General features: G+C 66.8%; 60 protein-coding genes (2 of these 60 running past the window's edge). 29 read left to right on the top strand and 31 right to left on the bottom strand.

Annotation, left to right across the window (positions count from 1 at the left end; translation table 11 throughout):
- The 6 genes from ACFC4D_RS31000 to ACFC4D_RS30975 all read right to left on the bottom strand — a co-directional run.
- Positions 1-312, bottom strand: the beginning of a protein-coding gene (locus ACFC4D_RS31000) for an MCE family protein (RefSeq protein WP_375954229.1). The gene continues 687 nt to the left of window position 1, outside the view; 312 of the gene's 999 nt are visible here — the first part of the coding sequence; its start codon is at positions 310-312; the stop codon falls past the left edge of the window.
- A 62-nt stretch (positions 313-374) separates the two neighbouring features.
- Positions 375-1,379, bottom strand: coding sequence for an MlaD family protein (locus tag ACFC4D_RS30995; RefSeq protein WP_375954231.1), 1,005 nt, complete (start codon positions 1,377-1,379; stop codon positions 375-377).
- Positions 1,376-2,527 (bottom strand): MlaD family protein, encoded by a 1,152-nt coding sequence (locus tag ACFC4D_RS30990; protein ID WP_376068525.1) that lies wholly within the window; start codon positions 2,525-2,527, stop codon positions 1,376-1,378. Before ACFC4D_RS30990 ends, ACFC4D_RS30995 begins: the two co-directional genes overlap by 4 nt.
- A 3-nt stretch (positions 2,528-2,530) precedes the next feature.
- Positions 2,531-3,391, bottom strand: a complete 861-nt coding sequence (locus ACFC4D_RS30985) for an ABC transporter permease (protein WP_375954234.1) — start codon at positions 3,389-3,391, stop codon at positions 2,531-2,533.
- Positions 3,392-4,291 (bottom strand): MlaE family ABC transporter permease, encoded by a 900-nt coding sequence (locus ACFC4D_RS30980; protein ID WP_376068523.1) that lies wholly within the window; start codon positions 4,289-4,291, stop codon positions 3,392-3,394.
- Between the two features lie 83 nt (positions 4,292-4,374).
- On the bottom strand, positions 4,375-4,983 hold the full coding sequence (locus ACFC4D_RS30975) for a hypothetical protein (RefSeq protein ID WP_376068521.1): 609 nt from the start codon (positions 4,981-4,983) through the stop codon (positions 4,375-4,377).
- Between the two features lie 108 nt (positions 4,984-5,091).
- Between ACFC4D_RS30975 and ACFC4D_RS30970 the strand changes: the two genes are divergently transcribed.
- The 5 genes from ACFC4D_RS30970 to ACFC4D_RS30950 all read left to right on the top strand — a co-directional run bounded on the left by ACFC4D_RS30970 (position 5,092) and on the right by ACFC4D_RS30950 (position 10,644).
- On the top strand, positions 5,092-5,619 hold the full coding sequence (locus ACFC4D_RS30970; protein WP_376068520.1) for a hypothetical protein: 528 nt from the start codon (positions 5,092-5,094) through the stop codon (positions 5,617-5,619).
- A 28-nt stretch (positions 5,620-5,647) separates the two neighbouring features.
- Complete coding sequence (locus ACFC4D_RS30965) at positions 5,648-7,843, top strand: MMPL family transporter (protein WP_376068519.1); 2,196 nt, start codon at positions 5,648-5,650, stop codon at positions 7,841-7,843.
- Positions 7,840-8,241, top strand: a complete 402-nt coding sequence (locus ACFC4D_RS30960) for a hypothetical protein (RefSeq protein WP_376068517.1) — start codon at positions 7,840-7,842, stop codon at positions 8,239-8,241. Before ACFC4D_RS30965 ends, ACFC4D_RS30960 begins: the two co-directional genes overlap by 4 nt.
- Positions 8,242-8,342: 101 nt before the next feature.
- A complete protein-coding gene (locus tag ACFC4D_RS30955; RefSeq protein ID WP_376068515.1) occupies positions 8,343-9,365 on the top strand; it encodes a hypothetical protein in 1,023 nt (340 codons plus the stop codon).
- A gap of 241 nt (positions 9,366-9,606) precedes the next feature.
- Positions 9,607-10,644, top strand: a complete 1,038-nt coding sequence (locus ACFC4D_RS30950; protein WP_376068514.1) for a YbhN family protein — start codon at positions 9,607-9,609, stop codon at positions 10,642-10,644.
- A 41-nt stretch (positions 10,645-10,685) separates the two neighbouring features.
- Here ACFC4D_RS30950 and ACFC4D_RS30945 read toward each other — a convergent pair whose 3' ends face one another.
- Together ACFC4D_RS30945 and ACFC4D_RS30940 are read right to left on the bottom strand one after the other, a co-directional pair.
- On the bottom strand, positions 10,686-10,955 hold the full coding sequence (locus ACFC4D_RS30945; protein WP_375954248.1) for a hypothetical protein: 270 nt from the start codon (positions 10,953-10,955) through the stop codon (positions 10,686-10,688).
- 124 nt (positions 10,956-11,079) lie between these two features.
- Positions 11,080-12,054: an oxidoreductase gene (locus ACFC4D_RS30940; RefSeq protein ID WP_375954250.1), complete on the bottom strand. Its 975-nt coding sequence runs from the start codon at positions 12,052-12,054 to the stop codon at positions 11,080-11,082.
- Positions 12,055-12,173: 119 nt separating this feature from the next.
- Between ACFC4D_RS30940 and ACFC4D_RS30935 the strand changes: the two genes are divergently transcribed.
- Positions 12,174-12,611: a phage holin family protein gene (locus tag ACFC4D_RS30935; RefSeq protein ID WP_376068513.1), complete on the top strand. Its 438-nt coding sequence runs from the start codon at positions 12,174-12,176 to the stop codon at positions 12,609-12,611.
- On the opposite strand, the gene ACFC4D_RS30930 is transcribed toward ACFC4D_RS30935, so the two are convergent.
- Complete coding sequence (locus tag ACFC4D_RS30930) at positions 12,608-13,411, bottom strand: SDR family NAD(P)-dependent oxidoreductase (protein ID WP_376068511.1); 804 nt, start codon at positions 13,409-13,411, stop codon at positions 12,608-12,610. The two genes, ACFC4D_RS30935 and ACFC4D_RS30930, sit on opposite strands and share 4 nt — an antisense overlap.
- Before the next feature lie 101 nt (positions 13,412-13,512).
- Between ACFC4D_RS30930 and ACFC4D_RS30925 the strand changes: the two genes are divergently transcribed.
- Together ACFC4D_RS30925 and ACFC4D_RS30920 are read left to right on the top strand one after the other, a co-directional pair.
- A complete protein-coding gene (locus ACFC4D_RS30925) occupies positions 13,513-14,493 on the top strand; it encodes an SDR family NAD(P)-dependent oxidoreductase (RefSeq protein ID WP_376068509.1) in 981 nt (326 codons plus the stop codon).
- A 3-nt stretch (positions 14,494-14,496) separates the two neighbouring features.
- Positions 14,497-14,619, top strand: a complete 123-nt coding sequence (locus ACFC4D_RS30920) for a hypothetical protein (protein ID WP_364631335.1) — start codon at positions 14,497-14,499, stop codon at positions 14,617-14,619.
- A gap of 7 nt (positions 14,620-14,626) precedes the next feature.
- Here the strand turns inward: ACFC4D_RS30920 and ACFC4D_RS30915 are convergent, their stop codons facing one another.
- Complete coding sequence (locus tag ACFC4D_RS30915; RefSeq protein WP_376068507.1) at positions 14,627-15,964, bottom strand: ABC1 kinase family protein; 1,338 nt, start codon at positions 15,962-15,964, stop codon at positions 14,627-14,629.
- A gap of 99 nt (positions 15,965-16,063) precedes the next feature.
- A complete protein-coding gene (locus ACFC4D_RS30910) occupies positions 16,064-16,840 on the bottom strand; it encodes a GntR family transcriptional regulator (protein WP_376068505.1) in 777 nt (258 codons plus the stop codon).
- A gap of 116 nt (positions 16,841-16,956) precedes the next feature.
- Here ACFC4D_RS30910 and ACFC4D_RS30905 point away from each other — a divergent pair, with 116 nt between their 5' ends.
- Together ACFC4D_RS30905 and ACFC4D_RS30900 are read left to right on the top strand one after the other, a co-directional pair.
- Entirely contained in the window at positions 16,957-18,405 is a 1,449-nt protein-coding gene (locus tag ACFC4D_RS30905; RefSeq protein WP_376068503.1) for an ABC1 kinase family protein, read from the top strand.
- Positions 18,406-18,512: 107 nt separating this feature from the next.
- Positions 18,513-19,685: a TDT family transporter gene (locus tag ACFC4D_RS30900; RefSeq protein ID WP_376068501.1), complete on the top strand. Its 1,173-nt coding sequence runs from the start codon at positions 18,513-18,515 to the stop codon at positions 19,683-19,685.
- A gap of 9 nt (positions 19,686-19,694) precedes the next feature.
- Here ACFC4D_RS30900 and ACFC4D_RS30895 read toward each other — a convergent pair whose 3' ends face one another.
- Entirely contained in the window at positions 19,695-20,045 is a 351-nt protein-coding gene (locus tag ACFC4D_RS30895; protein ID WP_375954266.1) for a hypothetical protein, read from the bottom strand.
- A gap of 270 nt (positions 20,046-20,315) precedes the next feature.
- On the opposite strand from ACFC4D_RS30895, the gene ACFC4D_RS30890 reads away from it, so the two are divergent.
- From ACFC4D_RS30890 to ACFC4D_RS30855, 8 genes are all read left to right on the top strand, one after another.
- Positions 20,316-20,522: a hypothetical protein gene (locus ACFC4D_RS30890; protein WP_364631319.1), complete on the top strand. Its 207-nt coding sequence runs from the start codon at positions 20,316-20,318 to the stop codon at positions 20,520-20,522.
- Positions 20,519-21,037, top strand: coding sequence for a DUF6879 family protein (locus tag ACFC4D_RS30885; RefSeq protein ID WP_376068499.1), 519 nt, complete (start codon positions 20,519-20,521; stop codon positions 21,035-21,037). The genes ACFC4D_RS30890 and ACFC4D_RS30885 overlap by 4 nt, the downstream gene beginning before the upstream one ends.
- Complete coding sequence (locus ACFC4D_RS30880) at positions 20,919-21,872, top strand: helix-turn-helix domain-containing protein (RefSeq protein WP_376068497.1); 954 nt, start codon at positions 20,919-20,921, stop codon at positions 21,870-21,872. Before ACFC4D_RS30885 ends, ACFC4D_RS30880 begins: the two co-directional genes overlap by 119 nt.
- Positions 21,873-21,970: 98 nt before the next feature.
- Entirely contained in the window at positions 21,971-22,546 is a 576-nt protein-coding gene (locus ACFC4D_RS30875) for an RNA polymerase sigma factor (RefSeq protein WP_376068691.1), read from the top strand.
- Positions 22,543-23,235, top strand: a complete 693-nt coding sequence (locus tag ACFC4D_RS30870; RefSeq protein WP_376068495.1) for a ubiquinol-cytochrome c reductase iron-sulfur subunit — start codon at positions 22,543-22,545, stop codon at positions 23,233-23,235. Before ACFC4D_RS30875 ends, ACFC4D_RS30870 begins: the two co-directional genes overlap by 4 nt.
- 71 nt (positions 23,236-23,306) lie before the next feature.
- Positions 23,307-23,795, top strand: coding sequence for a cupredoxin family copper-binding protein (locus tag ACFC4D_RS30865; protein WP_376068494.1), 489 nt, complete (start codon positions 23,307-23,309; stop codon positions 23,793-23,795).
- A gap of 20 nt (positions 23,796-23,815) precedes the next feature.
- Entirely contained in the window at positions 23,816-24,718 is a 903-nt protein-coding gene (locus ACFC4D_RS30860) for a metallophosphoesterase family protein (protein WP_375955986.1), read from the top strand.
- Positions 24,719-24,830: 112 nt separating this feature from the next.
- Positions 24,831-26,051 carry an Ig-like domain-containing protein gene (locus ACFC4D_RS30855; RefSeq protein WP_376068492.1) on the top strand — a complete coding sequence of 407 codons (1,221 nt, stop codon included), beginning with the start codon at positions 24,831-24,833 and terminating at the stop codon, positions 26,049-26,051.
- Positions 26,052-26,061: 10 nt separating this feature from the next.
- On the opposite strand, the gene ACFC4D_RS30850 is transcribed toward ACFC4D_RS30855, so the two are convergent.
- Positions 26,062-27,081 carry an oxygenase MpaB family protein gene (locus tag ACFC4D_RS30850; protein WP_376068490.1) on the bottom strand — a complete coding sequence of 340 codons (1,020 nt, stop codon included), beginning with the start codon at positions 27,079-27,081 and terminating at the stop codon, positions 26,062-26,064.
- 110 nt (positions 27,082-27,191) lie between these two features.
- Between ACFC4D_RS30850 and ACFC4D_RS30845 the strand changes: the two genes are divergently transcribed.
- From ACFC4D_RS30845 to ACFC4D_RS30830, 4 genes are all read left to right on the top strand, one after another.
- Positions 27,192-27,821 carry a TetR/AcrR family transcriptional regulator gene (locus ACFC4D_RS30845; RefSeq protein ID WP_375954279.1) on the top strand — a complete coding sequence of 210 codons (630 nt, stop codon included), beginning with the start codon at positions 27,192-27,194 and terminating at the stop codon, positions 27,819-27,821.
- Positions 27,822-27,980: 159 nt separating this feature from the next.
- Positions 27,981-28,907 carry a nitrilase-related carbon-nitrogen hydrolase gene (locus tag ACFC4D_RS30840; protein ID WP_376068690.1) on the top strand — a complete coding sequence of 309 codons (927 nt, stop codon included), beginning with the start codon at positions 27,981-27,983 and terminating at the stop codon, positions 28,905-28,907.
- A 90-nt stretch (positions 28,908-28,997) separates the two neighbouring features.
- Entirely contained in the window at positions 28,998-29,630 is a 633-nt protein-coding gene (locus tag ACFC4D_RS30835; protein WP_364631303.1) for a TetR/AcrR family transcriptional regulator, read from the top strand.
- A 93-nt stretch (positions 29,631-29,723) separates the two neighbouring features.
- Complete coding sequence (locus ACFC4D_RS30830) at positions 29,724-30,737, top strand: NADP-dependent oxidoreductase (RefSeq protein ID WP_376068488.1); 1,014 nt, start codon at positions 29,724-29,726, stop codon at positions 30,735-30,737.
- Between the two features lie 18 nt (positions 30,738-30,755).
- On the opposite strand, the gene ACFC4D_RS30825 is transcribed toward ACFC4D_RS30830, so the two are convergent.
- A complete protein-coding gene (locus tag ACFC4D_RS30825; protein ID WP_375954283.1) occupies positions 30,756-31,409 on the bottom strand; it encodes a hypothetical protein in 654 nt (217 codons plus the stop codon).
- A 48-nt stretch (positions 31,410-31,457) separates the two neighbouring features.
- A complete protein-coding gene (locus ACFC4D_RS30820; RefSeq protein WP_376068486.1) occupies positions 31,458-32,105 on the bottom strand; it encodes a hypothetical protein in 648 nt (215 codons plus the stop codon).
- Between the two features lie 282 nt (positions 32,106-32,387).
- On the opposite strand from ACFC4D_RS30820, the gene ACFC4D_RS30815 reads away from it, so the two are divergent.
- Complete coding sequence (locus ACFC4D_RS30815) at positions 32,388-33,593, top strand: PucR family transcriptional regulator (RefSeq protein WP_376068484.1); 1,206 nt, start codon at positions 32,388-32,390, stop codon at positions 33,591-33,593.
- A 140-nt stretch (positions 33,594-33,733) separates the two neighbouring features.
- Here ACFC4D_RS30815 and ACFC4D_RS30810 read toward each other — a convergent pair whose 3' ends face one another.
- On the bottom strand, positions 33,734-34,639 hold the full coding sequence (locus tag ACFC4D_RS30810; protein ID WP_376068483.1) for a LysR substrate-binding domain-containing protein: 906 nt from the start codon (positions 34,637-34,639) through the stop codon (positions 33,734-33,736).
- A 79-nt stretch (positions 34,640-34,718) separates the two neighbouring features.
- On the opposite strand from ACFC4D_RS30810, the gene ACFC4D_RS30805 reads away from it, so the two are divergent.
- Together ACFC4D_RS30805 and ACFC4D_RS30800 are read left to right on the top strand one after the other, a co-directional pair.
- Positions 34,719-35,375, top strand: a complete 657-nt coding sequence (locus ACFC4D_RS30805; protein ID WP_376068481.1) for an SDR family oxidoreductase — start codon at positions 34,719-34,721, stop codon at positions 35,373-35,375.
- Between the two features lie 162 nt (positions 35,376-35,537).
- Complete coding sequence (locus tag ACFC4D_RS30800) at positions 35,538-35,774, top strand: hypothetical protein (protein ID WP_376068479.1); 237 nt, start codon at positions 35,538-35,540, stop codon at positions 35,772-35,774.
- A 115-nt stretch (positions 35,775-35,889) separates the two neighbouring features.
- On the opposite strand, the gene ACFC4D_RS30795 is transcribed toward ACFC4D_RS30800, so the two are convergent.
- Together ACFC4D_RS30795 and ACFC4D_RS30790 are read right to left on the bottom strand one after the other, a co-directional pair.
- Positions 35,890-36,861 carry an alpha/beta hydrolase gene (locus ACFC4D_RS30795; RefSeq protein ID WP_376068477.1) on the bottom strand — a complete coding sequence of 324 codons (972 nt, stop codon included), beginning with the start codon at positions 36,859-36,861 and terminating at the stop codon, positions 35,890-35,892.
- Positions 36,862-37,011: 150 nt separating this feature from the next.
- On the bottom strand, positions 37,012-37,551 hold the full coding sequence (locus tag ACFC4D_RS30790; RefSeq protein ID WP_375954297.1) for a hypothetical protein: 540 nt from the start codon (positions 37,549-37,551) through the stop codon (positions 37,012-37,014).
- A gap of 218 nt (positions 37,552-37,769) precedes the next feature.
- Between ACFC4D_RS30790 and ACFC4D_RS30785 the strand changes: the two genes are divergently transcribed.
- Complete coding sequence (locus tag ACFC4D_RS30785; RefSeq protein WP_376068475.1) at positions 37,770-38,708, top strand: hypothetical protein; 939 nt, start codon at positions 37,770-37,772, stop codon at positions 38,706-38,708.
- A gap of 90 nt (positions 38,709-38,798) precedes the next feature.
- Here the strand turns inward: ACFC4D_RS30785 and ACFC4D_RS30780 are convergent, their stop codons facing one another.
- The 10 genes from ACFC4D_RS30780 to ACFC4D_RS30735 form a co-directional block, all read right to left on the bottom strand.
- Complete coding sequence (locus tag ACFC4D_RS30780) at positions 38,799-39,203, bottom strand: hypothetical protein (RefSeq protein WP_375954300.1); 405 nt, start codon at positions 39,201-39,203, stop codon at positions 38,799-38,801.
- A 113-nt stretch (positions 39,204-39,316) separates the two neighbouring features.
- Entirely contained in the window at positions 39,317-40,960 is a 1,644-nt protein-coding gene (locus tag ACFC4D_RS30775) for a hypothetical protein (RefSeq protein ID WP_376068473.1), read from the bottom strand.
- 119 nt (positions 40,961-41,079) lie between these two features.
- On the bottom strand, positions 41,080-41,430 hold the full coding sequence (locus tag ACFC4D_RS30770) for a nitroreductase/quinone reductase family protein (RefSeq protein WP_376068471.1): 351 nt from the start codon (positions 41,428-41,430) through the stop codon (positions 41,080-41,082).
- 88 nt (positions 41,431-41,518) lie between these two features.
- Positions 41,519-42,664, bottom strand: coding sequence for an acyl-CoA dehydrogenase family protein (locus tag ACFC4D_RS30765; RefSeq protein ID WP_375954305.1), 1,146 nt, complete (start codon positions 42,662-42,664; stop codon positions 41,519-41,521).
- 161 nt (positions 42,665-42,825) lie between these two features.
- Positions 42,826-43,638, bottom strand: coding sequence for a lysophospholipid acyltransferase family protein (locus ACFC4D_RS30760; RefSeq protein ID WP_375954307.1), 813 nt, complete (start codon positions 43,636-43,638; stop codon positions 42,826-42,828).
- Between the two features lie 214 nt (positions 43,639-43,852).
- Positions 43,853-45,358 (bottom strand): GTPase HflX, encoded by a 1,506-nt coding sequence (gene hflX, locus ACFC4D_RS30755; protein ID WP_376068469.1) that lies wholly within the window; start codon positions 45,356-45,358, stop codon positions 43,853-43,855.
- A 71-nt stretch (positions 45,359-45,429) separates the two neighbouring features.
- The gene (gene dapF / locus ACFC4D_RS30750) at positions 45,430-46,347 is read right to left on the bottom strand and encodes a diaminopimelate epimerase (RefSeq protein ID WP_376068467.1); all 918 of its coding nucleotides are present in this window, start codon (positions 46,345-46,347) and stop codon (positions 45,430-45,432) included.
- Between the two features lie 24 nt (positions 46,348-46,371).
- A complete protein-coding gene (locus tag ACFC4D_RS30745) occupies positions 46,372-47,193 on the bottom strand; it encodes a TrmH family RNA methyltransferase (protein ID WP_375954313.1) in 822 nt (273 codons plus the stop codon).
- Positions 47,194-48,126 (bottom strand): tRNA (adenosine(37)-N6)-dimethylallyltransferase MiaA, encoded by a 933-nt coding sequence (gene miaA, locus ACFC4D_RS30740; protein ID WP_364631252.1) that lies wholly within the window; start codon positions 48,124-48,126, stop codon positions 47,194-47,196.
- Positions 48,123-48,872, bottom strand: coding sequence for a hypothetical protein (locus tag ACFC4D_RS30735; RefSeq protein WP_376068465.1), 750 nt, complete (start codon positions 48,870-48,872; stop codon positions 48,123-48,125). Before ACFC4D_RS30735 ends, miaA begins: the two co-directional genes overlap by 4 nt.
- Positions 48,873-49,045: 173 nt before the next feature.
- On the opposite strand from ACFC4D_RS30735, the gene ACFC4D_RS30730 reads away from it, so the two are divergent.
- Positions 49,046-50,470 (top strand): DUF349 domain-containing protein, encoded by a 1,425-nt coding sequence (locus tag ACFC4D_RS30730; RefSeq protein WP_375954318.1) that lies wholly within the window; start codon positions 49,046-49,048, stop codon positions 50,468-50,470.
- Between the two features lie 9 nt (positions 50,471-50,479).
- Here the strand turns inward: ACFC4D_RS30730 and ACFC4D_RS30725 are convergent, their stop codons facing one another.
- Positions 50,480-51,787 carry a glycosyltransferase 87 family protein gene (locus ACFC4D_RS30725; protein ID WP_376068463.1) on the bottom strand — a complete coding sequence of 436 codons (1,308 nt, stop codon included), beginning with the start codon at positions 51,785-51,787 and terminating at the stop codon, positions 50,480-50,482.
- Positions 51,788-51,997: 210 nt separating this feature from the next.
- Here ACFC4D_RS30725 and ACFC4D_RS30720 point away from each other — a divergent pair, with 210 nt between their 5' ends.
- The gene (locus ACFC4D_RS30720) at positions 51,998-52,789 is read left to right on the top strand and encodes a phosphatase (RefSeq protein WP_375954321.1); all 792 of its coding nucleotides are present in this window, start codon (positions 51,998-52,000) and stop codon (positions 52,787-52,789) included.
- A gap of 11 nt (positions 52,790-52,800) precedes the next feature.
- Here ACFC4D_RS30720 and ACFC4D_RS30715 read toward each other — a convergent pair whose 3' ends face one another.
- Entirely contained in the window at positions 52,801-53,811 is a 1,011-nt protein-coding gene (locus ACFC4D_RS30715; RefSeq protein ID WP_376068461.1) for a GlxA family transcriptional regulator, read from the bottom strand.
- Positions 53,812-53,906: 95 nt separating this feature from the next.
- On the opposite strand from ACFC4D_RS30715, the gene ACFC4D_RS30710 reads away from it, so the two are divergent.
- Positions 53,907-55,295, top strand: coding sequence for an MFS transporter (locus ACFC4D_RS30710; protein ID WP_376068459.1), 1,389 nt, complete (start codon positions 53,907-53,909; stop codon positions 55,293-55,295).
- Between the two features lie 2 nt (positions 55,296-55,297).
- On the opposite strand, the gene ACFC4D_RS30705 is transcribed toward ACFC4D_RS30710, so the two are convergent.
- Positions 55,298-55,745: the 3' portion of a hypothetical protein gene (locus tag ACFC4D_RS30705; RefSeq protein ID WP_364632787.1), read on the bottom strand. The gene runs 134 nt beyond the window's last position; the window shows 448 of its 582 coding nt (coding positions 135-582); the start codon falls outside the window, past its right edge — the gene reads right to left on this strand; its stop codon occupies positions 55,298-55,300.

Below are 55,745 nucleotides of genomic sequence, written 5' to 3'. Positions count from 1 at the left end.
GGTGAGCAGTTTGACCGCGATCCGGGTATCGAGGCCGACCCGCACCTTGCTGTCCAGGCCGAAGGCGATCTCGGCGTGATCGCCGACCAGGGTCACCGAGCGCACCTTGCCCAGTGAGATGCCCGCGACGCGGACATCGTCACCGCTGCGCACATCACCGGAACTCTTGAACTCCGCGCGATACACGGTCTCCCCGAAGGGAATCACGAAGGCTCCGACGGCGGCGACGAGCGCGCCGACCGTCACCAGAATGGCGGCGACGCCGATCCGGAATTCGAACTTGGACTGCGCGTCGGCACTGCGAACGATCAAGCGCGGCAGCCTGATTCGCGGTACGGACAGTCGCGTCAGCGCCGCCGGGAGGGATGGCCGATTCATTTGCAGCCCGCCATTCGATCGATGCCCATGAGGATGGTGGCCGGAATCGGCAGCCCGCTCAGGCAACTCCAGGTGTCCCCCGATGTCGGTTCCAGCGTCAGGCTGTTGAGCGTCTGCGCCGCTAGCGGTACCGCGGCCAGCGTCTGCCGGATGAAGCTGACCATGTCCGGCCCAAGCAGGGTGTTGTAGAGCCGATCCATACCCGGAAAGTTGTCGTAGTAGATCCCGGCGAACCGATCGAGCAGCGGCACCGCCGCGTTCAGGCCCGGAATAGCGCGGTCTATCAGGCTTTTCAAGGTGTCCAGCCGGGCGTAGAGCTGATCGACCACATCGAGCACCTGGTCGATCATCGAATCGATTTTGGGCGATTGGCCCGCAAAGCGATTCAGCAGTCCGGACAGATTGTCCGCGAGCAGCGTCACCACCGGTTCCTGATCGGCCGCCACCGCGATGACCTGGTTCAGGCTGTCCATGACCGGTCCCAGCCCGCGCCCGTCACCGGACACCACCAGCAGCAGGTTCTCCAGGAATTTGTCGACCGAACCGGAGGACAGGGTGTCGAAGATCGGCCGGACCGCGTCGAAAAGCTCCGAGATATCGAAGGATCCGTGCGTGCGCGCGATGGGAATCAGCGAGCCCGGCGCAATCCTGTTGCCGGGCGCGACTTTCTGCTGCACCGCCAGATACCGGTCACCGACGAGGGAGGCGAACAGCACGGCGACCTCGGTGTTGTCGTACACCTGCTGTCCGTCGGCGACGGTGAATTCCACGTAGGCGACCGTGCCGTCGAGCGCGATATCGGTGACCTTGCCGACCTGCACCCCCGCCATCCGCACATCGGACCCCTTCTTGAGCCCTGAGACATCGGAGATGTGCGCGGCATAACTGTGCACCTGCGCTTTGACCGGTGTCTGCAATGCGGTCCAGATCATCGCGCCCATGACCGCGATGACCAGTCCGACGATGATGAGCCGAATGCTCGCCGAGCGAACCGATTTCATCGATCACCGCCCGGAGCAGGCGTGCCGAACAGACCCGGCGGAATCGGCAGTCCGGGAATCTGCGGCAGACCCGGAATGAGCGATGGCCCGGCGGGCACGGTCTGCGGACCGGCCGCCACCACCTTGGGGTCGCCGCCGAGATACGGCAGCCCGGCGAGCAAGAGTTGCACCTGAAGTGAGACCGTCCCATCCGGATTGGCGACGAAGGCCCTGTCGACCTGCTCGAGCAACTGCGGAAGCCGGGTATAGAAGCTGGTGAGTCCGCCCGCGGCATTGGAGATCGGGCTCAGCACGCTCACAATGGCGTCGATGACCTGGGTGAGACCCGGCTGCGGGAAGATCCTGATGAGATCGCCGATCACCTTCCCGATGAAACTGGAGATCGCCTCGAGATCCTCATGCCGTTCGGTCAGAAAGGCCAGGCGGTCGGACTGCGCCCGGAAGATCTCCAGCGCACCGCGCGCCACGTTCGTCAAATCCTTTGTGCCGCTTGCGGCATCGCGCAGCGCCGGCCGCGGATCGACGCCGATGAGAATGTCATCGCCGACCTTGATGCGCCCGATATCGATGGCGGTGGCGATCATCTTGCCGATGCCCTCGGCGCTGCCGTCGAAATCGAGCACGCTCCCGATCCGCCCGACCGGACCGGAATCGACCTTGCTGATCTCATCGCCCACGAGCCGGACCACCGAGGTGACGGTGACCGTCTGCGAATCCTTCGGCAGTGTGATGGTCGCGCCGTCGCGCAGCGGTTTACCGCGCGGGCCGAGGTAGTACAGCTCGAGCGCGGTCATGCCCAGCGAATTGGAGGAGACGAACCGGGCTCGCACATTGTCGGCGAGGAACTTCGCGTTCTCCGGCGTCACCGACAGTTTGACGAATTGGCTTTCCGCACCGCGACTTTCGATCTGCGCGACCTGACCGATGCGCAGCCCGTCCATCTTCACGTCCGAGCCCTCGACAATGCCCTCGCCGACCTGCTGTGCCTCGATATTGACGGTGAAGGCCGGGGTGAATCCGCCCTTGATGTAGGTGGTGAAGAGGAGTGAGATCACGACCAGCACCGCACCGCCCACCAGTCCGGTGAGCAGTAGCTGCCAGGTCTTGGGACCGCGGCCGTTGATGGCCTGAAACCTAGCTGTTCCCATGGACTATCCCGTAATTCGAATATCGCTGACGAACATGCCCCACAGCGCCGTGGTGAGCATCAGATCCAGCACGATGATGAGCACCAGGCTGGCGCGAATGGCCCGCCCGGAGGCGACCCCGACGCCCTCCGGTCCGCCCGAGGCGTAGAAGCCGTAGTAGGAGTGCACCAGGATGACCACGACGACGAAAACGATTGCCTTGAACAGCGATAGGAAGATGTCCTTCGGGTTCAGGAACGCCTGGAAGTAGTGGTCGTAGGTGCCGCCCGCCTGACCGTGCACCACCTTGATGAAGAAGGCCGTCGCGAAGTAGCTCGCCGCCAGCGACGCCAGATACACCGGGACGACGATCAGCACCCCGGCGATGACCCGGGTGGTGACCACGAAGGGAATCGGTTCCACCGCGGTGGCTTCCAGCGCGTCGATCTCCTCCGAGATTCGCATGGAACCGATTTCGGCGGTGATGCGGCAACCCGCCTGTGCCGCAAAGGCAATGGCGGCGATGAGCGGTGCGAGTTCACGGGTGTTGGCGAACGAGGAGATGAAACCGGTGAGCGGTCCCATGGCCAGCATATCCAGCAGCCGGAACGCCTCGATGCCGATGACCGCGCCGGACATCATGCCCATGAAGAGCACCACCCCGACGGTGCCGCCGCCCACGATGACCCGCCCATTGCCCCAGCCGATATCCATGAAGACCACGCCGATCTGACGGCGATACCGATGCAGGGTGCGCGGAACGGCCTTGAGCACGTGAAAGGCGAACGCGAATTGATGTCCCAGGCCCACGATCGGGGTGAGGGTATCGCCCGCGCGGCGGAACGAACGTTCGCCCAGTGCACGGTATTTCGACGGAAGCACCATTCAGATCCCCAAATTCTCCGGAAACCAGATCGTCAGCAGCTGGGTGATGAGCACATTCGCCGCGAATGTGGTCATGACGCCGAGCACGACGGTGGCATTGACGCAATCGGCCACACCCTTGGGACCGCCGGAGGCCTCGAATCCGCGCTGGCTCGCCACCAGCACCACGAGAATTCCGAAAATGACTGTTTTGATAATCGCGATGATGAGATCGGTGGTGCTGGCGAAGGCCGCGAAGGAATTGAAGAAGGCCCCGGGCACACCGCCCTGTATCAAGGTCATCATGTAGATGGTCGACATGCCGACGAACACCACGAGAATGCACATCAGCGGGCCGACGATGAACATCGCCGCGAGCCGCGGCGCGACCAGGCGGTGATTGGGATTGATACCCAGGGTGCGAATCGCGTCGATCTCCTCGCGAATCTTGCGCGCACCCAGATCGGCGGCGACCGCGGCCCCCACCGCACCGCCCATGAGAATTCCCGAAATCATCGGCGCCGCTTGCCGAATCACGCCGAGGCCACCCGCGGCTCCGGCTTGCGAGGTGGCCCCGACCTGCGCGGCGAGCGATCCGGCTTGAATCTGGATGATCGCGCCGAGCGGTACCGAGATGAGAATGGCGGGCCAGCCGGCCACGCTCATCATGAACCACGCCTGGGTAAGGGTTTCGCGCCAGGGATGATTGAGTTTGAGCACGTCGCGCACCAGGCCGTAACACGAATCCACGGCCAGCAGCACCAGTCTGCCGAAGGTGCCGATCGAGCCGAGCAGCGTATTCCACGCCCACAGCACCAAATTCACTATGGGTCGCAGTACGGGTGGAACCGATTCCCGGAATGAGGGTTCCGGCACCGATTCCTCTTCGTCCGCCTGCTCCGCACTTTGCACAGTCCGCATAGGTGAAACCTCCCCGCCACCGTCTGAGACAATATAGTCAGAACGGACCACGCTGTCCGCGATTTGCGAAATTCGGTGGCGCGCTACGGCATCCACCACTCGACCATCGGCTGAACAGCGGGATTTCCGCCGTCGCGCACAATGGTGAGCACACTCTGGGTCAGATCGATGGATATGCCGGGACCGGAGCCGGACCAGCCACCCGAGCGCGCGACGACCCCGAGGCGAATCGGCGTACCGGTCGCCAATTCGAATGCCTTGAACAGAGATCCGCACACCACGAACAGCGTGTCCGCCGTACTGCCCACCGCGGTGGCCCGGGTCCACTCGTCGCAGCGCGCGGAGACGCCGTCACCGCTGTACCAGCCGTAGTGATCGGCACTGCGATTGACGAAGTTCGGCAGTGCGCTCGACGGCGCCGCGGTATAGGCAGCGGCATCGGGGAGCTGCGGAGGAATCGCCTCGGGCGGTGCGACAGGCTTGGGCGTGGTGGTCACCGCGCGCGTGCCGGGCACGATCGAGGTGGTGGTCACCGGCGTGGTTCCGGCCACCACGACAATCGGCGGCGGTGCGCCCAGATGGCTCCGGAACCACAGTGCCGCACCGCTTCCGGCGGCGATGAGCACCGCCGCCACCATCAAGCCCGAGGCATATGCGACTGCCGATTCGCGCGGCCTGCGCAATCTGCCCACGGGCCCCTCCTCACAAAATCATCACTACCGACTGAGACAGTTGTTAGCATACTGTGACTAACGACGCATCGAAGTGCAAGATGCGAGCACGGTCACAGTGGAGGGGACATGAAAATCACTATGGCAAAGGCAAACTCACCGGCGGTGATCCTGTTCGCACTGTCCGTGACACTTGCCGGATGCGGTTCCGGAAACGTGCGCAGCAGCGATGTCACCATTACCGTCGCGCCCACCGGCACGGCCGCCACCACCGCCAAGGGCAAGATCCCGGATCCACTCACCGCTGATCAGCTCGACACCCGCCTGCAGGACCTGTTCGGCAAAGGCCGCCAGGTCACCGACGATCAACGGCTCTCGATCGTGGCGGGCGGTGAGAAATTCCGCAATGACCTGCCCGAATTGCAGAAGGCCATGTCCGAGAACCCGAATGCGAAATTCGGTGTGGTGACCGGTTCGGTGGTACTCAACGGCGATGTGCTCGAGGCCGAGTTCTGGCTGGACAAGGACGGCAATGGCAATCGCCGCTCCGCACCGCTGAATCTGTCGCCGGCCAACGGCGAGTGGAAGATTCCGGTCAGCGAGATCTGCGGAATCCTGGCCCAGACCGATTACAAGTCACCCGCCTGCGCCTCCTGAGCGCGAGCACCGGAGGGGAGATCCACTCGTGTTCGGATGGCTGGGGCGCTGGACTTACCACGCTCGATACACCGTGATCGCGATATTCGTTGTGCTGATGGGGATTTCGGGGCTGTACGGGTTCGGATACCAGGATCGGCTGACCGCCAAGGGCTTCTTCGACGATTCCAGTGAATCGGTGGCGGGCACCGAATTGGCCGATGACACCTTCGGCCGCGATTTCGACGGCGATGTCATCGCGCTCTACACCGCACCGCCCGGCAGACATATCACCGATCCGGATCTCGAGGCCGCGGGCCGGGACCTGACCCGGAAGCTGTTGAACGACTATCGAACTCAGATCAAGGATGTCAGCGGCTACTGGAACGGCAGTCTGGGCAAGACGCGCTTCATCGACGAATCCAAGACGCGGGCCTTCCTGAGTATCGGGCTACAGGGCACCGGCGATCAGGACAGCGTCGACTTCTACCACCGGATCAAGGACGAACTCGCGATTCCCGGACTCCAGGTGCGGATCGCCGGACGGGTGGCGGTGGCCGACGCCGTCGGCCTGACCATGCAGGCCGATATCGCGCGCATGCATCTGATCGCACTGCCATTGGTCGCGGTCGTGCTGTTCTTCGTCTTCGGCGGCGCGGTCGCGGCGGCACTGCCGCTCATTATCGGCGGGCTCACCATCGCGGGGGCCTGGGGCGTGATGAAGCTGCTCACGCTGTTCATGCCGGTGCACCAATTCGCCGATGCGGTCATCTCATTGATCGGGCTCGGGTTGGCGATCGACTACGGATTGTTCATGGTGAGCAGGTTCCGGGAGGAGATCGCGCAGGGTAGATCCGCCGAATCCGCTGTGCGCATGGCGGTTTCGACGGCGGGGCGGACGATCATGTTCTCGGCGACCATCATCGTGGTGTGCGTGGCCGGGGTGCTCATCTTCCCGATGATATTCCTGCGCTCGGTCGCGCTCGGGGCGCTGACCGCCGTCATTCTGGCTGCGTTGCTGTCGATTACGGTGCTACCGGCCCTACTCGGCGTGCTCGGCAAGCGCGTGGACGCCTTCGGACCGCGGCGCTTGTCGCGTACCAGGACCACCGCGCAGATCGACGCCTCGTTCTGGTCGCGATTGGCCACCTGGGCGATGCGGCGGCCCGCCGTGCTGGCCTATCCGATCATGCTGGTGCTGCTCGGACTGATGCTGCCGTTCCTGCACGCCCAATACGCCGGGCTGAGCGAGAAGTATCTCCCGCCGGGCAATGAAATCCGTTCCGCGCAGCAGAGTTTCGACGCCCTCTTCCCGACCGAACGGGTATCGCCGATCAAACTGGTGATCGAGGGCGCGGATCGGGCGACGCTCACCGCGATCGTCGCGGCGGCGAACAGGGTGCCCGGGCGCACCGCGGATTTCGAGAAGCCGTTCTCCAATGGCGTCGCCAAGGACGGCGTGAACGTCAAGGTCTATACCTCGGGCCTGGTCGATCCGAGTGACGCCGACGCCGTGATCGCCGGACTGCGGGGCATCACACCGCCGCCCGGGGTGACCATGTACGTGACGGGTCTGCCGGTGCTGGAACGGGATTCGATCCACGGCGTGATCGACCGGCTGCCCTGGCTGCTGGCCATTCTGGTGCTGGCCTCGTTCGTCATGATGTTCCTGGCCTTCGGATCCTTCGTACTCCCGCTCAAGGCGATAGTGGTGAGCGCGTTGAGCCTGACCGCGACCCTCGGCTTCCTGTCCTTCGTGTTCTACGACGGGCACGGCGCGACCCTGCTGAACTTCACCCCGCAACCGCTCAGCTTCCCGGTGCTGGTGGTCATCATCGCGATCATCTTCGGGCTCTCCACCGACTACGAGATCTTCCTGATGTCGCGTATGGCCGAAGCGCGCGAGCGCGGCGCGTCCACCACCGAATCCATTCGGTACGGCACCGCGCACACCGGCGGCATCATCACCGCGGCGGCCCTGGTGCTGATCGTGGTCACCGGCGCGTTCGGGCTCTCGGATCTGGTGCTGATGAAGTACATCGCCTACGGCATGATCGTGGCGCTCATCCTGGACGCCACCGTGATTCGCCTGCTGCTGGTGCCCGCGATCATGGCGCTGCTCGGCGATCGCTGCTGGTGGGCGCCCGCCTGGGCGAAGCGACTGCACGAGCGCATCGGCCTGGTCGAGCACGGGGTCGCCGCCCTGCCGGTCCGCCCGAACCCGAGCGAGGAGATGACGGTATGAGGCATGCGATGACGGCCGTGCTGACGGGTGGGCTGCTGCTGGCGGTGCCGACCGGGCAGAGCATGGCACAACCGAGGGCGGCGGAGATCGACTGCTCCGCCAGCCACAAGGACGGTCGAATCCTGGAAGTGAGCTGCTACAACGAGGATTCGGCGGCGGGCACGGTCGACCTGGTCTACGTCTGCACCACGCCCTTGGACTGGGATCGCCGAATCGTCGTCAACGAGCCCGGATTCACCGTCGGCGGTGGCGGTGTACTGCACCTGACCCGGGACTGCGGGGACGATCAGGTCGTGTTCACGTATCAGGTGACCGCGCTGACACAGCGCCAGTTCGATGACCAGACCGCTCGACAGGATCAGATTCGCGCGCGGCGGGATCGGGCCGCCGGACGCTAGCCCGTGCCCCGCTTCCTTTTGCGGTGCGAATCACCGTCTGAGACAATCCAATTCGACAGCGCACGAGGCCGCCGCATGCGGGCGGGAATGGGGATTGTTCAATGGCACAGGACACGGCGGAGCTACTGCTCGACGCGGCGGTCGCCTACATACTGGATCAGGTCAGCGGCGAAACCCTGGTGGCGCATTCGGATTCGATTCTGCGCGATGCCTTCGAGGTCGCCGAGACCATGAAGGTCGGCGAGATACTCGAGCGCGCCTCGGTACAGCAGACCGCGCTCTCGATCATCGAACTGCTCAACAGCAGTGCGCTGAACCGGAATCTGTTCGAGGCGCTGGCGGACGCCATCTACGAATTGGCGGCGAATGACGAATTCCGGCTCGGCGATGTCGTCGATCGCGACGGCGTGGTCCGGCTGGTCGCCACCGTGCTCGGTATGCACACCATGTTCGAGCGCGGCCTGGACCGTTTCGCGCAGAGCCCGCTGGTCGGCACCGTGGCCGCCACCTTCGTCAATCGCATCGTCTCGGGCGCGGCCGATGCCGCGCGCAGCCGGGCGGAGCGGATACCGGTGGTGAAATCAGCTCTCTCCCTTGGCGATCGGACTGTCGGGCGGGTGCTCAGCGCGGGCGACAAAGCCTTCGGTGAGCGCCTGGGCGAAGCGGGCGCGGCGGCGGCACAGTTCGCGGTCAAGCGCACCAATCACGCGATCCTGACCGTCATCAAGGAGACCCCGCTGACCGATGCCGCCATGGAGGTCTACGACCTGTTCGCCGGTGAACCGGTCAGCGATCTGCGGGAATTCATCGAATTGGAGGAGCTGCGCGCGCTGATCGGGGCGATCTTCGATCTGGTCACCACGGTCGAGAATCACGAATATCTGACCGAACTGATCGGCGACGCCACCGATATCCTGCTGAACCACTACGGCGATTACACGGTGGCGGGCCTGTGGCAGGAGGTCGGATTGACGCCGGAATTGCTCCGCGATGAATTCGTCCGCTACGCACCGCCCATTATCGATCTGGCCAAAGCCGATGGTGTACTGGCCGGACTGGTGCGGCAGCGGGTGGAACCGTTCTTCCGATCCGCGGCCGTCACCGAAATCCTCGCCGGCGCCTGACAATTGATTGCACATTGTCCCAGACACGTTTAGGCTGAGCGCGACCCACGATCCTTCGATGCGTACCCCACCGGAGGATCACCGGTGTCCCGGGAGCGACCCGCTACGATCAGCACGGTCCGGCAGTGCCCACTCATGTGCCGGATTGCGGGTCGCTCCCTTCTCCGGCGCGTTAATGTCGAGCATCGGATCTGCGATTCACAGCACGATTACGGCATCGTCGACATCACGAGGAGAGCCGATGGCTCTGGCCATTCCCGCTACCGCGAGAAAGGCGCTCCCGACCGTTATCTGCGCGGTGGTGGTCGTCGCCGCCGCGCTCTGGCAGCACGAGACGGTCGCCGCGGGTATGCGCGCGCTGCTCGCCGCCGATCCGCGCTGGCTGGCGGTGGCACTGGTCGCCACGCTCGGACTCTGGCCCACCTCGGTGTGGATGCTGCGCGGTTCGATTCCCGCACAACCCTCTTCGGCCCGGTTGTTCGCACTGCAACTCGCGGTGCCCGCCATCGGGCTCATCCCGGCGGCCTCACTGCTCATCCGGCTGCGCTTCCTGCGCCGCGAGGGCCTGAGCCACAGCGCCGCCGTCGCCTCGATGACCCTGTTCGGTTTCGCCGCGCTGGTGGTGCGCATACCGCTGGTGATCGTGGCGATCCTGGCCACGCCCAGCCTGATCGACCGCACCAAGGGACAGCCGCCCTGGCATGACCTGGGCGCGCGCACCGCCGCCTGGTGGCACGGCGCGACCGGAAACGCCTGGCATACAACGCTGATCGTCGGCACCGCGGTGCTCGTCACCGGTGCGCTGGGCACTGTCGCGACCATCGCGCTGCGCCGCTGGCTCACGGGCCGCGGCGGCTGGCGCGGACTGCTGCATCGCGCCCGCACCGGGCGCACCGATGCCGAATTCGCCTGGAAGTCGGTGGCCGCCACCGCCTTGCGCCCGCGCCGGGCCGCCCTGCTGTGGCTCTGCGCCCTGGCGCAGCCGCTGCTCATGGTGGTCGCGCTATGGGCGGTGCTGCACGCGGTGGGCGCGAATCTCAGTTTCGCGGACACCTTCGTGGTGCAGCTGGTGACGGTCGCGCTCGCGCCGCTACTGCCCTCCCCCAGCGGCGTGGCCGCCAAGGAGGTGACCCTGGCCGCGGGCCTGACCGCCATCGCGGGCCTGACCGGCGGGGTCGCGGTCGGCGCGGCACTGGGCTTCCGCCTGCTGACCTTCTGGTTCCAAATCCCGCTCGGCCTGGGGTCTTTCGCCTATCTCAATCACCGCCGCGCCATCTGAGCACGGCGGTCCGGACTCCCCGAAGTCCGGTACTCAGCACATCAGAGCGGCGTGCACTCGATGGTCGAGAACTTCGCCACCCCGCGCCACGAGGTCTGCGCCTGTCCCTTGGCCGCCCGCACACCCTGGCGCGCGGTGACGGTCACCGTCGGCAATTGCGCGCCCGCGTAGTCCTGACCGGTGCACGAATAGTCGTACGCGACACCGGGTCCATGCGGACTCGCCTGCGCCGGGGCGGCCCCGACCACGGCGAACACCGGCGCCACCGCCATTACCGCGACGGGCACACCCATCCACAGCCTCGAGCTCACAAGCATCTCCTCACGCATTTTCGGGGTAAGCCGGTAAACAGCAGCCGAATTCTCGCACGGCGGGATGGTGTGCGCCGGGTGGTCGAATGATCTCGTGGCGGCCGCCCAATACGGTGAACCGTGGTCAGGCGGGCCAGGGGTAGGTGACGCCGGTCAACTTCTCGCTCAGTCGCCAGAGCGCGCGGGCCTGGGTTCGGCTGTACGCGAGCGGATTCCGCAGGGTGCGGCGCGGATACCCGAAGGTCTCCAGACCGGGACCGAGGTAGGCGTTACCGGGCAGGCCGGGCATGGTGGCGGCGTAGAGCTGGGGCAGCGCGCCCATGCGATCGGACTGCGCCATGGCGACCAGCGCCTGCTGCTGGAGCGCGGCGAGCCGGGCCGATACGCCCTTCTCCGCGCCGGAGTCGTAGAGATTGGTGGCGGACAGACCCGGGTGGGCGGCCACGGCGGTCAGCGCGGTGCCGCTGGCGCGCCGGTCCAGCTCCGCGGTGAAGAGCAGATTGGCGAGTTTGGATTGGCTGTACGCGAGCCAGCGCATGTACACCACACGCCAATTGGGGTCCGGCCAATTGATGACCCCGCCCCAGGCCGCGATGGAGGACACCGTCACCACGCGCGGTGCGGGCGCGCGCAGCAGTGCGGGGAGCAACAATCCGGTGAGCGCGTAGTGACCCAGATGATTGGTGCCGAACTGCGCGTCGAAACCCTCGGCGGTGCGGACATTGCGCGGCAACGCCATGACCCCGGCATTGTTCACCAGGATGTCGATGGCGCCCTCGCGCACATCGAGATGGTCGGCGGCGCGGCGGATCGAGGTCAGATCGGCCAGATCCAGCGGCAGCACTTCGGGTTTCGGGCCCGTCGCGGCGGCAGCCACCGATTCCAGCGCGGTGGCGGCCTTGAGTTCATTGCGGCAGGCCATGATCACCTGCGCGCCCTTGGCGGCCAGGGCCTCGGCGGTGCGCAGTCCGAGTCCGCTGTTCGCGCCGGTGACCACCGCGGTCTTACCGGTCAGGTCGGGAATATCGTCCGCGGTCCAGGGGCGCGGTAGTAGCGGCAGCCGCGCCGTGGTCGTCCGGGCCGAGAGCACTTTGGCCATTCCGTTCACCCTCCTGAGGGAAATTCGCCGTCTGAGACAATCTAGCCGACCGTGTTAGGATGCGACAGTTCGGGCGGCCGGCGGTCGCCGATGAGGATGCTGATTCGAGGGGGCCGCAGATGGCGGGCGACCAAACCAGTTACCGCACAGCGATCGCGACGCGACCGAGCGAACCCGAGCGGATCCTGCGGCTGCTGCTCGCCGAATTCACCGCCTGGGCCGGGCCCACACTGTATCGCGCCGGCAAGTTCGCGCTCGCCGAGTTGGCGCGCGGCGTAATCGCCTTGGCCGCATTGGGTTTCGCCGTCGTCGCGGCCGCCTACGGCATCGTCTACTTCTTCCGGTTCCTCACCGAACTGCTGTCGAACTGGATGCCGCACTGGGCCGCGCTGCTCACCACCTCGACCCTGATGCTGATTCCGGCCGGTCTCGCCGCGCTCTTCGGACTCTGGCAGATCTACCGGATGCGCAGCGTCCGCGCCACCGTCACGGCCGCCGTGCGCGCCGGTGACGCCGTGCGGGGCCACACACCGCGAGGACCGGCGTCACGTCGCTAGGGCTCCAGCTTGCGCGCCAGATAGTCGTCGATGCGGGACAGCACCGCACGGCGGAGGAATCGGGAGCGCAGCCCGGTCGTACTGTCCCGCTTGCCGATTCGCGCGGCCAGGCGCGCACCGGCGGGCGAGACCCGGCTGCCCAGATATTGCGCCCGCGCCTCGAAGGGCGTCGGCACCACCGCCGGATTGCGGGCGGCCACCCGGACGATGGTGCGCGCGATGTCCTCGGTCGGCTCCGGGGCCGGGCAGACCGCCGTGACGCCCACGCCGGTGCCCGCGAACTCCAATCGCAGTCCCTCGGTGAGCATTTGGGCCGCGGCACGGGTGGCGCAGTACGGGGCGCTGAGCGGAATCGGGGTGAAGGCCGCCACCGAGGTGACATTGATGATGCGCCCGCCGCGCCCGGATTCCATCATCTGCCTGCCGAAGTGGGTGCAGCCGTGCACCAGTCCCCAGACGTTCACCCCGAGCAGCCGCTCCCACTCCTCGAGCGTGTGCTCCAGAAATGGTCCGGCCGTGGTGTATCCGGCACTGTTGACCAGTACCCGGGGCGTGCCGAATTCGGTCTGGACATCCTCGGCGAAGGATTCCATGGCGATCGCATCGGCCACATCGACCGCGTACGGAGTCGCGTCGCCGCCGAACGCCTCGATGGACTCCACGGTCCGCACCGCGCACGCCTTGTCGATATCGGCGACGACGACCATGGCCTTCTTACGCGCGAAACGTTGCGCCACCGCGCGTCCGATGCCGCTGCCCGCACCGGTGATCACGACGATCTGGTGCTCGAACCCTGTCATGTGTGGTCCCCTGATTCCGCGGCTGCGGAGCTGCGTTCAGATTCATTTACTGTCCCAGACAGTGTACACTTCAACTTCCAGCGCAGGAGCGGGACCAGCAGATGAAATCCTTCCAGCCGCGGCTCGCCGTGGTGACCGGTGCGGGCAGCGGTATCGGCCGCGGCACCGCCAAGGCCCTGGCCGACCGCGGGGCCACCGTCATCGTCGCCGATATCAATTTCGCCACCGCGAAAGATACTGCGGCACTGATCCATTCCCACGGTGGGCAAGCCCTGCCCTATGCCCTCGACGTGGCCGATCCGGTCTCCATGGAAGGTCTGGCCGAGTACGTGCGCGCCGCGCACGGCGTACCCGATGTGGTGGTCAACAATGCCGGAATAGTGGTCGGCGGACCATTCTTCGACATCCGACCGGCCGACCTGCAACGAATCGTGGATGTGAATCTGACCGCCGTCGTACACGGATGCTGCCTCTTCGGCGCGCAGATGGCCGAACGCGGCGCGGGCGGGCAACTGGTGAACATCTCCTCGGTCGCGGCCTTCGCGGCCATGCGACTGGGCACGCCCTACGCCTTCACCGCCGCGGGGGTGAAGCATCTGAGCGATACGCTCCGAGTTGAAATGGCACCGCTCGGTATTGGAGTCACCGTGGTCTGCCCCGGGCTGATCGCCACCAATCTGGCGGCCACCGCCTCCCTGGCCACCCTCAGCACCGAACAGGTCGCCATCACCCGGCAGATCGTGGTGAAGGGGATGACCCTGCTCGGCATGCATCCGGACAAGGCCGGGCGCAAGATCGTCGAGGCCGCCGCCGCCAACCGCGCCATGCTGCCATTACGCCTGGAATCACGGCTGATTCACCTGTTCACCCGCGCCTTCCCCAACTTCACCCGGGCGCTCATGCGGGCGGGCACCGGACCCGAGGTGGAACGCGCGGTGCGCTTCGTCATCGACCATCCCGGATTCGTCGGCATCGCCCGCGAGGCGGCCGAACTCATGCCGCAGCGACCGGGTCTGCAAACCTATTGGGAACCACCGGAATACGATGATCCGCCACCGCCGCCCATTCCACTGAGGAGATGAAGCATGGAAGAACGTCCGTCCACCCCGGCCGAACCGCCCACCCGCAGAAACCTGGTGATCGTGGTAGCCATGGCGCTCACCGTGATCGCCGCGCTGGTCACGGTGAGCGCGCTGGTCGGAGCCTGAGGCCGGCTCAGGCCGCTTCACCCTCGATGACGTAGCCCGGCAGCCAGCGTTCGACCAGTCCGAGATACGGCCCCTCGGCGTCGAGTTGGGCGCAGACGGCGATGATGCCTGCCAGTACCCGGCCGAGCATCACCAGATCCGGCAATTCGGGCGGGGTGCGGACGGCCACGGTGTTGTTCATCGACAGATTCCGCATGTCCATGGCGCGCAACATATGTCCCTGCAGCAGTTCCCTGGTGATGCGCAGGCGCTCACCCTGGAATTCGGCGACCACCGGAGCCACCACGCGCAGGATCGGATCGGCGTCCAGATGATGACCGGGGCGCACGAAACCGTTGGTGTGCAATGCGGCCAGCAGGGCGTCGTAATCCTCGGCGACGGCCAGGCGGGCCAGTTCGCCCACCACCGGCGGCAGACCGTCCGGCAGTGCGATGGTCGCACCGAAATCGATGATGCCCAGACGCCCGTCCGCGAGCAGCTGATAATTGCCCGGATGCGGATCGCAGTGCAGGTGACCGACGAGTTTCGGTGAGCTCAAACCGAATTCGACCAGTAGCTGACCGGCGCGATCACGCTGCGCCGGGGTGCCCTCGGCGATGATCTTCGACAGCGGGACGGCATCCATCCACTCGGTGATCATGACCTTCGGCGCGCTCGCGATCACCCGGGGTATGAAGAAGTTCGGATCATCGGCATACGCCTTGGCGAAACGCCGCTGATGATCGGCCTCGATGCGATAGTCGAGCTCATCGGCGGTGCGCGAGACGAATTCCTCGATCAGCGCCTTCACATCCACGCCCGGCATGAAGACGCCGAAGGTGCCCGAAAGCATCTGCAGCAGTTTGAGATCGGACATGAGCGCGACATCCGCGCCCGGGTACTGGATCTTCACCGCGACCGTGCGCCCGTCCCGCCAGACCGCGCGATGCACCTGCCCGATACTGGCCGCGGCCACCGGAGCGTCCTCGAAACTGGTGAAGCGTTCGCGCCAGCGGGTGCCCAATTGTTCGTCCAGCATGCGGTGCGCCTGGGCGGTCGGCATGGGCGGAGCCTGATTCTGCAGGCGCGCCAGCGCTTCCCGATACCGGTCGGCGAACCGCGGCGGTACCGCGGCCTCGGCGACGCTGAGCGCCTGGCCCAGTTTCATCGCGCCGCCCTTGAGTTCGCCGAGGACCCGGAAGACCTCGTCGGCGGCCTTCTCGATCAGGGCCTCGTCGATGGCCCCGCGGTCGGCGCCGGTCATGATCGCCTTACCGGTGGCGGTCATGCGCCGGGCCACGATGCCCATCGGCAGTGCCGCGATCTTGGCCGATCGTGCCAGACCGGTTCTTCTCTTGCCCGCCATCGGGTGCCTCGATTCGTATCGCCGGTACACGCTTGCGCGAGTGAGATAGCAATGTGCCCGGGGGCACGAATCGAAGATTAGAGTGTCTCAGACGGTTGGTCAAACGGCGTGCCGCGCAGCGCTTTCGGCGCTCTCGGCATCGAGGCCGACCTGTTCCTCGAAATGCGCGACCACCTTCTCGTGGAACATGGCGAACAGATCCTCGAACAGCGCCAGCTGCGCCTCGGACGGACCACTGCCGGACTCCCACACCGCCAGCAACGCGCGCCAGACCAGCACGTGCAGATCCGCCGAGGCCGCGAAGTACGCCTGCACCGCCTCGGGCACCTCGAACAGCATCTCGCCGACCGAATTCAGCACGGCGCGTTGCATACTGTGGCCGAGTTCGGTGAGCAGGTCACGGACCAGGCCGATCTCGATCTCCAGCATGCGAACCGCATCGGGATCGTCGGCGCGCGCCTCGATTTCGAGCTCGTCGATCGCCGCACGCAGCAGGCTCGGATCGAGCTCGCTCTCCGCCTCGGTGTAGTCGAGCAGCGCCTCGAGCACGATGACCCGTTCGGTGGCGACGATATTGCGGAAGATATCGGCCGCCAGCTCCGGTTCGTGCATGGAGAGCCGGAACAAGCGGCGGTAGACGTCCAGGCCACCGGTGTGCCGCACATCCCGCACGGTGAAACCGCGGCCCCGGTGCGCATCGACGAAACCGTAGGACTCCAGCCTGCCCAACACCAATTGCGCGGTGGCCCGGTTCATCTCGAACTCATCGGCGACCTGGCGGACCGAAGGCATCAGATCACCCGGTGCGTACACCCCCGTGGCGACCCGGCGAGCGAGTTCGTCGGCGACATCGGCGACGACCGTCTGGGCACCCATCCTGTCACCTTTCGACAACTATCGGATACGTCCCAGACAGTTTATGCTGCTATGTGCCAAACTGCACGTGCGCGCACCTCGACAGTCGCGCGCCGCGCACACAATGAGGTGAGCATATGACGGAGCGGCGAACCAGCAGTCGTTCAAGGGGTACCGGCGGCACGCCGCCGGTTCGGACCGCGGTTCGCAATGCCAAAATCGCGTCGCTGCCCATCGCGTACGCCGGTCGCCAGGCGGCCGGGGTCGCCAAACGCGCCCGGGGCAAATCCGCGGCCGAGGTCAATCAGGACATCCAGATGCGCACGGCGCAGCACATTTTCGAGGTGCTGGGCGAGTTGAAGGGTTGCGCGACCAAACTCGGGCAGCTGCTCGCGCTCTATGAGCTGGCACTACCACCGGAATTGGCGGAACCGTACCGGACCGCGCTGGCGCAGCTACAGGATTCCGCGCCCGCCATGCTGCCCGCGACCGTGCACGCCGCCATGGCGGACGAGCTGGGCGAGAGCTGGCGGTGGAACTTCCTGGAATTCGATGACCGGCGCGCCGCCGGTGCCTCGATCGGGCAGGTGCATCGCGCGGTGTGGCGGGACGGACGCCAGGTCGCGGTGAAGGTCATGTACCCGGGCGCGCATCAGGCGGTGCTCGGGGATCTGGAACAGCTGCGGCGACTGTCCATTCTGGCCACCGTCTTCGCACCGGGGGCCGATGTGCCCGCGGTGACCGAGGCCATCTGCACCAGTGTGGCGGGCGAACTCGATTACGCCGCCGAGGCCGAACATCAGCGGATCTTCGCCGAAGTCTTCGCCGATGACCCGGATATCGTTGTGCCCAAGGTGATTACGCAGCGCGGCAATGTGGTGGTCAGCGAATGGCTGCACGGGACGCCGGTCACCAGGATCATCGAATCCGGTGCGCCGCAGGAGCGCAGCCGGGTCGGCATGCTGATTCTGCGCTTCCTGCTCTCGTCCTGGGTGCGCACAGGACTGCTGTACTGCGATCCGCATCCCGGGAATTTCCGGGTGCTGCCGGACGGGCGGCTCGGCGTGGTCGATTTCGGGGCGTGTGTGTCCTGGCCGCAGGACGGGTTCACCGAATTGGTCGGTGAACTGGTCGATTCGGCGTTGAACGGGACCATCGCCGATCTCGATGTGGCGCTGCGGCGGCACGGATTCGTCGAGCCGAATCGGGCCTACGATGTGGCGGCAATCGCCGAGGGCATCGCGGTGGTCAGTGAACCGCTGGCGGAGAGCAGTTTCCGGTTCACCACCGAATGGCTGCGGCATCGGGTGCGGCATGTGATGGATCCGCGGCTGAGCAACGCGCATCGGCAGATGACGATTCCGGCGTATGTGACACCGTTCGCCCGCGCCCTGCTCACGGCCATGGGCGTGCTCGCCCAACTCGAGGCAGAGGGTCCGGTGCGGGCGGAGTTCGCGCGCTGGTCACCCGAGCTCGCGGCGGCGTTCGAACGCTTCGACAACCACCACGCGCAGCCGACCGACCTGGGCCTGGTCCGGCAATTGCGCGCCAATCCGCCGGCCCGCCGGTTCTCCGTCGTCAGCTGATCGGTGTGCGGGCATAGGCCCGTCCGATATCGGTCATAGAACCGTTCTATGCATCCATCGGATTGCGGGCGGTACCGGGGAGTTTGATGCTCGCCGATGCTGAATGCATGACCACATTGACCTTCCGCACCGGTACCGACGCCAAGTCAGCTGCTGCGGAGGCGTCCGCTCCGGCGCGCACCACCGCCGAGCGCGCGAATGCGGTCGAACACCAGCCGGGCGACGCGCTGCGCGCCCTGGCCCCCAACTGGTTCGCCGTGGTGATGGGCACCGGCATCATCGCCAATGCCGCCGCCACCCTCCCCTTGCAATTCCCGGGCCTGCGCGGGGCCGCCACCATGATCTGGGCGCTGGCCGCCGGACTGCTGGTGGTGCTGTCGGCCGCCTGGATCGCGCATTGGCGACGCCACCCCGAGATCGCCCGCTCGCACGGTGCGAATCCGGTCATGATGCAGTTCTACGGCGCACCTCCCATGGCGCTGATGACCATCGGCCTGGGCACCCTGCTACTCGGTGGCGATCTGATCGGCATGTCCGCCGCCGTTGCCATCGACTGGGTGCTGTGGAGCGCGGGCACCGCACTGGGCCTGATCTCGGCCTGCGCCATCCCGTTCCGCATGATCACCCGGCACAGCTTCGACGGCGACGCCGCGTTCGGCGGCTGGCTCATGCCCGTGGTGCCCCCCATGGTTTCGGCCGCCACCGGCGCACTGCTCATCCCGCACACTCCCGCCGGGCAGCCCCGGATGACTCTGCTGTTCGCCTGCCTGGCCATGTTCGGGCTGAGCCTGATCGCCGCCTTCGTCACCATCACCATGATCTGGTCGCGTCTGCTGCATCACGGCCTGCCCGCCGCGAGCATGGTCGCCACCGTCTGGATCGTGCTCGGCCCGCTCGGCCAATCCGTCACCGCCGCAGGCCAACTCGCCACCGTCGCCCCCACCGCCCTGCCCGCCCGCGAGGCCGCCGGACTGGATGTCTTCGCACTGCTGTTCGGCGTTCCCACCTGGGGCTTCGCCATGCTGTGGCTGGGCCTGGCCATCGCCGTCACCTGGCACGCCCGAAAGTCCATGTCCTTCAACATGACCTGGTGGGGTTTCACCTTCCCCCTGGGCACCTGCGTCACCGGCAGCACCGTCCTGTACGCCCACACCGGCGCCGTCCTGTTCGGCGTGGTCGCGGTGGCGCTGTTCGCGCTGCTGGTCACCGCCTGGGCCGTGGTGGCGGGCCGCACCGTCCACGACGCCCTGTACGGCACACTCCTGCACCCCGCACGCTGACAGTCCCGATCAGCGCGCTCCCATATCCACCGGCGCGTCGGGCGGAATGATCCACCGCGCGAACGTCTGCTCCGGGCTCACGATAATCACATCGACCCGCGCCACCAGCGATTCCGGCACTCGCCCAGCCTCGAAATGAGCTGGCGCGGGGGCGATTACGGCTTCGGCGTCGAGCCGGGTCACCAGTGACCGCAACCGAGCCAGCGGCGGCCGCCCGCTCCGCGGATCGAAGAGCACCATCCCGGCGAAGTCGTATCCGAGCCGCTCCGCGGTCCGCCGAATCAGGCTCTCATCCCACAGTTGCGCAGCCCCGGACACATCGGTCCGCAAATACCCCAGCGCCGTCGGCCGAAACCGCATAACACTTCCCCTGTCATCAGAGCAAACACGCAGGAAACACGCTAGAGAGCCGCGCACCGAATCCGGAAGGTTGTTGCGATTAGTTGCGATCTTCGAGCCTTCCGGCATCGCAATGAATTTCACCCTCGACCGTGGGAGATAGCGGCCGGTCGCGGGCTTCCACGGGCGTCAATGACGCTCGACGAACAGGCTTGACCGCCAGATCCCCACGCGCAAACATGAAGTGGCTCGGCGCAACAGTTCGCAACCTCGAGAAGCGGGTGGATCGTCATGCGTCTTACATTCATCGCCAAGGATCCCAACTCCAACCCGACCGGTTCGCCCACGCTGTATCGGACCGACCGCGACTCCTGGGTGGTGCAGGGCTGGGTGGTCACCGATCCCGCCGTACTGGCGCAGATGGGCATCCCGGAAGGTGAGTCCTGCGTGGAGATTCCGGACAGGTTGGTTCCGTTCTTCGATCAGGGAGACAGGTGATCTCGATTACCGGCCGCGAATTCGACCGCCTACTGGCCGAATTCGCGCACGAGGCGATCCACCTGGAGACGCGTGACGCCTATGGCACGGTGGTGGAACTGCCGCATTTCGCCCGATGGGCGGCGGGAGAATCCGACGACCTCGAATGGCTGCGGGGATGGTGTTCGACATTGCGCGAACACGCCGCGGCCGAACGTTCGGTGCGGCGCGCCCGCATCGTGTCCGAACCGCTGAGCGACTACCAACGGTGGTCGCACAGCATCGCGTGGCCGATGGTGGACGCCGGTGAGGACATCCGGTGGGTGCCCCGCGTGCTGGTTTCGTCAATTGCCTTACCCGGCAACGATTTCTACCTGTTCGACCAGCGGCACGTGGTGTTCCTGCACTATGCCGGGAATGGGCTGGCCACCGGATACTCGCTCTCGACCGACGCCGATGACATCCAGCTGTGCCGCAGGGCATTCGATACGGTTTGGAAGTTGGCTATCCCGCACCGTGAATACCAGCCCGTCTAGTTCGGCGCAGGCGGCACGGCGTGCGCTCGGTGAACGATTGCGTGAGTTGCGGATGGACGCCGGACTCAGCGCCCGACAACTCGCTGCCGCGACCGATCAGCACTACACGCGCATATCCAAGATCGAGAACGGCGTCCAGGCCCCGACCGATGAGGATCTGCGCGGCTGGTGCCGAGTGTGCCACGCGGAGGATCAGGTGGCCGATCTGGTCGCCACCCTGCGAACGGTCGATTCCGCGTATCTGGAATTCAGGCGACAAAGCCGGGCCGGACTCAAGCGGGTGGTGGGCGCGCACACTCCGCAGCGCTACGAGCAGACGAACGTATTTCGCATCTACGAACACAACGTCATCCCCGGACTGTTTCAGACGCCGGAGTACGCGGCGGCCATGCTGGCGTTCTGGATTCGCTTCCTCGACACACCGAATGATGTGGATGACGCGGTCGCGGTGCGCATGCAGCGGCAGCGGGTACTGCGGCGGGGCGGTAAGCGATTCGTGGCGGTACTCGAGGAGCAGGCGCTGCGAACCTGGTTCGGGGATGCCCGCGTACAGGCCGGTCAGCTCGGGCGGCTGCTCGAACTGATGTCGATGCCGAACATCTCACTCGGCATCATTCCGCTCATGACCGAGCGGGAAGCCGTTGCGTCCGCAGGGTTCTGGATCTTCGATGACGATCTGGTCGCGCTCGAAACACCGACCGCGAGCATTCACGTCACGCAACCGGCCGAGTGTCAGCTGTACGCGCGCATGTTCGAAGCGCTCAAGAGCGCCGCCGTCTACGGCCCGCAGGCGCGCCGGATCATTCTCGCCGCGCTCTCCGAGCTGGATCGCTAGCGGGAATCGGGAAAACGGGTGCCGCTGTAACCCGCGACGCTATCTACTGGAAGGCGTGGTTATGCGTCGTTGGCGGAGCCTGGGAGTGGCTGTTCATGATGCGGCGGACGACTGCTGGACGCGATCGGGGGGCAGACGGTGCGCCGAGCGCACCCGGCCGGGGGTTGCGGCTCGTGGACGGTGAGCACTACTCGGGCTGGGAGGCCCTGTACCGCGACAATGTGGGCTGGGTGTATTCGCTCATGTTCGGCAAGGTCGGCAATCGGCCCGATGCGGAGGATCTGACGGCGGAGGTGTTCAGCACCGCGCTCAAGCCATTGCGGATCGAGGCTTCGGTGCCCGAGGTGCGGGCGTATCTGCGGGCCACGGCCCGGACCGTGCTGGCCGGATATTGGAAGGCCCGGATGGGGCGGGAGATCACCACCATCGATATCGACATCGTGGATGATGCACCGCAGCAGGCCGCCGGTGACGGGCGGGCGGAGGCGCAGGCCCGCAAGGTGCTGGACCGGCTGCCGGAGAACTATCGGCGGATCCTGGAGTTGCGGTTTCTGCAAGGGTTGTCGGTACGGGATGCGGCGAATGATCTCGGGGTGAGTGTGGCGAATGCGAAAGTGTTGCAGCATCGGGCTTTACAGCTGGCTGCGCGGCTGGACGAGGGAGGTGCGCGATGAGCGGGCGGGATGTGCGGCGGTATATGGAGGAGCTGCTGGCCGGGCGGCCGCCCCGGGCATTCCGGCCCGATGACCAGGAGGCCGAGGAAATGCGGGCCGCGATCGAATTGCGCGCCGCGCGGCACGGGAGCGATACCCCGAGCGAGGATTTCCTGGCGAGCCTGCAACGTCGGCTGGCGGCGGAAATCGATGGGGAGGAACAGGATTCGCCGCCCGAGACCGGGACGCGGCGGCGGCAGGTATTGATCGGCACCACGGCGGCGGCCGCGGCCGCCGCCGTGGGAGCCGCAGGGGCCGTGGTGGATCGGACCCTGCTGAACCCCGCGGAGCCGGAACAGCCTGCGGCACAGACGACCCTGGAGCCCAATAACGGGTCGTGGCGGCCGATCGCGGCGGGTGCGGATCTGCCCGAGGGCGGCACCATCGCCTTCGATATCGGCACCGTGAGCGGATTCGTGCGGCGCGCCAACGGGATTCCGGTGGCGGTATCGGGGGTGTGCACACATCAGGGCTGCAAACTGTGGCTGGACGCGCCCGCCGACCGGCTGCGCTGCCCCTGCCACTCCACCTCGTTCTCCACCGACGGCGTGGTGCTCACCCATCAGCTGCGGGTCGCACCCACACCGCTGCCACACCTGCAGGTTCGCGAAAACAACGGCGCCATAGAGATTTTCGGTCCGACCGTGTAACCCGCCGCCCTATCTGTAGATGACCGATCCCGCACCCGCGGGTGACGAATCCGATAGGGAGGCCCGGACCCATGAGACTTATCCGCAGCCGTCGGCGCACGGCCCTGGCCGTCGCCGCCGTCGCGACCGCGCTCACGCTGAGCGCATGCGGCGGCGGAGGCGACAAGGCCACGGACAATCCCGCTCCCACACCGGTTTTCGCTTCCGGCACCGATACTCCCGGGATGGTGCCGGGTGGCAGCGGACCGGCCATGCCCGGCATGCAGGGCACGTCCAGCACGGCAACGGCGCCGGCGGACGCGAAGGCCGGTCCGAACGCCGTCACCATCGATAATTTCGCCTTCGCCCCGGCCACCCTGACCGTTCCGGTCGGCACCACGGTGACCTGGACCAACCGCGATGAGGAACCGCACAATGTGGCGGCGAGCGACGGCGGCTTCCATTCACCGAATCTCGGTGCGGGAGCGACGTATACCTTCACCTTCACCAAGGCGGGCACCTTCGCCTACATCTGCGCGATCCACCCGTTCATGCACGCGACGGTGGTGGTGACGCCGTGACCGAGGACGATCCGCAGGGGATGACCCGCCGCCAATTGCTGCGGCACAGCGCCTGGTTCGGTTCGGCGGTGAGCCTGGCGGTGGTGGGCGGTGAGGTGGTCTCGCATATCGCGGGCACCGCGCAGGCCGCCACCGGACGCCCGACGCTGCGCTTCGCCCAGGTCAGCGACAGCCACATCGGATTCACCGGCACGGCCAACGCCAATGTCACCGATACCTTCAATGAGGCCATCGGACAGGTGAATTCGCTCGGCTACACCCCGGACTTCGTGATCCACACCGGCGATCTCACCCATCTGGCCACGCCCGAACAGTTCGATCAGGTGCATCAGATGCTGGGCGGACTGAGCACCCCGCACGTGTTCACCGTTCCCGGCGAACACGATTCGAGCGATGACGGCGGGCAGCGGTATCGCGACACCTTCGGCCGGGGCACCCGGGGCGACGGCTGGTACAGCTTCGATATCGCGGGCGTGCATGTGATCGGGCTGGTCAACACGCTGAATCTGCAGGCGCTCGGCCACCTCGGCGTCGATCAGCTGGAGTTCATCCGCAAGGATGTGGCCGGATTGTCCAGTGACACACCGATCATCGTGTTCAGCCATATCCCGCTGTTCGCCATGTACCCCCAATGGGGCTGGGGCACAGACGATGCCACCCAGGCGCTGAGCTATCTGCGCCGGTTCAGCTCGGTCACCTGCCTCAACGGTCATGTGCACCAGCTGTTCACCAAGACCGAGGGCAACATCACCTTCTACAGCGGCACCACCACCGCCTATCCGCTGCCCAAACCGGGTGACGGTCCCGCCCCGAAACCGGTGACCCTGCCCGCGGGCAAGCTGCACGATGCGCTGGGAATCAGAGAGGTCACCTATCAAAAGGGTCAGCAAATGCTGGCGATCAAGGACCAAACGCTGAAGTGAGGTAACAAGTCGATGACTTTGTGCCGTTCCGCGTCTCGCCGGGGCGCTACGGAACGAATGCAAACGCAAGATGGTCTACTAGGCTGAGCAGTAACAAGATGGAGGGAGTCCCATGCCACTCCACCGTTTTCGATCTTCCGCCGCCACCTGCATCCTGGCGGTCCTGATCGTGGTGATAGCAGCATGTTCGTCGTCCTCCACACCGAATGGCACGCCCGGGCCGGATTCGCCGGTGACGCAGGCCATCACGCTCACTCCCGCGGAGGGCACCGGCAATGTCGACCCCTCCGTACCGGTCGAGGCGAGCACGTCCCGGGGAGTGCTCACCGCGGTCACGCTGACCAATGACGAGGGCCGGACCATCGACGGCACCTTCACGCCCGATCAGACGGCGTGGAAGCCCAATGTGCAGCTCGGCTACGGGCGCACGTACACGCTCAAGGCAGAGGGTATGGGTCTCACCGGTTCGACCGGGCCGGTGACCTCGACGTTCACCACGATTCAGCCCGCGAATCAGACCAAGGTGTACCTGAACACCACCGGCGGGGAGGCGCTCGCCGAGGGCGGCACCTACGGCGTGGGCACCGTGATCGTCGCGCATTTCGACGAGGACATCACCGATCGCGCCGCCGCGCAGAAGCGCCTGATCGTCACCACGACGCCCAAGGTCGACGGCGTCTGGTACTGGATGGACAACCGCAACGCGCACTGGCGGCCCAAGGATTACTACGCGCCCGGCACCAAGATCAGCGTGGCCGCGAACATCTATGGCGTCCAGGTCGGACCCGGACTCTTCGGACAGGAAGACAGCAAGGTCAACTTCGTCATCGGGGCCGCGCACGTCTCCATCGCCGATGACAACACCCATATGGTCGACGTGTTCGAGAACGGCAATCTGATCCGCTCCATGCCCACCTCCATGGGTCGCGGCGGCAGTGAGACCATCGCCGGGCACACCATCACCTTCTGGACCCAGCCCGGGGTCTACACCGTGATGGACAAGGCCAATCCGGTGATCATGGACTCCTCCACCTACGGCCTGCCGATCAATTCCCGGCTCGGCTACAAGGAGGCCATCGGCTGGGCCACCCGGATCAGTACGGACGGCATCTATCTGCACGCGCTGGACTCCACCGTCTGGGCGCAGGGCAGTCAGGACGTCTCGCACGGCTGCCTGAACCTCAGCTCCGAGAACGCACGCTGGTTCTTCGACTACGCGCTCCCCGGCGATGTGGTGGAGGTACGCAATACCGGCGGCGCACCGCTCGAGGTCTGGCAGAACGGTGACTGGGGCATGCCCTGGGACGAATGGGTCGCGGGCAGCGCCAAATAGCCGGAACCGCCTATGCCGCAGTCGTTCGCAGCCTGCGGGCGTGAGCGACCAGATCCATGGCATCGGGTCCGGTGATGCGGCGTTCGAGCGCGTCGGCGAAGGGCCGCACCGTGAACACCCGCGCGGCCGGACGGGTCAGGCGCAGCGAGAGATCCAGCAATGGATCCAAAACCGCTGGGACACCGAGGTTCCGGCGGGCCGGGCGGGGCAGCATGGCGATCAACTGCGGGGTGACCGCGCCCGCCAGGGCCAGGGGTGCGAGCTCGGGCAGATGCGCGGGTGTTAATCCGCGCAGCATGGCGAGGAATGGACCCACCACGAGGTCCGGTCCGAAACCGTCGATGACGCCGTAGGTGTCGGCGATGCCCGCGTAGTACTCCGCGACCGCGCGGCAGGTGGTGGGGACCTCCTCGGGGTTCGCGCCCATGAGCACGCCGAATTGCTTTGCCTCCAGCCAGAATTGATCGCGATCACGCGGAGTGAGCCGATGCGGGCGGCGCAATCCCTCGAAGGCGGCGTTCTCGTAGACCAGCAGCGCCGCCTGCATGATCGTCACATGCGCGAACAGCACCAGTTCGGGGCCCTGCGCGGCATACGGCTGATCGGTGCCGGGGATGGTGCCGGTCATCGGCGCGTGATAGCGGCGCAGATGCGCGGCCACTCGATCGGCGGTTTCCCTGTCGCCCAGGATGATCGGGACCGGGACGCCCACCGTGCGCTGGGCGCGGCGCACCGCCATGAGCGGGCTCATACTGCGGCTGCGCCGCCCCGCGACGGCCAGCGGATCATGGTCGTGGATCACCGCTTGCAATGGGATGTGCGGTAATTCGAGCAGCGCCGTGACGGGGGCCAGGAACGCGGTGACGGCCGGATGCAGCACCACCCGCCACACCTGTGATCCCGGACCGAAATAGCCGTAGTCGTGCTCGCCCGATCCGGCCGGGGTGGGGATGGGACCGCGCCGCCAGATGCGGGCGTTCTGATGTGCCCTGGCACGTTTCTTCCCGGCGCGGATATTCGCGGATGTCATGGCCGACCACCTCTTCGTGCTCATATCGGCTGTGCCACAAGCGTATTGACCAGTCGCCCGACTTGACAAGTCGCGTGACTTGTTCGTATCCCGACCGGTATCGTGGGCGGGTGTCGGTCACGGCGGGAAAAACCAAACGCACCCGGGCGGAACAGCGCGAGGACACCCGCACCGCGATTCTGGACGCCACCATCGCCAGCCTCGTCGAGCACGGGCAGGCCGCCACCACCACGCGCGGGGTCGCGGAACGCGCCGGAGTGAGTCAGGGCGCGGTACAGCACCACTTCCCCACCCGGGGTGAATTGCTCGACGCCGCGGTGCGCCGGATGGCGGATCAGAGCGCCCGGGCCGTTGTCGAAACCTATTCCGCCGTACAGGGATCCGATCGGGAGCGGGTCGCCGAACTGGTGGACGAACTCTGGTCGCTGGCGCGACTCGCGCCCATCGGCGTCGGGCTGGAACTGCTCACCACCGCCCGCACCGATCCCGAAATGGCCGATACCGTCGCACATTTGGTGGAGCACATCGAGACCACCATTTTCGCGGTCGCACGGCAGGTGCTCGGTGAGCTGGCCGATCAGCCCGGCGCGCGCGATTGGATGCGCATCACGGTCATCACCATCGCGGGCGTGCTGCTGACATCCGCGGTCCCCGCCGCCGCGAGCCTGGTGCCGGAGTGGTCCACCGTGCGGCACCACATCATGACGAGTTTCGACACCTGGCGCGCAGAGTACCGCTGATTCGCTGAGTCGATATTCAGTTTTTCGACGCATTCTTCGATTCTCATGGCATCTAGATGGGGACTTGACTGACTGAGTTTTCAGTTACAGACTGGCCGCATGAGTCAGCACGATTTCGTCCTCACGACCGCCCTCACCCCGCCGCCGTCCTACGCCCGGATGAGCGATACCGATCGCGCACCGCTGCGCGTCGGCCTGGTTCAGCACCGCTGGCTGGCCGATCCCGCCGAATTGCGGGCCCAGCTCGACGCGGGCATCGGGCTCGCGGCGGCGCAGGGCGCTCGCGCGGTATTCCTGCCCGAGCTCACGCTCTCGCGCTATCCGGCCGATGTGCCCGCCGCCGAGAATCCGGGCGCGACCGCCGAGGACCTGCTGACCGGACCGACCTTCGAATTCGCCGCGGCCGCCGCCCGCGAACACGGCGTACTGGTGCACGCCTCGCTCTACGAGCGCGCCGAGGGCGCGGACGGACTCGGCTTCAACACCGCCATCCTGGTCTCGCCCGAGGGCGAATTGCTCGGGCGCACAAGGAAACTGCATATTCCGATCAGCGCCGGATACTACGAGGACACCTACTTCCGGCAGGGCCCGCCCGAGGGCGATCCGCATCCGGTGTACCGGCCCGCCGCCCTCGACGGTGCGGCGCTGGGCCTGCCGACCTGCTGGGATCAGTGGTTCCCGGAACTGGCCCGCAATTACTCGCTCGGCGGTGCGGAGATCCTGGTGTACCCCACCGCCATCGGGTCCGAACCGTCCATGCCGAGTTTCGACACCCAGCCCATCTGGCAGCACGTGATCGTCGGCAACGGCATCACCGCGGGCACATTCATGGTGGTGCCCAACCGATTCGGCGATGAGGGCGGTGTGAACTTCTACGGCTCCTCGTTCATCTCCGATCCGTACGGCCGCATCCTGGCGCAGGCCCCGCGCGATGCCGCCGCCGTCCTGGTCGCCGATCTGGACCTGGCCCAGCGCGCCGACTGGCTGGACCTGTTCCCCTTCCTGACCACACGCCGCCCCGACACCTACACCCGGCTCACCGCACCGGTCGACACCGATCGCCCGTACGGCCTTGTCGTGTCCTGACCTTGGATACCGGGAGTGGGAGCCCGGGGCGGCGGTCGCCCGGGGCTCGGGGCTAGCATGGCCGCACATTCGGAGGGTGAGGTTGAAACGGTGAAGGACAGCAGCGGGCCGAACCGCCGGGAGGCGATCCTGCAAGCCAGTGCCACCGCGATCGCCTCACGCGGGGTGCGCGGTCTGCGGGTCAGCGATGTGGCGGAGGTGGCCGGGGTGTCCCCCGGACTGCTCTACTACCACTTCAAGGATCGGGACGGTCTGCTCGCGGCGGCGCTGACCTACATCAATGACCGCGCCCGCACCTACCGCACCGCCGCCGGGGCGGGTGAGTCCGCGCGCGAGCGGCTCATCCACCAGATCCTCGACGAGATCCAGGACCGCGCCGAAGTCCGGGAGAACTCGCTGGCCTGGAACGAGTTACGCGCCTGCGCCGTCTACGAGGAAGCGCTGCGCGAACCGCTCACCCGCACCTCGCGCCGCTGGAGCGGGGAAATCTCCGACACCATTCGCGTCGCCCAGGCCCTCGGCGAAATCTCCGGCGCGGTGGACGCCGACCACCTCGGCGGTATCGCCACCGCCCTCACCGAGGGCCTGTCCTCGCGCTGGCTCTCCGGCGAACTCGATACCGACGAGGCCCGCGCCCAACTCCGCCAGGCTTTGGAAGCCCTTCTGCCGCAGCCGGTCCCGCAGAGCCGGGGTCGCCGGGGAGCGGCGACCACCCGCCGCTGACGCGGCCCGGTGACCGGGACGCCTCCCTGAATCGAGGATGATCGGGGCGTCCGTGTTTCAGAATGGGGCGTCGCCCAGCGAAAGGTCGTGCCGATGAAGAGCACCCGTATCGTGCTGGCTTCCCGTCCGACGGGAATGCCGCAGCCGGAGAACTTCCGTACCGAGACGGTGGAGTTGGAGCCGCCCGCGCCGGGGCAGGCGCTGTTGCAGACGCTGTATCTCTCGCTCGATCCGTATATGCGCGGGCGCATGAGTGATGCGCCGTCGTACGCGCCGCCGGTCGAGGTCGGCGAGACCATGTGCGGGGCAACGGTTTCCCGGGTCGTGGAGTCGAGCGATCCGGCCTTGCAGCCCGGTGACGTGGTGCTGGGTTACGGCGGGTGGCAGACGCATTCGATCGAGTACACGCAGTATCTGCGCAAGCTCGATCCGGCCGCCGCACCGCTCACCACCGCGCTCGGCGTGCTCGGAATGCCCGGATTCACCGCCTATTCCGGGCTGCTCACCATCGGACAGCCCAAGCCCGGTGAGACCGTGGTGGTGGCCGCGGCCACCGGGCCGGTCGGAGCGACGGTCGGGCAGATCGCCAAGATCAAGGGCGCTCGCGCGGTCGGTATCGCGGGCGGCCCGCAGAAGGTCGCGCTGCTGCGGGAGAAGTTCGGCTTCGACGCCGCCATCGACCATCGCGCACCGGATTTCGCCGAACAGCTGGCCGCCGCCACCCCGGACGGTATCGACGTCTACTTCGAGAATGTCGGCGGCGCGGTATTCGACGCGGTGCTGCCCCGGCTCAACAAGTTCGCACGCATCCCGGTGTGCGGCCTGATCGCCTCGTACAACGACACCGAACTGCCGCCCGGACCGGATCGCATGGGTCTGCTCATGGGGCATATCCTGCGCAAGAGTCTGCTGCTGCGCGGCTTCATCCAGACCGAATTCCTGGATCAGTTCGACGAGTTCTATCCCGATGCCACCGGTTGGCTCGCGGACGGCAAGCTCACCTATCTCGAGGATGTGGTGGACGGCCTCGATAACGCGGTCGCCGCGTTCCAGGGGCTGCTCACCGGGAAGAATCTCGGCAAGTTGAGCATCAAGGTCGCGGATTAGGCTGCGCCGGAGCAGCTTTCACTGCATGGCGGTGATGTAGGGCCGCAGGCCGAGTGTGATGTCCACGCATGCCCCGAGCAGGACATCACGCTCGGTGGGGTCCGGTGCGCGCTGCAAGAGCAGCCGGGTGCCCAGAATCGGGGTGGGCAGCGGCTGTCCGGCCCGATCCCACCAGATATAGGTGTCGTACAGATCGTTCGCGATCCGGCCCAGCGTCCAGCCGCCCGCGGTGCGCACCACATCGAGGCGGCCGAACTCCGCGCCCATGCGATCCAGAATGCGCAGCCGGAACAGCTCAGGCGATTTCGGATCGTCGGCGGGCACGAAATGCAGCAGCGTCCCCGCCGTCGAACCCACGGCCGTGGAGGTGTCGGCCCGGTTGATGGTGCCGATGGAGCTGCCGTCCGCGCGGCTCAGCACGGTCGGCGCGGCATCCTTGGACTGCACCCAGACGACCGACCCGTCGGCGTAGGTGATGCGATGCCGGCCGGTGCCGCCGTTCTTGAAACCGAAGAGCATGGCCATCTTGCCGCCGAAACCGTCACCCGCCCCCTGCACACCGTCGGCCAGCGGGTCCCCCGGCCCGGACTGGAAGGTGATCTTCAGGGCATTGGAGAGTTTGTGGACGACCCGACCTTCGATCATCATCGAGCCGCCCCGCGGGGCTGACATCCGTCGATGGTAGGCCCGGATACGACCGCGCAGACCCGAATTCGCAGTTCAGTTGCCGTTCGGATGACCGACCACGGTGAGCGCGGTGGTCCAGTCGGTGGCGATGGCCCCCTGCGCGTCGGTGAGCGCGACCTTGCCGGTGCAGACCAGACTGTGCAGCTGGTTCTCCACCTTGTCCTTCGGATTGGCGATGCCGGCCCCCGGCTTGTGATCCGGTGACGGCGGTTCCACCCAGAGATTGCGTGGATCGTTCGGATCGCCGCCGAGCTCCAGCGAGATGAGATGGTCGTATTCGGCGTCCTTCGGATCACCGGTGAAGGCATAGGACTTGATATTGGCTTCCTTCTCACGGCCGGTGATATTCGAATTCGGCCGAATCGAGGCGGTATAGCCGGATTTACAGATGGTGTCGGCCAGATTCGCGGCGGTCACCTTCGGATTGGTCGCGCCGGGCGTGCACGCGGGATCCGGAAGTGGTTGTCCGTCAGTGGTTTTGCCGAAGTGGCAGGTACCGGGCGCGGGCTGGGCCTGCACCGTGTACTGCACCGGGCCGGGACCGACCGGTACGGTCACATTCTGCTGTTTGGCGGGCGGCCCCGAAACCACCTGGGCCACATGGTTTGCCGGATGTGTGGCACAGCCCGCCGCGACCCCGAGGGCCAGCAGAGCGATGGACAGGCCCTTGTACGCGTTCATAACAATCCTCGAATCCCGCCGCGAAGCATCCCAATTGTGCGCTATGCCTTGGGAACACGCGCAGTGACGACATGCGGGAGGGAAATTCCGGTCCTGTGGTCCTACCAATCAGCACTCCGGCACACCGATTGTTCCCACGACCGGGAACTGTGCCCGCGCACAGCTGAATTGGCTCAACCATGCCCGAGCACGCTCGAATACCTCACTAATCGGGCCGATTCGATCGTTCGACTCTCGCGGTACTGTGCACGGCAACAATTCTGGACGGTACGATCAATTGCCATGAACACCTCGAACACCCTGCCCGGAGGGTTCGTGGCACGCGCCAGCACCACACTGCTGGAGCGCATCGACGATGTGGTCGACCGGGTAGCAGCGGAAATCGAACGAGCCGAACCGGTTTACGGAAATCTGCGCGCGGTGACGCCGGAGGACCTGCGGCGCGCCAACCGCGCCAACCTCGAAGCCATCCTGGGACATCTGGCCGGACGCCGCGAAATCGGCATCGCCGCACCGCGCAGCACCGGCCACCGCCGCGCGGAGACCGGAGTACCGCTACCCGCGGTGCTGCGCGCCTACCGCATCGGCTCCGGTGTGGTGTGGGACGAACTGCTCGCCATGGCCGGGGACGATCCCGAGGCCAGTCGCGAACTGCTCGGAATCGCCTCGCACGTCTGGAAATTGGTCGACGACTACTCGCAGGCGCTCACCGACGGGTATCAGGAGACCGTGGCCGAACAGCTGCGCCGCGATGCCCGCGCCCATGACGCGGCGCTGGAGGCACTGCTCACCGGGCAGGTCGACGGCGCTCGACTATGGGAGTGCGCACGCGCGCTCGGACTACCCGCGCAGGGGTCGTACGTGGTGGTGGCGGCCACCACCGGCACCGCCGCGGCCGAGGCGCTGCCCGGGGTGGACCGCGGGCTGTCCATGCTGGGCGTGGCCTCGGCATGGCGGGTGCGCGCCCACAGTCATATCGGAATCATCAGTCTCACAGCACGTTTCACCGAACCTCGACTGCGCGCGCTATTGGCCGAACGCAGTATCGGGCGGGCCGGGATCAGCTCGGTGTTCACCGCGCTCACCGAAGCCGCGGCCGCCCTGCGCCAGGCCGAATTGGCCTGTGCCGCGGCGCAGCCCGGTTCCCACCAGGTGCTGCGCTACGACGACGCGCTGATCCCGGTACTGCTCGCGGGTTCACCGGAGGCGGCGAGCGCACTGGCGCGCACCGTGCTCGGGCCGATTCTGGCGCTGCCCGAACACGATCGCGAGGTACTGCTGGAGACCATGCGCACCTGGTTCGACCAGGACGGCGAGGTCTCCGCGGTGGCCGCGGCACTGTTCTGCCACCGCAATACGGTCCGCTTCCGCATCAACCGGGTGGCCGAGTTGACCGGGCGCAGGCTCACCGAACCGCGCGCCGCCACCGAGATCCAGCTGGCCCTGGAGGCCCGCCGCATCCTCGGTGACGCCGCACCGGATAAGTGAGATCCGGATTCGGTCACCGGTCACGAAGTCCTCGAAGGTCGGGGGTGGCAGTTCGAGCTGGGCGCGGCTATCCGCGCCCAGCGCCTGCGCCGGTGTGCCGCGCCGAGCAGGGATTGCCGTCCACCGCCGCGGTGTTCGCGTCAGCTGTCCAGCTTCGCGGTGATCGCAGCGGGGACCTGGATACCGCGGCGCAGTACCGCCGCGGTGAAGGCGCGTACCAGCACATCGCCGGGAGTCCCTTGTAGACAGACGATTTCGCGACTGACGGTGGGGCGGACGTGACGCAGAGCCGCCGGGAGGCCGGTGGGAAGCGCGGTGGTGGGGACCAGGGCCACACCTACACCGGCGGCGGCCAGTTGTGCAGCGGTGGCGGCCTGGCGGGTGCGCATGGCCACGGTGAATTCCACTTCCTGACGGGCGGCCTGTGCGTCCAGCCAGCCCGCGAGGCCGTTATCCGGGTGATAGTGGATGAGGGGCTCATCGCGCAGGTGCCGCAGGGTGAGGTGCGGGCGATCTGCCAGGGGATGGCCCGGCGGGAGTACCGCGATGATCTCCTCGGTGCCGATGACCTCGGTAGCGCCGGTCCAGCGGCTGGGCCGGGGGCCGATGGCCAGATCCGCAGCGCCCGAATCGACCAGGCGGGCAAGCTCATCCGCGCTGGTGGCCTCGGTGAGCGCCAGGCGCACCAGCGGATTGCGGCGCAGCCAGCCGCGCAGCACGGGTGCGAGAAGTCCGGCGGTCATGCTCTCCGCACAGGCCAGGCGCAGCGATCCGCCTTCACCGCGCGCGGTCGCGCGACCGCCGTTCATGGCGCGATCGACGGCGGCAACGGCCAGGCGCGCCTCCCCGATCACGCTGTCCCCCACCGCCGTCGGGCGCACACCCCGGGGTAGCCGCTCCACCACGGGCGCGCCGATCTCACGTTCCAGCGCGGCCAGTTGATGGGACAGCGCGGGTTGTGACATATGCAGTCGCGCCGCCGCCTCGGTGATCGATCCGGCGTCCACGACCGCGATCAGACATTCCAGTGCGCGCAGCGTAGGCATTCGCGAATTCTATGGCAGTGATCGAAAACCTTCAGATCGCGATGGGATTATCGGCCGGGCGGGAGACGCTGATCGGGATATGACAACACTCGAGAACAAGACCCTGGTGATCATCGGCGCGAGCTCCGGCATCGCCGCCCGCATCGCCGCCGATGCGACCGAACAAGGCGCACAGGTGATTTCGACCGGCCGCCCGGAGGTCGACCTCGCCGATGAATCATCGATTCGGGCCCTGGCCGAACGCGTCGGCGAACTCGACTACCTGATCACCCTCGCCGCCGACCACGCCAACGGGCCCGTCACCGAACTGGATCGCGCGGCCGTGCACCGCGCGTTCGACGCCAAGGTCATCGGCCCGATCCTGCTGGCCAAACACTTCGCCCCGCGCTTCCGCCCCGGCGGTGCGATGCTGCTCTTCTCCGGCGTGGCCGCCTGGCGACCCGCGCCGGGCCGCAGCGTCATGGCGAGCACCAATGCCGCCGCGGCCACCCTCGCCGAGGCGCTGGCGGTCGAACTCGCACCGCTGCGCGTCAACGCCCTCTCCCCCGGCATCATCGATTCCGGAGCCTGGGACGGACCGGCCAAGGATGCCTTCTTCGAATCGGTGGCGGCCCGGAACCCGGCCCGCCGCATCGGCACTCCCGCCGATATCTCCGCAGCCGCACTGCTGGCCCTGACCAATCCGTTCCTCACCGGAACGACCCTGCATGTGGACGGCGGCGGCCGCCTGGCTTGATATCGCGTCGGCCGAATCACCCTGACGCCGTGCGGTTTCGGCGTTCGGGCGAGCCTCGGACCAGCACCTTCAGAATCTCCAACCAAACGGTTGCAAATGCGTCGCGAAAGTGATCTACTCACATCTGCAACCAAACGGTTGGAGTTTCGAACGGAGTCTGAAATGACTGTCACAGCCCCCACCACCGCCCCCTCGGTGCACGTTCGCGCCGCGATCACCTGGCTCGCCATCTTCCCGATGGTCGCCCTCGGCATGACCCTGATGGCCCCGTTCACCGCGACCTGGCCGCCCGCCCTGCGGGCCCTGGCCCTGACCGCGGTCGTGGTGCCCACTGCGGTGTACGTGGTGGTGCCCCGCCTGATGGCGGCACACCAGCGGATCACCCACCGGCACAACTGAACTCGAAGGCGGCCGATCGATGACCTCGGCGCACCGATCGGCCGCTGAATAGGCGTGGCGAACCATCGCCTTGCACCGGGACCGAGCCCGGGCGGGATTTTCCCGGGCAGTACCGCTACGGCGTCGACACCCCTTGCGCGACAGCCTCATTCACGCCCAGTCCGCGTCGCAGCGCGGCCAGCTGATCGGCGGCCGCGCGCACGCTGACCGCGGCACCGGCCACCAAGCCCGAACCGTGGAAGGTGCCCGGGTACAGATGCAATTCGACCGGCACACCCGCGTGCGCCAGGCGCTGGGCGTAGTCGATGCCGTCATCTCGCACCGGGTCGAACTGGCTGGTCGAGATGTACGCCGGGGGCAGACCGGAGAGGTCGGTGGCGCGGGCGACGGCGGCGTAGGGCGATACGTCCGCACCGCCGGGTGCCACACCGAGATAGTGCTCCCAGATCACCCGCAGGCTGGGGCCGTCGAAATTCGGGGTGTCGTCATAGGCGGTGGCGGACAGGGTCCGCAACCTGTCGTCCGTCGCGGGAAAATCCAGGAGCTGGAAGCTCACCCCGGGTCCGCCGCGATCACGCGCGAGGAGTGCGAGACCGGCGGCGATGGCTCCGCCCGCACTGTCACCGGCCACCCCGATGCGGGTGCTGTCGACGGCCAGTTCACCGGCGCGGTCCACCACCCAGCGCAGGGCGGCGAAGCAATCGTGCAGTCCGGCCGGGAAGGGGTGCTCGGGCGCGAGGCGGTAGTCCACCGACACCACCACGATGCCGAGTTCGGCGAAGCGAATCATCTTGGCGTGCACCATCTCCAGGTCACCAAGGACGAATCCGCCACCGTGGACGTAGAGCAGCGCCGGGAACGGTCCGGGACGATCCGCGGGAGCGTAAACACGCACCGGCACATCGACTTCGGCGTCCTCGGTGCGCGCGATCAGATCACGGATATGCACGGACTCGGGAACCGCCACCGGCGGGCGAGCCGAGAACAGCGCGCTCATCTGCGCCCGCGCGGCGGGGACGTCTCGGTAATCGGCGGGTCTGAGCTGGTCAACCCACGGCTCCAGCTCCGGATCGAACGCGTGTGCCATGTAGGCGGTGAACCCGGCCCGTCGACCGCCTATTCCCCGATCGGACAACATTTTCGGACTCGCCCGCCCCGCGAAGAGTCCGCAACCACGCGATTGCGCCTGGGCGGTGCGGCTCGGCCCGCTCGGATCCGCACCGCCGCGCGCCCGTGATCAGGTCAGGGCGAAGGTCAGCAGCGCCGCGGCACCACCGGCCCCGCGCGACCAGGAGTAGCCGAACCAGACGCCCGGGGTGATCTCGCGGATCTCGTCGTAGATCTGCGGGGTGGGCGAGGGCGCGTAGTTCAGCGCCCAGGTCGGGCGGCCGTCCAGAATGGCGGGCGCGCTGTACACATCCGCGCGCCACCCCTCGATGCCGGCGCCGGTGATGCGGTTCTCCAGATAGCCGCCGTTGGGTCCGGTGTAGAAGGTCTTACCGATCCACACCAGCGGAGTCCACGCCTGCATATCCACCGGCCGGATCACCCAGCCGTTCTTGACGCCCATCGGGACCGCGCCCTGATCGGCATCGCGGAAGATATCGTCCTGCTGCGCGGGCGAACACCGAAAACGCAGTGAGTCAATGGTTGCCGCGCGATCGCCGTTGTACAGGACGCAACCGCCGCCATAATCGGCATCCGCGGCGGCTATCGGCGCGGTGAAGGGATTGAGCGCGAACGCGGTACCTAATCCGGCAAGGGCGAGCAACCTCACCAGGGCATATCTCAGTGTTTCGCGGCGTGAGTGCATCACTGCCTCCAACGGTCGACCCCGACCTAACAGCGATGCTAGTTCGCTATGAGATAGCTACGAACAAGTGCAATACAAACGAGACCAAATGGTCTTCTACCTGCGGCGTCGTATCCGCACATTGACAGCCAACTGCCAGCTGGTTCACGAAACCCGCGCAGCTTCGCGGCGATTAATTGACCATGGCTCGGAAAATTTCTCGATCGCCGCGGACGCGGTGGGTATGGCTCGCCCTCGGCTGCCTGGTCGCCGTGATCGCCGTGGCACTGAGCGTGCCGAGCGCGGTCGCCGCGGCGCGCGATACCGGCGCCCCGGGACAGCACCCCGTCACCACCACCCAACCGGTGGAGACACCGGTACAGGTGGCCCCGCCGACGACTCCCCAGCAGACGCCCGCCATGATCGCGCAGCAGATGCAGACCGCGATCCAGGCAGCCTCGCCCGGCAGCACCGTCGGCATCGACGTCGTCGATATCGGTTCGGGCGCGGTCCTGGCCGACCTCAATGCCGATCAGCAGTTCTACACCGCCTCGGTGGTGAAACTGCTCATCGCGCTCGACGAGCTGAAAACCCAGAATTGGCAGGCGGATTCGGATACCGCGGCCGAACTCACCCAGATGCTCGCCACCAGCGATGACGATATCGCCGATACGCTCTGGGACGCCGACGGTGGCGGCGAAATCGTCACCCGCATGGCCGATCTCATCGGACTGCCCGGCACCCAGGCGCCCGAGGACAACGCGCAGTGGGGCGAAACCCTCACCACCCCACAGGATGTGGTGAAACTGCTCGACTACCTGAACGACACCGTGCCGCTGCCCGCGCGCACGCTCATACTCTCCGCGATGCGCGGGGCCACCCAGATCTCCGCCGACGGCACCGATCAATACTTCGGCATCCCGGACGGACTCACCGGCGACGCCTGGGCCGTCAAACAGGGCTGGATGTCACTGGACGACTCCACCACCCTCGACACCACCGGACTGGTCGCCGCCACACCGGGCGGACCGCTGCGCTACGCCGTGGTGGTGCTGACCACCCAACCGGCCGATATGAGCTGGTCGGCAGCGGGCGCGGCACTCACCGCGGGCGTGACGCTGCTGCGCACCGTTATCGCCTGAGAGCCGTAATCGCCTGGGCGACAGGGCGATACGGGAAAGGCCCGCACGCAGCGCGGCGTGCGGGCCGATACCGAGACCGAGACGGCGGGTCTAGTCCAATGGGAGCACCGCGGCCGTACCGGTGATGACGGTATCGCTCTTGTCGACCAGGGCGGCGCGCACCTGGACCGATTGGCCCGAGGCCAGCGCCGCCGCCCCCGGGGCGGGGGTGATCGTGACGGTGGCCTTCTGCGAGCTCCCGTCGCAAGTGGGGGCGCTCAGGGTGCCCTGCGCGGACGGACGGTCGGCATTGGGGTCGCCGACCAGGACTTTGAGCCCCGCGACCCCGGCATCGGCGTCGCAGGAGTACAGGACCCCGACAACCGTGGCGTCGGCCCCCTTGACCTCGATGGAGTTGGCCGCCAACGCGGCGGGGGCGGTGGAAATCAGGCCCGCGCCCAGAGCGGCGAGGGCGAATGCGGTGCAGGCGGAACGCTGACGAATCCGATTAGTCACCATCACTCCATGGTGGCAGCACCCGTCCCGGGCCCGGCGGGAGGCCCGGTCCGCACGGCGCGTCCCGGCCGCGGACCCGAACGGGACCGCGGCGCGAGCGGCAACCGTCCGAATCAGTGCGGCTGGGACTGGCGGGTTGCCAGCTCATCCACGAAAACCTTTGCGCACTGCGCCAATTGGGCAGGGGTGAGGCCACCGAGATCCTTGGCGCAGTCGGCATTCGGTGCGGCGACCGGATTCGGCGTGGCCTCGGCGGCCGCGGCACCCGTATCGTCCAGTTTCACCAGCTGGACCGGGGTCTTGTGACTGGCACTGATATCCATCCGGTAGACGACCCGGCCGTTGAACTCCACGAATCCGCGCCAGGTATCACCGTCGATCGGGGTGAACTCGACCAGTTTGCCGCCATTGGACATGACGGTCCCGGCATTGGTGGCCAGCCAGGCGCGGGCATCGGCATCGAGATTGTCGATATTGATGCGGCGCGGGTCGCTGTCGTCGAGCACATAGACCGATTGCGCGTTGAGGTTGCCGCGATGCACTTCATCGGCGGACGTGACCGAGTACGCCACGAAGAGTTCGGAAGTGCTGCCCCGCAAGGTCATCGGGGTGACCCATTGCAGGCGGCCGGTCGCCTTATCGCGCAGCAGATACTCCGAGACATTGCCGCTCTGCGCCCCGGAATTCGCCGGATCGAACCCGAAGTGGTTGCGGTTCATGTTCTCTCGGCCCGCGGCCCATTTGGTCTCGGTGCGCTGTTGCGCGGTAAGGGATTTCGGATAGACCGGGCCCGGCAGCGCACCCGCCGCCACCTCCTGCCGGTAGTCGAGCGCGATATGTCCGTGATCACCGCGCACCACTATCACCCCGGCGGGCGCGGTCACGGTGCGATGGGTCCACGGCATGGGCGTGGTGACCGGGATGACGACGATCGGCTCCTTGCCATCGCAGTACCCCCACACATCGCTCATGTCATAGCCGATGAGCGGGTATTTCTCCTTCAGCAGATTGTTCAGGCTGTTCATCCGCGCACCGCCGAACGCCTTGTCGATGGCGTAGTCGCCGATGAAGTTGCATTCGGTGGCATTGCCCTGCCCCGTCCACTCCGCGACCCCGCCCAGCGGCACATTGATACCGCTGCCGTCCAGCACGCCGCTCCACGCGCCGTTCTTGCCGTTGAGATAGGTGATGGTATCGGTCAGCAGACTCACCGCCTGTACATCTCCCGTCGCCCGCGAGAGCGCGATCCGGGCGCCGTCCAGCGATCCCGCGCGCGGATCCCATCCCGCCGCCGACAGCTCCCCCTGTTTGATGCAACCGCGCACATCATGCCGCCCCAGAATCGCGCATCCGTCCGAATCGCGTTGTCCGCCATCACCGAGCAGATGCACCGAGCCGGGAACATGGTTGGCATCGCGGATGTAGAACGTGGTCGCCCCCGAATAGAACCGGCCCTCGTTCTTGTCCAGTGCGACCAGGAAATACCCCGCACCCACGATCGCCGTGACCAACAGCAGCGAACCTGCGATGGTGGCCGCGTTCGAATACGCGTACACGCCATAGGCGATGACCCCGGCCGCCGCGTACCCGATCAGCCACCACAGTCCGCCGCCGTGCGCGAAAACATTGAACCACCAGGCGCGCAACCCGTTCTGCCGCCCGAACCCCGGCGCCGCCACGGCCCAGAACAACCAGTACAGGCCCACCACCCCCGGTAGTACCAGCCACCAAGCGAAAACCCGTGCCCCATCCGGCATGACGACCTCCCCGCCGCACTGTGGCAGGCGATGAAACTACCTGCTCAAATGCACTGTAGCGGTGCCGATCCGGCCGCGCATCACCCCGAAAACACGGGGGCCGCGGCAGATTCGGCCGATCAGTTCGGCTGATCCAGCAGGACCCGGACCGTAACCCGGCCCCGGTCATCCCGGCGGGCGGTGGCATGCCCGCCGCGATCCGCGCCGTCCAGGTGCAGCGAGATCGGGCCGCCCTCGCCCAGGAAGTTGCGCCACCATTTCTTGTTGTCCGGCATGGCGACACCGATGGTGATCGTGTCGCCCTTGCGCGAATAGAACACCGGCGTCTTGAACGTCCGCCCGGAGCGCCGCCCGACGTAGGTGAGCTCGACGAATCCGCGCCGCATGAGCGTCCCGATGACCGGTGCTTCGGTCAGCGCGACGACCGCGCTGTTGACGCCGCGGGTGATCGATCCCAAGGTGAGTGCCATACCGGTCACCCTACCGACCGGCCGGTGCCGAAGCAGTGTCGGCCGGTGACTGTCACGTCACCGGCCGAAAATTCGAAAGCCGTTGGAATCAGGCCAGTTTCAGGGAACGGCCGATGATCTCCTTCATGATCTCGGTGGTGCCGCCGTAGATGGTCTGCACGCGAGCGTCCATGTACGCCTTGGCGATCGGGTATTCGCGCATGTAGCCGTAGCCGCCGTGCAGCTGCAGGCATTTGGTGATGAGGTCGAGCTGCTCCTCGGTGCTCCAGTACTTGGCCATGGCGGCCTCCTCCACCGTGAGCTTCTCCTGGTTCAGGAGTTCGATGCAGCGGTCGACGAAGACGCGGACGGCGGTGGTCTTGGTGGCCAGCTCGGCCAGGACGAAACGGGTGTTCTGTTGTGCGCCAATCGGTTTGCCGAACGCCTTGCGATCACGCACGTACTGGATGGTGTTCTTCAGCGAGCCTTCCATGGCGGCGGCGGCCATGACGGCGATGGACAGACGCTCCTGCGGCAGGTTCTGCATCAGGTGGATGAAGCCCTGGCCCTCGGTGCCGAGCAGGTTCTTGCCCGGGACGCGGACGTCCTGGAAGGAGAGCTCGGCGGTGTCCTGCGCCTTGAGGCCGATCTTGTCGAGATTGCGGCCGCGTTCGAAACCGGGCATACCGCGCTCGACCACCAGGAGCGAGAAGCCCATCGCGCCCTTCTCCGGATCGGTCTGGGCGACCACGATGACGATATCGGCGTTGATGCCATTGGTGATGAAGGTCTTGGAGCCGTTGAGGATCCAGTCGTCGCCGTCCTTGACCGCGCGGGTCTTGATGCCCTGCAGATCCGAACCGGTGCCGGGTTCGGTCATGGCGATGGCGGTGATGATCTCGCCGGAGCAGAAACCGGGCAGCCAGCGCTGCTTCTGCTCCTCGTTCGCCAACTCCAGCAGATAGGGGGCGATCACGTCATTGTGCAGGCCGAAACCCAGGCCCGAATACTGCGCGTAGGTGACCTCTTCGGTGACCACGGCGTTATAGCGGAAATCCTTCACGCCACCGCCGCCGTACTCCTCCGGCACCGCCATACCGAGGAAGCCCTGCTTGCCCGCCTCCAGCCAGACCGCGCGATCGACGATGCCGTCGTGCTCCCACTGCTCGTGGTGCGCGGCCACATGCTGATCCAGAAACTTTCGGAACGACTCCCGGAACAGATCGTGCTCGGGTTCGAAAATAGTGCGTTCCACGCCAACCTCCTGAGTGACCACATCGGCACATCGCCTCTGCCCATACGGTACTCGAAAGTCGAATCAGGGTTAACTTCGAACCCCGAAAAAGTGGTCCGAACTGCGCCTGTCGCCATTGACAGTGCAGATCGAAGCAGCTGAACCCCGGTAAACCTACGGGGTCAGAGACCGACCGCGGAGAGGGTCCGGCCCAGCAGTGAACGGCCGCGATCGCGGTCCCGTTCGGCGAGCAGGAAACCGAGTTCCTCCTCGAGCGCCTTACGGGTCACCGTCTGCAATTCCAGGGCGGCGGCCTCGGCATCGGTGGCATCACGCCACGGACTGGTATCGATCGGGGTGCCGAGCGAGAAATAGAAGCGCTCGGGCTTGGGCACCAGCGTCGGGCCCAGACCGCGAATCAGCGGCGGCGTCAGATTCGCGCGCAGTCCCAGACCGGTGACCGCCTTGCGCAGCGGCAACATGACCGGATGATCGCCGTCGAAGACGATGTCGTAGATGTCATCGCCGCCGACCATGGCGATCGGCACGATCGGAGCCCCGGTCGCAATCGCCATGTGCGCGAAGCCAGTTCGGCCCTCCCACAGCAGCTGATACTTCTGGCCCTTGCCGCGCATGGCTTCCCGGCCCCCGCCGGGGAACACCGCGACCGCCTCGCCCTGCTCCAGCAGCGCGGTGCAGTTACGGCGGTTACCGCGCACAACTCCCAAGCGGTGCAAGCCATCTCGCAAGATCGGAACATCGATGAGGATGTTCTCGGCCAGACCCCGCACAAGGCGGTCATGCTTGGCCAGGATCTCCGCCGCCAGCAGCGGGGCATCGGTTCCGCCCGCGAGCGTGTGATTGCCGACCAGCAGCACCGGGCCGTCCAGCGGGAAATTCTCCAGCCCGTAGAAACGCGGACTGAACCAGGCGCGCGACGGCGCGGTGATCAGTTCTATGACCCGACGATCGATGTCGGTCAACTCGACGTGCAACGGAGCACCGTCGGTGAGCCCCCGTGACTCGGTCGATTGATTGTCATTCGACGACAAGATATCCCTCCCTGCAGAGATTCCGATAGCGAGATGCTAACGAAATACCCTGCAGGGGGCCGAATTCACCCCGCTCCCGGGTGACCCTCGGGGGCTTCGCCCCCAAACCCCCGAAAACCCGCGCGACCCGCACGAACCTTCGCCGAGGTGAGCGCGACTATTCCGTCGAGGCGCTGACGTCCACGCCCGCGTGGGCGAATTCACTCAGAATGCCCGCGAGGGAGGCCGGGACCTTGGCGCGGACCAGGGTGCCGTCGGCCACGTGATCCGAGGTGAGGATGCGGCCGTCCGCGTGAATGCGGGCGAGCAGATCACCGCGGGTGTAGGGCAGCAGCACGCTGACCTCGACCAGTCCGCCGAGCACCTTGTCCAGGCGTTCGCGCAGTACATCCAGACCCTGGCCGGTGGCGGCCGAGACGAAGACCGCCTCCGGGAGCCAGCCGCGCAGCTGGGTCAGCTCCATCGGGTCGAGGGCGTCGATCTTGTTGACCACCAGCAACTCCGGCGGGGCCGGGGTCTTGGTTTCGCGCAGCACATCGGTGACGACCTCGCGAACCGCCTTGATCTGCTCATCCGGGAACGGGTCCGAACCATCCACCACGTGCAGCAGCAGATCCGCGCCGGTGACCTCTTCCAAGGTGGAGCGGAAGGCCTCGACCAACTGGGTCGGCAGATGCCGGACGAAACCGACGGTGTCGGTGAAGACGACCTCGCGGCCATCCTCGAGCGCGGCCTTGCGGGTGGTCGGATCCAGGGTCGCGAACAGCGCGTCCTGCACCAGAATCCCCGCGCCGGTAAGCGCGTTCATCAGGCTCGACTTGCCCGCGTTCGTGTAGCCGACGATCGCCACCTGCGGAATACCGCTGGAGACCCGCCGATGCCGCTTGGTATCGCGGGCGGTCTTCATCTCCCGGATCTCGCGGCGCAGCTTGGCCATTCGCTCACGAATGCGCTGGCGATCGGTCTCGATCTTGGTCTCACCGGGACCACGCGTACCCACGCCACCGTTCGCGCCCGCACGACCACCGGCCTGCCGGGACATGGACTCACCCCAGCCGCGCAGTCGCGGCATCATGTACTGCATCTGCGCGAGCGCGACCTGAGCCTTGCCCTCACGGGAGGTCGCGTGCTGGGCGAAGATATCCAGAATCAGCGCGGTGCGGTCGATGACCTTCACCTTGACGATCTTCTCCAGCGCGGTCAGCTGCGCGGGGCTCAGCTCACCGTCGAGGATGACCGTATCCGCACCGGTCTCGAGGACCATGGTGCGCAGCTCCTCGGTCTTGCCCGAGCCGATGTAGGTGGCCTTATCGGGTTTGTCGCGGCGCTGGATCAGCGTGTCCAGCACCTCGGAACCGGCGGTCTCGGCGAGGGCGGCCAATTCGGCCATTCGCGCGTCGACCTGTTCGGTGGTGCCCTCAGTCCAGACGCCGACCAGCACCACGCGCTCCAGGCGCAGCTGCCGGTACTCGACCTCGGTGACATCCTCGAGCTCGGTGGACAGGCCGGCCGTGCGGCGCAGGGCGGCGCGGTCATCGAGCTGCAATTCACCGACGGTGGGCGATCCGGAATCGTTTCCGGTCGGCGACGCGGACCAGCCGGTCGCGGCGTCGTCGGTGTTCTCCTCAGCGGGAGTGAACTCGTACGTCTCTTGTTTACTCATACGCCTCCATGATCCCACGGACCAACCGAACAGCGCATTCGGTTATTTCCGGGCGACAGGACAGGCGTGTCCTAGGCGTCCTGCCACCACTTGGCGGCGATCCTGCCGGTGGCCAGCAGCACCGACGGGCCGCGCAGGGTCGCGGTGCCGTGATCGATGCCGACCGTGACGGTGCCGCCGGGGATGTGGACCTGGACGTGGCCGGTGTCGGCGGCCAGATCGAAGCCGTCGCGGGCGAGTGCCGCGGCGGCCGCTGCCACGGTTCCCGTTCCGCAGGAACGGGTTTCGCCGACGCCGCGTTCGTAGACGCGCATATCGACGCCGCGATTGCCGTCGGAGGCGACACCGAGGGCGGTCAGGATTTCGACGTTCACGCCGTTCGGGAAGACCGTGTGGTCGAACGACGGGGCGTGGGTCAGGTCCAGTTCGGCCAGATCCTGATGGGTGAGGGCGGGATCCACGCAGGCCAGGTGCGGGTTGCCGACGTCGATGCCGAGGCCGGTGAATTCACGACCGGCGAGGGTGGCGGTGGACTCGCCCAGGGTGCGGACCCGGCCCATGGCGACGGTGACCTCACCGTGCACCGGATCGGCGTGGTGCACGATCACCGGACGGGCTCCGGCGCGACTGCCGACCACGAATTCATCGGCGGTCTCGAGACCGGTGGCGACCAGGTAGTGGGCGAACACGCGCACGCCGTTACCGCACATCTCGGCGATGGAACCGTCGGCATTGCGGTAGTCCATGAACCAGTCTTCCGGGCTCACGCCCTCGGGAAGCACCGGGAGAGTGCCGTTTTCGATGAGGGCACCCGCGCGAGCCACGCGCAGCACACCGTCCGCACCGGTACCGCGCTGGCGATCGCACAGTGCGGCCACGCGGGATTCGGTCAGCTCCAGCCAGGCATCGGGATCCGGCAGCACGACGAAATCGTTCTGCGTGCCGTGTCCTTTACTGAAGTCGATATCAGCCGCGTTCTCGTTCACCATTCGTCCTCACCCACACCCGAGTTGTCAGCGCAACGCCCGGCGCTGCCGGGAAATTTCGTACAGGGCCACCGCCGCCGCCGACGGGGCCCCGAGGGAACCGTCGGACGGGACGCACACCAGCTCATCGCACACCTGCCGCCAGGCGGGGGCGAGCGTCTCGCTTTCATCACCTATGACCAGCACGGTGGCGGCGCCGAACTCGAATTCGTCGAGGGCGATACCGCCGTGATCGTCACTGCCGACGATACGGGTGCCGATCCCCCGGGCCAGTTGCCGGTCCCGGAACGCGGTCAACTGGGCCGGACCGGAGGCGCGCAGGACCGGAACCGCGAAGAGCGCGCCATCGGAGGCGGTCACGCTCTGCGGGTCGTAATGGTCCGCGCCGGAACCGGTCACGATCACCCCGCTCGCACCGAAGGCCGCGGCCGAGCGGATCAGCGCACCCAGTCGGACCGGTGAACCCGGGCGATCGATGACCACGACGGTGGGCGGCTGTTCCGGTGTGCCCGGGGCGAAATCGTCGAGTTCCATTCGGCGCGAGACCGCCACCGCGACCAACTCCGGCACCGATTCGGAGGGTTCGGCCAGTTCGGCCATCACCTCCGGCACCAATCCGATACTCGGCACACCGCTGGATTCGAGCACCTGGCGCGCCCAGCCGGACGGTTCCGGCGCACCCAGTCGATAGACGAGAGTCTCCAGGGGCCAATGACATTCGAGTGCGCGGGCAATGGGGCGCTGACCGTGCACCAGGAATCTATTGTCGCGCAGGCGACTGGCCCGGGAGTTCAGATATGCCTGCCACACCTGGACCGAGGCATTGCGGGCATTCGCGCGACGCGTCACTCAGCTGACTTCCTGTTCGTCCTTCGTCGTCGAGGAGCGAATGAGCGTCAGCGCCGTCTCCGCCAGCCGCGGATCCGCGCCGTCCACCCAGTGCACCCGCTGATCGCGGCGGAACCAGGACCGCTGTCTCCGGACATAGCGCCTGGTGCCGATGAAGGTGCGCTCCTGCGCTTCGTTCAGGTCGTATTCGTTGTCCAGGTAGTCCAGGACTTGTGCGTATCCGATTGCGCGGCGGGCGGTCTGGCCATCGCGCAAGCCCTGGCCGATCAGCGTGTGCACCTCGTCCACCAGACCGGAGTCGAACATCTTCGCGGTGCGCAGTTCGATACGGGCGTCCAATGCCGCGGTTTCCCGGTCGACGCCGATTATGACTGTGCCCCAGCGGGGTTCGCCGATCTGCGGGGCGGAGGCGGCGAACGGCTTACCGGTCAGCTCGACCACTTCGAGGGCGCGCACCATGCGGCGGCCGTCGGTGGGCAGGATGGTGTCGGCGGCCACCGGATCGGCGGCACGCAGCGCCTCGTGCACGATGACCACGCCGCGCTCCTCCAGCAGGGTCTCCCATTTGGCGCGGACCACCGGGTCGGTGGCAGGGAAATCCCAATCGTCCAGCAGCGCTTGGACATACATCATCGAACCGCCGACGATGACCGGGGTGTGACCGCGCGCCATGATGTCTTCCACATCGGCGCGAGCCGCGGTTTGATACACGGCGACGGTCGCGGTTTCGGTGACGTCGAGAACATCGAGCTGATGATGCGGAATACCGCGGCGCTCGGCGAGCGAGAGTTTCGCGGTGCCGACATCCATGCCGCGATAGAGCTGCATGGCGTCGATATTCACGATCTCGCCGTGTAGTCGTTCGGCCAAATCCAGGGCCAGATCGGACTTTCCGGTGGCGGTGGGGCCGACGACGGCAATGGGCCGGATCATGCGGCACCGCCGGGAAGCCAGCTGCTCGCGTGGTAGGCGACGCCGAACGGGGCTGCGGCATAGAAGGTTTCGACGCGGGGGTCGGCGGCGTCGGCGGCGAAGAGTCCGGCCAGCACCTGGAAGGCCGGGCGGCCCGCGACATCGAGTTCGGCGCACAGCCGCTCATCCAGTGCCGCCAAGGCGGTCCGGTCCCCCGCCGCCAGGGCGCGATCGATCTCGGCCTGTACCGCTTCGGCGCGCGGATCGAGATAGCGCGGGGCCTTGAGCGACAGGGTTGCCGCACCGTCGCCGACGACCAGCACGCCGTACCGGTCGGTCGCTGAATCCAGCTCGGCGCGCAACTTCCGGCCATACGCCAGGCACTCCGCGGCCGGTGTGTCCGATGCCACCAGACGAGCCACCGCGATCGCGTCCGGGGCCACCCGCTCGCGCAACCAGCCGCCGATCAACACCGGCAGCGGCAAATCGGGATCCGGATTCTCGGTATTCGCGGTCGCCGACAAACCGGCCCGGATATCCACCCCGTATCCCCGGAACGTGCCCGCGGTTTCCGAGTCGTACACGCTGTCCGAATCCGCCACGCCGACGACTATCCACCGTTTTGCCTGGCCAGCCAGCTCTCCGGCCGCCTCGAACACCGCGCCGCGCAGCCGCGCGAGATCACCGTCCGCCGCCGCGCCTGCCGCGCCACCCAGCTCGGGTATCAGGGCGGGTGGTGAGGGGACCAGCGACGCAACACAGAACACGCGGTCAACCGTAGCGCTACCGCGCCTCACCAGCCCCACCCCACCTGATCGCCGCGCCACGGAGGTGGCCTCAAAGACAGCATTTCGCATCTCAGCCTGGTTGAATGGGGAGAGTTGGACAATGAGCTAGGGCGTAACCAGGCAGCCGTGACGCGCGGCAGGGACGAGGAGCAATGAGCGACAACAGCGGAAACGAGAAGGCTACCCAGTCGGAACCGACCTCGACGCCCCAGCCCGGCGCCGCCCAGCGTCCGTCTCCGGCCACCGCCGCCGGTCCCCGCCCGGGCCCGGCGCCGCGTAAACCGGAAGCCCCGAAGCCACACGCCGTCAAGCCCACTCCCGGCCCGGCGACCCCGCATCCGCATCCCGTCGTGGTGCCGAGCGTGAGCGACCCCAGCCAGTGGGGCCGCGTCGACGAGGACGGCACCGCCTGGGTGAAGACCACCGACGGCGAACGCGTCATCGGGTCTTGGCAGGCCGGTGACACCGCCGAGGGCCTGGCCCACTTCGGCCGCCGCTTCGACGATCTGGCCACCGAGGTTGCCCTGCTCGAGGCCCGCCTGGCCGCCGGCACCGACGCCCGCAAGACCAAGACCGCCGCCACCGCGCTTGCCGAGACATTGCCCAGCGCCGCGGTCATCGGCGATATCGACGGGCTCACCCAGCGCCTGCGCGCCATCATCGAACACTCCGACGAGGCGGCCGCGCACGCCAAGGAGGAGAAGGAACGCTCCCGGCACGAACAGACCGAGCGCAAGGAAGCCCTGGCCGCCGAGGCCGAGCAGATCGCCGCGGATTCCACCCAGTGGAAGGTCGCGGGCGATCGGCTGCGCGAAATCCTGGACGAGTGGAAGACCATTCGCGGGGTCGATCGCAAGGTCGACGACGCACTGTGGCGGCGCTTCTCCAAGGCGCGCGAGGCCTTCAACCGCAGGCGCGGCGCGCACTTCGCGGAATTGGATCGTGAACGCGCCTCGGCCAAGACGCATAAGGAAGAGCTCTGCGTGCGGGCCGAGGAATTGGCCAATTCCACCGATTGGGCGGGCACCGCCGCGGTCTTCCGCGATCTGCTCGCCGAATGGAAAGCCGCGGGGCGCGCTCCGCGCGAAGCCGATGAGCAGCTGTGGAAGCGCTTCAAATCCGCGCAGGACGTGTTCTTCGCGGCCCGCAATTCGGCCGCTTCGGAGCGGGATGCCGAATTCGAGCAGAACGCGCACTCCAAGGAAGAGCTGCTGCTGCACTACGAGAACCTGAATCCGGAGACCAATCTCGATGCCGCTCGCGCCGCGCTGCGCGATCTGCAGGAGAAGTGGGACGCCATCGGCAAGGTGCCGCGCGAGCGCATCCACGATCTGGAGGCGCGCCTGCGCGCGGTCGAGAAGCGGGTCCGCGACGCCGTCGACGCGCAGTGGCGGCGCAGCGATCCCGAGGCCATGGCCCGGGCGGCCCAATTCCGTGAGCGGGTCGCGCAGTTCGAGGAGCAGGCCGCCAAGGCACAGGCCGCCGGTAAGACCCGCGATGCGGAGAAGGCGCTCGAACAGGCCAAGCAGTGGCAGGAATGGGCCGAAGCCGCCGAAGGCGCGGTCAGCCAGCGCTGAGCGTGTTTGTCAACCCGCGCTGAGGCTTTCGCGTGAACGGTCCGAGGGCAGTCGATCCTGTTGCCCCCGGGCCGTTTTCGTTTCACCGTGCAGCCACGCGGCCGCGACGGCGAACAATGCGAGGGTGAGCCAGATGTAGGCATTGTGGGACAGGAACGCGTAGCGGCCGTGCTCGGGCAGATCGAAGACGCTGCCCAAACGCATTCCCAGCAGGTCGAATACGCCGCCCGAGGAGACCGCGAACACCACCAGCAGTACGGTCGGCGCGATCATGCCGCCGCGGCGCAGGGCGAGATCGGCCAGGTAGATCAGCAGCGGTGCCAGCCACACCCAGTGATGGATCCAGCTGAACGGCGATACGGCGGTGCTGGTCAACCCGCACAACAGCACGGCGGGCAGTTCCCGGCCGCTCGCCGAGAACCGGCGCGCCAGCCACAGGCAGATCGCGACAATCGCGAGAGCGCCTGCGAGCCACAGCAATTGGAGCCCCGTGCCCGCACCGAGGGAGCGCGCGATCATGCCGCGCAATGTCTCGTTCTGCGGGTTCGCCGGTACGCCCACCCGCGCCGGATCGGCGAACGCACCGCTCCAGAACGTCCACGAATCCTTGGGCAGCACAGCCAAACCCACGATCACGGTGGCGATCAGAGCCCCGATCGCGGTGGCGGCGGCCCGGAATCGGCGAGTCACCAGCAGGTAGAGCACGAAAAACAGTGGGGTGAGCTTGATTCCGGCCGCGATACCGGTCAGCACGCCCTTCCAGCGCGAGGAATCGGGCAGGCTCATATCCACCAGCACGATGAGCAGCAGCAGGATATTGATCTGGCCGAACGCCATGGATTCGCGAATCGGCTCACACCACAGCAGAATCGCCGCGCTCGACAGCGCCAGCAGCGCCATCCGGCGATCACGCCGATAGCCCAGCATCGACAGCGCCACCCATCCCGATGCGGCGAGGATGGCGAAATTGCCGAGCTGGCCGACCCAGGTGAACACGGTGCCGTGCATGGCAACCAGCGGTACGAACAGCAGGGCCGAGAACGGCGTATAGACGAATTCCCACACCCCGCGGGTGCTCCCCCGCAGCGGACTGTCGTAGACCGACACCCCGTCCACCACGCGTTGCGCCGCGATCTGGTAGGTGCCCAGGTCCATCAGATGCGTCATCATCTGCGTATTGACGGCCACCTGCTCGAGGTAGCGCCACCCCGCCAGCACCCCCACCACCGCGAAGGCCCACACCACCGCGGCGGGAATCGTGCGCCGCTCCGGCACCACGTGATTCGTGTCCGCGAGCCGCTCGATCCCCACTGACATGCTGCCTCCACCGCTACCTTGGTCTCCGCTTGCCCGAACCACCGTAGTGACGGATGCCCGGGCGCGCACACCGCAAACCGGTTCGTTTGTGTCGCGCACACCGGCCCGCCCGGACTCGCGTGGAGTTCGGGCGATTGCGGCGGCTCGGCGGATTACCTTGGGGCTCAAATAGATCGAGGTGAGGACCGGGGTCCGGTTAGGCTCGGGGCTATGGGACCGACGCGGGAAACGCTGGTCGCGCATTTGATGGCGACCGGAATGGCGGGGCAGGTAGCAACGCCGCGGGAGAACAATCTGGATCACTATCAGCGGCTGGCCTACCGGGATCCGGACTATATGTTCGGGTTGAATCCGGGGCCGCGCTGGGAGGATCCGGCCGAGATCCTGGAATTGATGGCGCGCAAGGTGGGGGTGGATCCGCGACCACAGTTCCGCCGGGGCGTGGACACCATCGATCCCGAACTCACCGCATCGGCGCTGGACCGATATGCGGAGCGGTTCCAGCAGGCGCTGCGGGAACAGCAGCGCGTGTTGTTCGCCACCGGGCATCCGCGCACCCTGGCCCGGCTCTATCAGCAATTGGCGGCGGCCCTGACCGATGCGGGCGGGACGATAGTCCGGGCTGGTGCGGGTGCGGGATACGACGGCTACACCCGGCGCGGATGGCAGCGGCTGGAAGTCGACTACTTCCTCGGCGTCGCGACCATCGGCGACCCGATCGGTGCGGTGCACACGCATTCGGATCGGCCGATCCGGCTGGTGCTGGCGGCGCTCGAGAAGGCGGGTGAGGCGCGCCCGGATCTCGTTGTCGCCGACCACGGTTGGTGCGGCGGTGCGGCCTACGCCGGAATCGACGCCATCGGCTTCGCGGACTGCAATGACCCGGCGCTCTTCGTCGGCGAGGAGGAGGGCACCGTCGCGGTCGCGGTACCGCTCGACGACGGCATCGATGAAGAGGAATACGACCTGCTCGGCGAATACATCCTCACCAGCCGGACATAGCGGGCGGCCGGTCAGCCGGTGATGATCTCGTGGCGGGTGACGCGGTGGGAGCGGCGGTATTCGCTCGGGGAGATGCCGACCTCGCGGCCGAAATGAGTGCGGAGGTTGGCGGCCGTGCCGAGTCCGCAGCGGTCGGCCACCACGTCCACCGGTAAATCGGTGCACTCCAATAGCTCTCGGGCGCGAATGACGCGCTGGGTGAGCAGCCATTGCAGCGGGGTGCCGCCGATTTCGGCGTGGAAGCGGCGGGCCAGGGTGCGTTCGCTGGTATTCGCGTGCCGAGCCAGATCGGTGACGGTGAGCGGCTGATCCAGGTGATGAATGGCCCACTGCAACGTCGCGGACAGGCCGGAGTCGGCGGGATAGGCGGGGACCGGGGATTGCAGATATTGGGCCTGACCCCCGGCCCGATGCGGTGACACCACCAGATGCCGGGCGGCGGCATTGGCCGCGCCGGAGCCCAGATCCTTGCGAATCAGGTGGATGCACAGGTCCATTCCGGCCATGGTGCCCGCGCTGGTGAGGATGCGGCCGTCATCGATATAGAGGACGGCCGGATCGATCTCCAGGTGCGGGAAGCGTTCGCGCATGACGGCGATATGCCGCCAGTGCGTGGTCATGCGGCGGCCGTCCAGCAGGCCCGCCTCGGCGAGGATGAACGCGCCGGTGCAGAGCGAGACGATGCGCGCGCCCGCCTCGTAGGCGGCGCGGACGGCGTCGACCAGATCGCGGGGCGGGTGCTCGCGCACGTTCGGGGTGGACGGGATGACCACCGTATCGGCGCGGATCAGATCGTCGTAGTCATGAGCGGTCAAGGCCACGAACGGATCCCGCAGTGCGGCGGATACGGCGTCGCGGGGTCCGCACAGTTGGAAGCGATACCAGCGGTCCGGGTCCACGCCCAGCGGCGGTTCGGAAAAGACCTGGTACGGGATGGCGACCTCGAAGATCGGCATACCGGGGGCGACGGCCACGGCGAGGGTTCCGGGATCGATACCCGTTCCCGGGCTGTTCGGCTCCATGAATTCACGGTAGCCCTCGGCCCTGTCAGAAATCTAGCGCATCGTGGCATTCCTGCCACTGTCGGCGCGAATGCCGGGCTCGGATAGTCGAACCCATGACAACGACGACCGAAGACGAAGCAGCTCAGCGGGTCGAGACAGTATCGGCGGGGCGCTATCGCGTACTCGCCATCGCCGGTATCGCCCAATTCCTCGCCATACTCGATCTTTTCGCGGTCACCGTCGCGTTTCCGGCGCTGCGGGAATCGTTCGACAGCTCGACCGGTGCGGTGTCGTGGACCTTGAACGCGTACACGATCGTGATGGCGGCACTGCTGGTACCTGCCGGGCGGCTGGCCGACGATACCGGGCGCAAGCGCGGATTCCTCATCGGCATAGCGCTTTTCGGGCTGGCGTCGCTCGCGTGCGGGACCGCGCCGAATCTGGCCGTACTGATCGTCGCGCGCATCACACAGGCGGCAGCGGCGGCGCTGCTGGTGCCGACCGGACTGGGACTGGTGCTGCCCAGCTTCCCGCGCCGGGAACATGCGATGGTCATGGGCATCTGGACCGCCATCGCGGCCGCCGGCGGGGCCAGCGCGCCAGTGCTGGGTGGACTGCTGTTGCAGGCGGGGTGGCGGTGGATCTTCTTGCTGAACGTGCCGTTCACGGTGGTGGCGTTCGTCCTGGGGCTGCGGGTGCTGCCCGATATCGCACCGGGTGTGCGACGGCGGCTGGATCCCCTTGGTGCACTGCTCATTCTGGGCGCGACGGCGGGATTCACCACGGTGTTCGTGCAGGCGGACACCTGGGGTTACACGGGGGTGGCGACCCTCGGCATGCTCATCGCCGCGATCGGCCTGGCCGTGTGGTTCGCCGTGCATATCCGACAGCACCCCGATCCGGTGGTGAGCCCGGTTGTTCTGCGGCACAAGCTATTCCGGACCGCACTGCTCGGGGTGTTCTGCTACTACCTGGCTTTCGCGGCCATGATCCTGGAAATCACGCTGTTCCTCACCGAACGGCTGCACTATTCGGTGCTCGCGGCCAGCCTCGGTGTGGCTCCGCTGCCGATCAGTTGTCTACTGCTGTCACCGTTCTCGGGCAGATTCATCGCCCGCTTCGGTGCTCGCGCCTCGGCCGCTCTCGGTGGCGCGTGCCTGGCGGCAGGTGCCGGGTGGTGGGTGCTGGCCAGCGGACTCACCGATTCCTACGCGCTGATCATCCTGCCCGGCGGCATACTCGCCGGAGCCAGTACCGCACTGTTGCAGCCGCCGCTGTTCGGTTCGGCCGCGCTACTGCCCGCCGCCGAGACCTCGCTCGGTTCCGGCACGCTCATGATGGCGCGGCAGACCAGTTCCGCACTGGGCGTTGCCATTCTGACCGCAATCCTGGGTGCGGGCGCGCACCACACCCTCGGCGAATTCCGCGTGGGCTGGCTCTTCATGGCCGTCGCGGGCATCACTGCGACATTCGCGGGCCTGGCCTACCGACCGGATCGGTAGGGCTACTTATCGCCGAACAGGCGGCGGTGGTCGCGTTCCTCGGCTTCGGCGGCGGCGATGCGGCGCTGTTCCTCGGCGGCCAGGTGCACGGTGGTGCGGCTCCAGACCACGCGAATCCAGTGGAAGGTCAGCACCATGATCACGATGGTGGACAGGATCAGGCCGATGCCCGGGCCCGCGCCGTGATAGTTGCCCAGGCCCGGGGTGTTGCGGTGCCAGATGGAGAACACGCCGAACACGCTGCCGATGGCCGAGCCCGCGACCGCGATCCACGCCAGCGCCCAGCGCCGGGTGGCCAGCGCCAGCAGGGAGAAGCCGATGCCGAAGACCACCACGAACCATTCGAAGACCCGCGACGGCAGGCCGATGTGCTCGGCCTTCGCCGCGGCGTCGTACAGGATCACATCGAAGCCGCGCGCCTGCCCGGCATGCGGCAGCACCAGCGAGAAC

Origin of the sequence: Nocardia sp. NPDC056000, assembly GCF_042269265.1 — a bacterium.
Taxonomy (GTDB): Bacteria; Actinomycetota; Actinomycetes; order Mycobacteriales; family Mycobacteriaceae; genus Nocardia.
The sequence above is the reverse complement of the archived record's forward strand: the minus strand, read 5'-3'. Positions and strand labels throughout refer to the sequence as shown.

Excerpts from the sequence above, each read along its gene's own strand:
- ACFC4D_RS30995 (WP_375954231.1), bottom strand. The coding sequence starts at position 1,379 with ATGAAATCGGTTCGCTCGGCGAGCATTCGGCTCATCATCGTCGGACTG.
- ACFC4D_RS30990 (WP_376068525.1), bottom strand. The coding sequence starts at position 2,527 with ATGGGAACAGCTAGGTTTCAGGCCATCAACGGCCGCGGTCCCAAGACC.
- ACFC4D_RS30985 (WP_375954234.1), bottom strand. The coding sequence starts at position 3,391 with ATGGTGCTTCCGTCGAAATACCGTGCACTGGGCGAACGTTCGTTCCGC.
- ACFC4D_RS30980 (WP_376068523.1), bottom strand. The coding sequence starts at position 4,291 with ATGCGGACTGTGCAAAGTGCGGAGCAGGCGGACGAAGAGGAATCGGTG.
- ACFC4D_RS30970 (WP_376068520.1), top strand. The coding sequence starts at position 5,092 with ATGAAAATCACTATGGCAAAGGCAAACTCACCGGCGGTGATCCTGTTC.
- ACFC4D_RS30960 (WP_376068517.1), top strand. The coding sequence starts at position 7,840 with ATGAGGCATGCGATGACGGCCGTGCTGACGGGTGGGCTGCTGCTGGCG.
- ACFC4D_RS30955 (WP_376068515.1), top strand. The coding sequence starts at position 8,343 with ATGGCACAGGACACGGCGGAGCTACTGCTCGACGCGGCGGTCGCCTAC.
- ACFC4D_RS30950 (WP_376068514.1), top strand. The coding sequence starts at position 9,607 with ATGGCTCTGGCCATTCCCGCTACCGCGAGAAAGGCGCTCCCGACCGTT.
- ACFC4D_RS30940 (WP_375954250.1), bottom strand. The coding sequence starts at position 12,054 with ATGGCCAAAGTGCTCTCGGCCCGGACGACCACGGCGCGGCTGCCGCTA.
- ACFC4D_RS30935 (WP_376068513.1), top strand. The coding sequence starts at position 12,174 with ATGGCGGGCGACCAAACCAGTTACCGCACAGCGATCGCGACGCGACCG.
- ACFC4D_RS30930 (WP_376068511.1), bottom strand. The coding sequence starts at position 13,411 with ATGACAGGGTTCGAGCACCAGATCGTCGTGATCACCGGTGCGGGCAGC.
- ACFC4D_RS30925 (WP_376068509.1), top strand. The coding sequence starts at position 13,513 with ATGAAATCCTTCCAGCCGCGGCTCGCCGTGGTGACCGGTGCGGGCAGC.
- ACFC4D_RS30920 (WP_364631335.1), top strand. The coding sequence starts at position 14,497 with ATGGAAGAACGTCCGTCCACCCCGGCCGAACCGCCCACCCGCAGAAAC.
- ACFC4D_RS30915 (WP_376068507.1), bottom strand. The coding sequence starts at position 15,964 with ATGGCGGGCAAGAGAAGAACCGGTCTGGCACGATCGGCCAAGATCGCG.
- ACFC4D_RS30910 (WP_376068505.1), bottom strand. The coding sequence starts at position 16,840 with ATGGGTGCCCAGACGGTCGTCGCCGATGTCGCCGACGAACTCGCTCGC.
- ACFC4D_RS30905 (WP_376068503.1), top strand. The coding sequence starts at position 16,957 with ATGACGGAGCGGCGAACCAGCAGTCGTTCAAGGGGTACCGGCGGCACG.
- ACFC4D_RS30900 (WP_376068501.1), top strand. The coding sequence starts at position 18,513 with ATGACCACATTGACCTTCCGCACCGGTACCGACGCCAAGTCAGCTGCT.
- ACFC4D_RS30895 (WP_375954266.1), bottom strand. The coding sequence starts at position 20,045 with ATGCGGTTTCGGCCGACGGCGCTGGGGTATTTGCGGACCGATGTGTCC.
- ACFC4D_RS30890 (WP_364631319.1), top strand. The coding sequence starts at position 20,316 with ATGCGTCTTACATTCATCGCCAAGGATCCCAACTCCAACCCGACCGGT.
- ACFC4D_RS30880 (WP_376068497.1), top strand. The coding sequence starts at position 20,919 with ATGGGCTGGCCACCGGATACTCGCTCTCGACCGACGCCGATGACATCC.
- ACFC4D_RS30875 (WP_376068691.1), top strand. The coding sequence starts at position 21,971 with ATGCGGCGGACGACTGCTGGACGCGATCGGGGGGCAGACGGTGCGCCG.
- ACFC4D_RS30870 (WP_376068495.1), top strand. The coding sequence starts at position 22,543 with ATGAGCGGGCGGGATGTGCGGCGGTATATGGAGGAGCTGCTGGCCGGG.
- ACFC4D_RS30865 (WP_376068494.1), top strand. The coding sequence starts at position 23,307 with ATGAGACTTATCCGCAGCCGTCGGCGCACGGCCCTGGCCGTCGCCGCC.
- ACFC4D_RS30860 (WP_375955986.1), top strand. The coding sequence starts at position 23,816 with ATGACCCGCCGCCAATTGCTGCGGCACAGCGCCTGGTTCGGTTCGGCG.
- ACFC4D_RS30855 (WP_376068492.1), top strand. The coding sequence starts at position 24,831 with ATGCCACTCCACCGTTTTCGATCTTCCGCCGCCACCTGCATCCTGGCG.
- ACFC4D_RS30850 (WP_376068490.1), bottom strand. The coding sequence starts at position 27,081 with ATGACATCCGCGAATATCCGCGCCGGGAAGAAACGTGCCAGGGCACAT.
- ACFC4D_RS30840 (WP_376068690.1), top strand. The coding sequence starts at position 27,981 with ATGAGCGATACCGATCGCGCACCGCTGCGCGTCGGCCTGGTTCAGCAC.
- ACFC4D_RS30830 (WP_376068488.1), top strand. The coding sequence starts at position 29,724 with ATGAAGAGCACCCGTATCGTGCTGGCTTCCCGTCCGACGGGAATGCCG.
- ACFC4D_RS30825 (WP_375954283.1), bottom strand. The coding sequence starts at position 31,409 with ATGTCAGCCCCGCGGGGCGGCTCGATGATGATCGAAGGTCGGGTCGTC.
- ACFC4D_RS30820 (WP_376068486.1), bottom strand. The coding sequence starts at position 32,105 with ATGAACGCGTACAAGGGCCTGTCCATCGCTCTGCTGGCCCTCGGGGTC.
- ACFC4D_RS30815 (WP_376068484.1), top strand. The coding sequence starts at position 32,388 with ATGAACACCTCGAACACCCTGCCCGGAGGGTTCGTGGCACGCGCCAGC.
- ACFC4D_RS30810 (WP_376068483.1), bottom strand. The coding sequence starts at position 34,639 with ATGCCTACGCTGCGCGCACTGGAATGTCTGATCGCGGTCGTGGACGCC.
- ACFC4D_RS30805 (WP_376068481.1), top strand. The coding sequence starts at position 34,719 with ATGACAACACTCGAGAACAAGACCCTGGTGATCATCGGCGCGAGCTCC.
- ACFC4D_RS30800 (WP_376068479.1), top strand. The coding sequence starts at position 35,538 with ATGACTGTCACAGCCCCCACCACCGCCCCCTCGGTGCACGTTCGCGCC.
- ACFC4D_RS30795 (WP_376068477.1), bottom strand. The coding sequence starts at position 36,861 with ATGGCACACGCGTTCGATCCGGAGCTGGAGCCGTGGGTTGACCAGCTC.
- ACFC4D_RS30785 (WP_376068475.1), top strand. The coding sequence starts at position 37,770 with ATGGCTCGGAAAATTTCTCGATCGCCGCGGACGCGGTGGGTATGGCTC.
- ACFC4D_RS30775 (WP_376068473.1), bottom strand. The coding sequence starts at position 40,960 with ATGCCGGATGGGGCACGGGTTTTCGCTTGGTGGCTGGTACTACCGGGG.
- ACFC4D_RS30770 (WP_376068471.1), bottom strand. The coding sequence starts at position 41,430 with ATGGCACTCACCTTGGGATCGATCACCCGCGGCGTCAACAGCGCGGTC.
- hflX (WP_376068469.1), bottom strand. The coding sequence starts at position 45,358 with ATGAGTAAACAAGAGACGTACGAGTTCACTCCCGCTGAGGAGAACACC.
- dapF (WP_376068467.1), bottom strand. The coding sequence starts at position 46,347 with ATGGTGAACGAGAACGCGGCTGATATCGACTTCAGTAAAGGACACGGC.
- miaA (WP_364631252.1), bottom strand. The coding sequence starts at position 48,126 with ATGATCCGGCCCATTGCCGTCGTCGGCCCCACCGCCACCGGAAAGTCC.
- ACFC4D_RS30730 (WP_375954318.1), top strand. The coding sequence starts at position 49,046 with ATGAGCGACAACAGCGGAAACGAGAAGGCTACCCAGTCGGAACCGACC.
- ACFC4D_RS30725 (WP_376068463.1), bottom strand. The coding sequence starts at position 51,787 with ATGTCAGTGGGGATCGAGCGGCTCGCGGACACGAATCACGTGGTGCCG.
- ACFC4D_RS30720 (WP_375954321.1), top strand. The coding sequence starts at position 51,998 with ATGGGACCGACGCGGGAAACGCTGGTCGCGCATTTGATGGCGACCGGA.
- ACFC4D_RS30715 (WP_376068461.1), bottom strand. The coding sequence starts at position 53,811 with ATGGAGCCGAACAGCCCGGGAACGGGTATCGATCCCGGAACCCTCGCC.
- ACFC4D_RS30710 (WP_376068459.1), top strand. The coding sequence starts at position 53,907 with ATGACAACGACGACCGAAGACGAAGCAGCTCAGCGGGTCGAGACAGTA.